The 56,030-nt window shown below is 63.4% G+C and carries 55 protein-coding genes (2 of these 55 cut by a window edge); 26 read left to right on the top strand and 29 right to left on the bottom strand.

What is annotated here, in order from left to right; translation table 11 throughout:
* From FJ979_RS01375 to FJ979_RS01350, 6 genes are all read left to right on the top strand, one after another.
* Positions 1-1,567, top strand: partial view of an FAD-dependent oxidoreductase gene (locus tag FJ979_RS01375; protein WP_140521113.1) — the 3' portion only. 995 nt of this gene lie to the left of the window's left edge; the window shows 1,567 of its 2,562 coding nt (coding positions 996-2,562); the start codon falls outside the window, past its left edge; it ends in the stop codon at positions 1,565-1,567.
* Positions 1,568-1,667: 100 nt separating this feature from the next.
* Positions 1,668-2,513, top strand: a complete 846-nt coding sequence (locus FJ979_RS01370; protein WP_140564158.1) for a DUF1194 domain-containing protein — start codon at positions 1,668-1,670, stop codon at positions 2,511-2,513.
* Positions 2,514-2,723: 210 nt separating this feature from the next.
* Positions 2,724-3,068, top strand: a complete 345-nt coding sequence (locus tag FJ979_RS01365; RefSeq protein ID WP_140579822.1) for a peptidase inhibitor family I36 protein — start codon at positions 2,724-2,726, stop codon at positions 3,066-3,068.
* A 140-nt stretch (positions 3,069-3,208) separates the two neighbouring features.
* On the top strand, positions 3,209-4,153 hold the full coding sequence (locus FJ979_RS01360) for an ABC transporter substrate-binding protein (protein ID WP_140555034.1): 945 nt from the start codon (positions 3,209-3,211) through the stop codon (positions 4,151-4,153).
* Between the two features lie 62 nt (positions 4,154-4,215).
* Positions 4,216-4,992 carry an ABC transporter permease gene (locus FJ979_RS01355; RefSeq protein ID WP_140495640.1) on the top strand — a complete coding sequence of 259 codons (777 nt, stop codon included), beginning with the start codon at positions 4,216-4,218 and terminating at the stop codon, positions 4,990-4,992.
* Complete coding sequence (locus FJ979_RS01350) at positions 4,989-5,774, top strand: ABC transporter ATP-binding protein (protein ID WP_140579821.1); 786 nt, start codon at positions 4,989-4,991, stop codon at positions 5,772-5,774. Before FJ979_RS01355 ends, FJ979_RS01350 begins: the two co-directional genes overlap by 4 nt.
* Before the next feature lie 9 nt (positions 5,775-5,783).
* Here FJ979_RS01350 and FJ979_RS01345 read toward each other — a convergent pair whose 3' ends face one another.
* The 3 genes from FJ979_RS01345 to FJ979_RS01335 all read right to left on the bottom strand — a co-directional run bounded on the left by FJ979_RS01345 (position 5,784) and on the right by FJ979_RS01335 (position 7,736).
* Positions 5,784-6,785 (bottom strand): GlxA family transcriptional regulator, encoded by a 1,002-nt coding sequence (locus FJ979_RS01345; RefSeq protein ID WP_140495642.1) that lies wholly within the window; start codon positions 6,783-6,785, stop codon positions 5,784-5,786.
* A gap of 272 nt (positions 6,786-7,057) precedes the next feature.
* On the bottom strand, positions 7,058-7,192 hold the full coding sequence (locus FJ979_RS33290; RefSeq protein WP_127853696.1) for a hypothetical protein: 135 nt from the start codon (positions 7,190-7,192) through the stop codon (positions 7,058-7,060).
* 358 nt (positions 7,193-7,550) lie between these two features.
* On the bottom strand, positions 7,551-7,736 hold the full coding sequence (locus FJ979_RS01335) for a hypothetical protein (protein ID WP_140495643.1): 186 nt from the start codon (positions 7,734-7,736) through the stop codon (positions 7,551-7,553).
* Between the two features lie 217 nt (positions 7,737-7,953).
* Here FJ979_RS01335 and FJ979_RS01330 point away from each other — a divergent pair, with 217 nt between their 5' ends.
* Positions 7,954-8,853, top strand: a complete 900-nt coding sequence (locus FJ979_RS01330) for a LysR substrate-binding domain-containing protein (protein ID WP_140495644.1) — start codon at positions 7,954-7,956, stop codon at positions 8,851-8,853.
* On the opposite strand, the gene FJ979_RS01325 is transcribed toward FJ979_RS01330, so the two are convergent.
* Positions 8,854-9,834: an alpha/beta hydrolase gene (locus tag FJ979_RS01325; RefSeq protein ID WP_140495645.1), complete on the bottom strand. Its 981-nt coding sequence runs from the start codon at positions 9,832-9,834 to the stop codon at positions 8,854-8,856. It abuts the gene before it with no gap.
* A gap of 246 nt (positions 9,835-10,080) precedes the next feature.
* Entirely contained in the window at positions 10,081-10,266 is a 186-nt protein-coding gene (locus tag FJ979_RS01320) for a hypothetical protein (protein WP_140495872.1), read from the bottom strand.
* A 306-nt stretch (positions 10,267-10,572) separates the two neighbouring features.
* Between FJ979_RS01320 and FJ979_RS01315 the strand changes: the two genes are divergently transcribed.
* A complete protein-coding gene (locus tag FJ979_RS01315; protein WP_224619890.1) occupies positions 10,573-11,601 on the top strand; it encodes an acyltransferase in 1,029 nt (342 codons plus the stop codon).
* Between the two features lie 41 nt (positions 11,602-11,642).
* Here the strand turns inward: FJ979_RS01315 and FJ979_RS01310 are convergent, their stop codons facing one another.
* The 11 genes from FJ979_RS01310 to FJ979_RS01255 all read right to left on the bottom strand — a co-directional run bounded on the left by FJ979_RS01310 (position 11,643) and on the right by FJ979_RS01255 (position 21,092).
* Positions 11,643-13,772: an ASKHA domain-containing protein gene (locus FJ979_RS01310; RefSeq protein ID WP_140579819.1), complete on the bottom strand. Its 2,130-nt coding sequence runs from the start codon at positions 13,770-13,772 to the stop codon at positions 11,643-11,645.
* Positions 13,723-14,697, bottom strand: a complete 975-nt coding sequence (locus tag FJ979_RS01305) for a methyltetrahydrofolate cobalamin methyltransferase (protein WP_140579818.1) — start codon at positions 14,695-14,697, stop codon at positions 13,723-13,725. The genes FJ979_RS01310 and FJ979_RS01305 overlap by 50 nt, the downstream gene beginning before the upstream one ends.
* A gap of 80 nt (positions 14,698-14,777) precedes the next feature.
* Positions 14,778-15,869, bottom strand: coding sequence for a methylenetetrahydrofolate reductase (locus FJ979_RS01300; RefSeq protein ID WP_140495649.1), 1,092 nt, complete (start codon positions 15,867-15,869; stop codon positions 14,778-14,780).
* Entirely contained in the window at positions 15,866-16,489 is a 624-nt protein-coding gene (locus FJ979_RS01295; RefSeq protein ID WP_140555039.1) for a methylenetetrahydrofolate reductase C-terminal domain-containing protein, read from the bottom strand. The genes FJ979_RS01300 and FJ979_RS01295 overlap by 4 nt, the downstream gene beginning before the upstream one ends.
* Positions 16,482-16,784, bottom strand: coding sequence for a virulence factor (locus FJ979_RS01290; protein ID WP_140555040.1), 303 nt, complete (start codon positions 16,782-16,784; stop codon positions 16,482-16,484). Before FJ979_RS01290 ends, FJ979_RS01295 begins: the two co-directional genes overlap by 8 nt.
* A 142-nt stretch (positions 16,785-16,926) precedes the next feature.
* The gene (locus FJ979_RS01285; protein ID WP_140559614.1) at positions 16,927-17,457 is read right to left on the bottom strand and encodes a GNAT family N-acetyltransferase; all 531 of its coding nucleotides are present in this window, start codon (positions 17,455-17,457) and stop codon (positions 16,927-16,929) included.
* Positions 17,445-17,711, bottom strand: coding sequence for a DUF6290 family protein (locus FJ979_RS01280; protein ID WP_140559615.1), 267 nt, complete (start codon positions 17,709-17,711; stop codon positions 17,445-17,447). The genes FJ979_RS01285 and FJ979_RS01280 overlap by 13 nt, the downstream gene beginning before the upstream one ends.
* 56 nt (positions 17,712-17,767) lie before the next feature.
* Complete coding sequence (locus FJ979_RS01275; protein WP_140579817.1) at positions 17,768-18,550, bottom strand: formyl transferase; 783 nt, start codon at positions 18,548-18,550, stop codon at positions 17,768-17,770.
* A 93-nt stretch (positions 18,551-18,643) separates the two neighbouring features.
* Positions 18,644-19,219, bottom strand: coding sequence for a DUF4893 domain-containing protein (locus FJ979_RS01270; protein WP_140579816.1), 576 nt, complete (start codon positions 19,217-19,219; stop codon positions 18,644-18,646).
* A gap of 262 nt (positions 19,220-19,481) precedes the next feature.
* Positions 19,482-20,108, bottom strand: coding sequence for a DUF1638 domain-containing protein (locus FJ979_RS01265; protein WP_140516331.1), 627 nt, complete (start codon positions 20,106-20,108; stop codon positions 19,482-19,484).
* A 285-nt stretch (positions 20,109-20,393) separates the two neighbouring features.
* A complete protein-coding gene (locus FJ979_RS01255) occupies positions 20,394-21,092 on the bottom strand; it encodes a B12-binding domain-containing protein (RefSeq protein ID WP_140495658.1) in 699 nt (232 codons plus the stop codon).
* Positions 21,093-21,381: 289 nt separating this feature from the next.
* On the opposite strand from FJ979_RS01255, the gene FJ979_RS01250 reads away from it, so the two are divergent.
* The 6 genes from FJ979_RS01250 (at position 21,382) to FJ979_RS32385 (ending at position 27,874) form a co-directional block, all read left to right on the top strand.
* Positions 21,382-22,956: a trimethylamine methyltransferase family protein gene (locus FJ979_RS01250; RefSeq protein WP_140579815.1), complete on the top strand. Its 1,575-nt coding sequence runs from the start codon at positions 21,382-21,384 to the stop codon at positions 22,954-22,956.
* An 89-nt stretch (positions 22,957-23,045) separates the two neighbouring features.
* On the top strand, positions 23,046-23,735 hold the full coding sequence (locus tag FJ979_RS01245) for a 4Fe-4S dicluster domain-containing protein (protein ID WP_140579814.1): 690 nt from the start codon (positions 23,046-23,048) through the stop codon (positions 23,733-23,735).
* Positions 23,736-23,840: 105 nt separating this feature from the next.
* Complete coding sequence (locus FJ979_RS01240) at positions 23,841-24,578, top strand: dienelactone hydrolase family protein (RefSeq protein WP_140579813.1); 738 nt, start codon at positions 23,841-23,843, stop codon at positions 24,576-24,578.
* A gap of 145 nt (positions 24,579-24,723) precedes the next feature.
* On the top strand, positions 24,724-25,284 hold the full coding sequence (locus tag FJ979_RS01235) for an RNA polymerase sigma factor (protein ID WP_140579812.1): 561 nt from the start codon (positions 24,724-24,726) through the stop codon (positions 25,282-25,284).
* 2 nt (positions 25,285-25,286) lie between these two features.
* Complete coding sequence (locus FJ979_RS01230) at positions 25,287-27,401, top strand: VWA domain-containing protein (protein WP_140579811.1); 2,115 nt, start codon at positions 25,287-25,289, stop codon at positions 27,399-27,401.
* Between the two features lie 209 nt (positions 27,402-27,610).
* Complete coding sequence (locus FJ979_RS32385; protein ID WP_181165302.1) at positions 27,611-27,874, top strand: hypothetical protein; 264 nt, start codon at positions 27,611-27,613, stop codon at positions 27,872-27,874.
* A 16-nt stretch (positions 27,875-27,890) separates the two neighbouring features.
* On the opposite strand, the gene bmt is transcribed toward FJ979_RS32385, so the two are convergent.
* Entirely contained in the window at positions 27,891-28,913 is a 1,023-nt protein-coding gene (gene bmt / locus FJ979_RS01220; RefSeq protein WP_181165301.1) for a betaine--homocysteine S-methyltransferase, read from the bottom strand.
* A gap of 115 nt (positions 28,914-29,028) precedes the next feature.
* Entirely contained in the window at positions 29,029-29,886 is an 858-nt protein-coding gene (locus FJ979_RS01215) for a helix-turn-helix transcriptional regulator (protein WP_140495665.1), read from the bottom strand.
* Positions 29,887-30,115: 229 nt separating this feature from the next.
* On the opposite strand from FJ979_RS01215, the gene FJ979_RS01210 reads away from it, so the two are divergent.
* Both FJ979_RS01210 and FJ979_RS01205 read left to right on the top strand, forming a co-directional pair.
* The gene (locus FJ979_RS01210; RefSeq protein WP_140579809.1) at positions 30,116-31,123 is read left to right on the top strand and encodes a fatty acid desaturase; all 1,008 of its coding nucleotides are present in this window, start codon (positions 30,116-30,118) and stop codon (positions 31,121-31,123) included.
* Between the two features lie 91 nt (positions 31,124-31,214).
* Positions 31,215-32,045 (top strand): PhnD/SsuA/transferrin family substrate-binding protein, encoded by an 831-nt coding sequence (locus tag FJ979_RS01205; protein ID WP_140579808.1) that lies wholly within the window; start codon positions 31,215-31,217, stop codon positions 32,043-32,045.
* Here the strand turns inward: FJ979_RS01205 and FJ979_RS01200 are convergent.
* The 4 genes from FJ979_RS01200 to FJ979_RS01185 all read right to left on the bottom strand — a co-directional run bounded on the left by FJ979_RS01200 (position 32,010) and on the right by FJ979_RS01185 (position 38,139).
* Entirely contained in the window at positions 32,010-33,365 is a 1,356-nt protein-coding gene (locus FJ979_RS01200) for a Xaa-Pro peptidase family protein (RefSeq protein ID WP_140579807.1), read from the bottom strand. The genes FJ979_RS01205 and FJ979_RS01200 overlap by 36 nt on opposite strands.
* 9 nt (positions 33,366-33,374) lie before the next feature.
* Complete coding sequence (locus FJ979_RS01195; protein WP_140579806.1) at positions 33,375-35,957, bottom strand: FAD-dependent oxidoreductase; 2,583 nt, start codon at positions 35,955-35,957, stop codon at positions 33,375-33,377.
* Positions 35,954-36,424 carry a DUF559 domain-containing protein gene (locus FJ979_RS01190; RefSeq protein ID WP_140517272.1) on the bottom strand — a complete coding sequence of 157 codons (471 nt, stop codon included), beginning with the start codon at positions 36,422-36,424 and terminating at the stop codon, positions 35,954-35,956. Before FJ979_RS01190 ends, FJ979_RS01195 begins: the two co-directional genes overlap by 4 nt.
* A 137-nt stretch (positions 36,425-36,561) precedes the next feature.
* Positions 36,562-38,139, bottom strand: a complete 1,578-nt coding sequence (locus tag FJ979_RS01185; protein ID WP_140495671.1) for a trimethylamine methyltransferase family protein — start codon at positions 38,137-38,139, stop codon at positions 36,562-36,564.
* 216 nt (positions 38,140-38,355) lie between these two features.
* Here FJ979_RS01185 and FJ979_RS01180 point away from each other — a divergent pair, with 216 nt between their 5' ends.
* The 7 genes from FJ979_RS01180 (at position 38,356) to FJ979_RS01150 (ending at position 47,424) form a co-directional block, all read left to right on the top strand.
* On the top strand, positions 38,356-40,245 hold the full coding sequence (locus FJ979_RS01180; protein WP_140579805.1) for a phospholipase D-like domain-containing protein: 1,890 nt from the start codon (positions 38,356-38,358) through the stop codon (positions 40,243-40,245).
* Positions 40,246-40,410: 165 nt separating this feature from the next.
* A complete protein-coding gene (locus tag FJ979_RS01175) occupies positions 40,411-41,586 on the top strand; it encodes an MFS transporter (protein WP_140517268.1) in 1,176 nt (391 codons plus the stop codon).
* A 94-nt stretch (positions 41,587-41,680) separates the two neighbouring features.
* A complete protein-coding gene (locus FJ979_RS01170; protein WP_140517266.1) occupies positions 41,681-42,841 on the top strand; it encodes an MFS transporter in 1,161 nt (386 codons plus the stop codon).
* Between the two features lie 104 nt (positions 42,842-42,945).
* Positions 42,946-45,006, top strand: a complete 2,061-nt coding sequence (locus tag FJ979_RS01165) for a prolyl oligopeptidase family protein (RefSeq protein ID WP_140517264.1) — start codon at positions 42,946-42,948, stop codon at positions 45,004-45,006.
* A 67-nt stretch (positions 45,007-45,073) separates the two neighbouring features.
* On the top strand, positions 45,074-45,214 hold the full coding sequence (locus tag FJ979_RS01160; RefSeq protein WP_140495676.1) for a capsid protein: 141 nt from the start codon (positions 45,074-45,076) through the stop codon (positions 45,212-45,214).
* 49 nt (positions 45,215-45,263) lie between these two features.
* Positions 45,264-46,643, top strand: coding sequence for an aspartate aminotransferase family protein (locus FJ979_RS01155; RefSeq protein WP_140517262.1), 1,380 nt, complete (start codon positions 45,264-45,266; stop codon positions 46,641-46,643).
* Positions 46,644-46,779: 136 nt separating this feature from the next.
* A complete protein-coding gene (locus FJ979_RS01150; RefSeq protein ID WP_140579804.1) occupies positions 46,780-47,424 on the top strand; it encodes a cytochrome c oxidase assembly factor Coa1 family protein in 645 nt (214 codons plus the stop codon).
* A gap of 271 nt (positions 47,425-47,695) precedes the next feature.
* On the opposite strand, the gene mmsB is transcribed toward FJ979_RS01150, so the two are convergent.
* Together mmsB and FJ979_RS01140 are read right to left on the bottom strand one after the other, a co-directional pair.
* Positions 47,696-48,580: a 3-hydroxyisobutyrate dehydrogenase gene (mmsB, locus tag FJ979_RS01145; protein ID WP_140579803.1), complete on the bottom strand. Its 885-nt coding sequence runs from the start codon at positions 48,578-48,580 to the stop codon at positions 47,696-47,698.
* Between the two features lie 26 nt (positions 48,581-48,606).
* A complete protein-coding gene (locus FJ979_RS01140; protein ID WP_140579802.1) occupies positions 48,607-49,773 on the bottom strand; it encodes an isobutyryl-CoA dehydrogenase in 1,167 nt (388 codons plus the stop codon).
* Between the two features lie 136 nt (positions 49,774-49,909).
* Here FJ979_RS01140 and FJ979_RS01135 point away from each other — a divergent pair, with 136 nt between their 5' ends.
* On the top strand, positions 49,910-50,524 hold the full coding sequence (locus tag FJ979_RS01135; RefSeq protein ID WP_140517255.1) for a dimethylsulfonioproprionate lyase family protein: 615 nt from the start codon (positions 49,910-49,912) through the stop codon (positions 50,522-50,524).
* A gap of 3 nt (positions 50,525-50,527) precedes the next feature.
* On the top strand, positions 50,528-52,003 hold the full coding sequence (locus FJ979_RS01130; RefSeq protein WP_140579801.1) for a cobyric acid synthase: 1,476 nt from the start codon (positions 50,528-50,530) through the stop codon (positions 52,001-52,003).
* On the opposite strand, the gene FJ979_RS01125 is transcribed toward FJ979_RS01130, so the two are convergent.
* The 4 genes from FJ979_RS01125 to FJ979_RS01110 all read right to left on the bottom strand — a co-directional run bounded on the left by FJ979_RS01125 (position 52,004) and on the right by FJ979_RS01110 (position 54,446).
* Positions 52,004-52,426 carry a VOC family protein gene (locus FJ979_RS01125; RefSeq protein WP_140579800.1) on the bottom strand — a complete coding sequence of 141 codons (423 nt, stop codon included), beginning with the start codon at positions 52,424-52,426 and terminating at the stop codon, positions 52,004-52,006.
* A gap of 85 nt (positions 52,427-52,511) precedes the next feature.
* Positions 52,512-53,351: an AraC family transcriptional regulator gene (locus FJ979_RS01120; protein ID WP_140579799.1), complete on the bottom strand. Its 840-nt coding sequence runs from the start codon at positions 53,349-53,351 to the stop codon at positions 52,512-52,514.
* A gap of 82 nt (positions 53,352-53,433) precedes the next feature.
* Positions 53,434-53,604, bottom strand: a complete 171-nt coding sequence (locus FJ979_RS01115; RefSeq protein ID WP_140517247.1) for a hypothetical protein — start codon at positions 53,602-53,604, stop codon at positions 53,434-53,436.
* Positions 53,605-53,660: 56 nt separating this feature from the next.
* Positions 53,661-54,446 (bottom strand): TSUP family transporter, encoded by a 786-nt coding sequence (locus FJ979_RS01110; protein WP_140517245.1) that lies wholly within the window; start codon positions 54,444-54,446, stop codon positions 53,661-53,663.
* 185 nt (positions 54,447-54,631) lie between these two features.
* Here FJ979_RS01110 and FJ979_RS01105 point away from each other — a divergent pair, with 185 nt between their 5' ends.
* On the top strand, positions 54,632-55,063 hold the full coding sequence (locus FJ979_RS01105; protein ID WP_140495687.1) for a TerB family tellurite resistance protein: 432 nt from the start codon (positions 54,632-54,634) through the stop codon (positions 55,061-55,063).
* 95 nt (positions 55,064-55,158) lie between these two features.
* On the opposite strand, the gene FJ979_RS01100 is transcribed toward FJ979_RS01105, so the two are convergent.
* Positions 55,159-56,030, bottom strand: the 3' portion of a protein-coding gene (locus FJ979_RS01100) for a dipeptide ABC transporter ATP-binding protein (protein ID WP_140579798.1). The gene runs 751 nt beyond the window's last position; 872 of the gene's 1,623 nt are visible here — the last part of the coding sequence; its start codon lies beyond the right edge, outside the window; the stop codon is at positions 55,159-55,161.

Below are 56,030 nucleotides of genomic sequence, written 5' to 3'. Positions count from 1 at the left end.
CAACGAAAGCCATTCCTTCAACGGCCTGCTGCAGGTGACGGCGGATGGCGGCCCGTCGATGGGCGAGAGCCAGAAGGTGAGGGGGCTGTGGTATGCCGTTGCCATCTGGGTCAAGGACGGCCCGGGCATGGGCAAGCTCATCGCCGACTGGATGACGGACGGCCGCACCTCGATCGACCATCACGCCATCGACTATGCGCGCTTCTATCCGCACCAGACCAAGGAGCAGTTCATTTGGGATCGCTGCACCGAGACGGCGATGAAGGTCTACAATCCCGCCGTGCACCCGCGCGAGCCCTTCTCCAAGGGCCGCAACATAAGGCGCTCGCCGTTCTGGGAGCGCGAGAAGGAACTCGGCGGCTATTTCATGGAGCTGGGCGGCTGGGAGCGCGCGCACGGCTATGCCGCCAACGAGCACCTTCTGGAGAAATACGCCAACCGGGTGCCGGTGCGCGAGAACGAATGGGACAATCGCCATTTCTGGCGCGTGTCCAATGCCGAGCATCTGGCGATGAGCGAAGACTGCGGCATCGTCAACCTGTCGCACTTCTCGATGTACGACATCGAGGGACCCGACCACGTCGCGCTGCTGGAGTGGCTGTGCGCGGCCAAGATCGGCGGCGACAACAATATCGGCAAGGGCATCTACACCCACTTCCTCGACGAGGAAGGCATGGTGCGCGCCGACTTCACGGTCATCCGCATGGCCGACCGCTGCCGTTTGATCGATGGCGCGGACGCCGGCCCGCGCGACTTCCAGTACATGCGCCGCACCGCGCAGGATAAAGGTTTCGATGTCACCATCACCGATGTGACGGAAAAATACGTCACCATCGGCATCTGGGGCCCGAACGCGCGAGCAACCCTGCAAAAGGTGGTCGAGAATCCCGAGGGCCTTGCGCTGGAGAATTTCCCGTTCGCCGCGATCAAGCCGATCCGGATCGCCGGCAAGGACGTCACCGCCTTCCGCATCTCCTATGTCGGCGAACAGGGATGGGAACTGCACATGCGCTACGAGGACGGCCTGGCCGTCTGGGATGCGCTGCGCTCGACCGGCGTCATGCCGTTCGGCGTCGAGACCTATGCCAATACGCGGCGCATGGAAAAGAGCCTGCGTTTGCAGAATGCCGATCTGCTCACCGAGTACAACCTGCTCGAGGCCGATCTTGCCCGCCCGAAAGTCAAGGAGAACGACTTCTGCGGCAAGGCCAAGCACCTGGAATACCGCGCCCGCGAGCACCAGCCGGCGATGCTGTGCACGCTGGTGATGACCGAAAACACCGATTCCAAGGGTGTGGCGCGTTATCCGGTGGGCACGATGCCGGTGCTGGACCCCGAGACCGGCGAGACGCTGGTCGACGAACTCGGCCGCCGTTCCTTCACCACGTCGGTCGCTTACGGCCCGACCATCGGCAAGAACATCGCGCTCGCCTATCTGCCATGGGCCTATGCCCAAGAGGGCCGCAAGCTGAAGGTGGAGTATTTCGGCGAGACCTATCCGGTCGAGGTCGCCGGGGTCGGCTACAAGCCGCTCTACGATCCGGAGAATCTGAAGCCGAGAAGCTAGGCAACCTCCCAGCAGGGCTCGTGAGCAAATTTTGATAAGCCCGGCGGCTATGGTCGGGCTTTTCTCTTTTTCGGCTGGCGATTCTGGCTTACCCTGCGGCATGTCTGCTTTTGCTCGCGCAAGACATCTGCTTTCAGGCGCCGCCGCCCTGGCGCTGATGCTGTGGCTGGCCCCTGTGTCGCTCGCGGACGAACCCGTCGACGTCGAACTGGTGCTGGCGGTCGACGTCTCGCTGTCCATGTCGGCGGACGAGCTCGAGATCCAGCGTCGCGGCTACGCGGCTGCATTGACGCACGATCATGTGCTGCAAGCCATCGCCGCCGGCGCTTATGGCAGGATCGCCGTTACTTATGTCGAATGGGCTGGCACCAACTCGCAGCACGTCATCGTGCCGTGGACGGTGATCTCCACTCGCGCCGACGCCGAGCAGGTGGTGGCGCGGCTGTCCGCCCAGCCTCCCAACAGCGCGCGGCGCACGTCTATCTCCGGCGCGCTGGAATTCGGCGCGGACCTTTTCGCCGAAAGTGGCTTTCAAGGGACGAAGCGGGTCATCGATATTTCCGGCGACGGCCCCAACAACCAGGGCGCGCCGGTCGATATCATCCGCGACGAGGTGGTCAAGCAAGGCATCGTCATAAACGGCTTGCCGCTGATGACCCGCGGCGGTTTCACCAGCGCCTACGATGTCAACGATCTCGACCGCTATTACAGCGACTGCGTCATCGGCGGTCCCGGAGCCTTCATGGTTCCGGTCAACGACTGGACGCAGTTTCCCGAAGCTATCCGCCGCAAGCTTGTGCTTGAGCTCGCCGGCCCGGCCTCGCCGCGGTCGGTTGACCAGGCCAATCGTCCGCCGGTGGTGCTGGCGCAGGCCGAACAAACCAGCGATTGCCTGGTCGGCGAAAAGATGTGGCGCAACCGCAATTGGATGCTCGATAGCCGCTGAGAAATTCCAGAAAAAGCGCATAGCGCTTTGCCGGTACGCGCGTAACGCTTTCCCTTTGGAATTGATTGAAAAAAATAGTTAAAGCGGTTCGGCGTTTCCGTGAAATGCCGAACTGTTCCAGGCTTGCCAGTCCGGCAGAAGCAGTGGCAAACTGATCTTGCCGCGCCATCCGGCGGGCGGGGTGACGCGGTCAAACCGAGGAAACACCAGATGAGACGTCTAGCTATCCTGACTGCGGTCGCGTCCATGCTTTACGCCGACGGCGCCAGCGCCCAATACGACGATCAGGCCGCCTGCATCATGTTCGAAAATGGCAATTTTCGCGGACGGTCGATCGCGCTCGGGGCCGACGATTCGGTCAATTTTCGCGGCCACGAGTTCTGGAACGACCGCGTGTCGTCGGTGATCGTTCGCCGAGGCTGCACTCTCGTTGCCTATGAGGATTCGCGCAGGGGAGGCCGATCGATCGAGATCAGGCGCAGGGTCCGCGATTTCGGCGGTAGCGACTGGAACGACCGAATCTCGTCCGCGGAGTGCTACTGCGACCAGTATTGACGACAAGGTCCTCGGCCTTGCCGTTTTGTGGCGGCAAGGCGAACCTTCGTCGCCGACGATGTGGGCAAACACGGCCCTGTTCATTGACAGCCGGGCGGCGTCCGTGAACATTCCCCCAGAGAAAACAAAGGGGAACTGACATGAACAGGACCATTATCCTTACGCTGGCGCTTGCCGCCGGCTTGTCCGCGCCGGCGACGGCCGCCACATCGGTCACTATCGGGATCAGCGGCTGGACCGGCTTCGCGCCGCTAACGCTCGCCAAACAGGCGGGACTCTTCGAGAAGCACGGCCTCGACGTGACCTTGAAGAAAGTGCCGCAGGCCAGCCGCCCGCTCGCCATCGCCAGCGGCGACCTGCAATGCGCCGCCACCACGGTCGAGACGTGGCAGGTGTGGAACGCCAGCGGCGTGACCACCAAGCAGATCTTCCAGCTCGACAAATCCTACGGCGCCGACGGCATCGTGGTGCGCAACGACATCAAGACCGTCGCCGACCTCAAGGGCAAGACTGTCGCGTCCTCGGCGCCGGGCACCTCGCCCTATTTCCTGCTGGCCTGGGTGCTGAACAAGAACGGCATGTCGACAAAGGATGTCACGGTCGTCAATCTCGAGCCGGACGCGGCGGCGCAGGCCTTCCTTGCCGGCCAGAACGACGCGGCCGTCACCTATGAGCCGTTCATCTCGGCGGTGCGCGACAAGGCCGACCAGGGCCACATATTGGCGACCACGCTCGATTACCCGATGGTGCTCGACACGGTCGGCTGCACGCCCGAATTCCTCAAAGCCAATCCGGACGCCGCCAAGGCGCTTGCCGACAGCTATTTCGACGCGCTCGACCTGATCAAGAAGGACCCGCAGAAATCCTACGGCATCATGGGCGCGGACGTGAAACAGTCGGCCAAGGAGTTCGAGGATTCGGCGAAGTACCTGAAATGGGCCGACCGGGCGGAGAACAAGCAGTTCTTCACCAAGGAGTTCCAGGATTTCTCCAAGACCGCCGGCGAGCTTCTGCTGCAGATGGGGCTGATCAAGGAAGCGCCTGACGTCTCCACGCTGGCCGATACCAGCGCCGTGGCGAACTGAGCGGCCGCTGTCTTGCGGCGGCGCCCCGCGCCGCCGTTTCGCTTCCACAAGGACCGTTGTAAATGCCGCGCCCCCTGCATCCGATCTCGCCGGGCACGCGAACCGTGCTCGGCATTTCCTTCTTCGTGCTGTTCGTCGTTTTCTGGGCGTGGATCACGCTTGGCGGCCACGTCAACCGCATCTTTCTCGCCGATCCGCTGTCGATGCTGCGGGATGGCTGGCGGCTGCTGGTCGAGGACCGGTTCTGGCTCGACATACTGATCACCATCTGGCGCGTCTTCGGCGGCTTTGTGCTGGCATCGGCCGTCGCCGTGCCGCTGGGCATAGCGATGGGCGCGTGGAAACCTGTCGAGGCGTTCCTGGAGCCGTTCGTCTCCTTCGCCCGCTACCTGCCGGCCTCGGCCTTCATTCCGCTGCTCATCCTTTGGGCCGGCATAGGCGAACTGGAGAAGCTGCTGGTCATCTTCGTCGGCTCCGTGTTCCAGATCATCCTGATCATCGCGGTAAAGGTCGGCTCCACGCGCCGCGATCTCGTCGAGGCGGCCTACACGCTCGGCTCCACGGACAACGGCATCGTCAAGCGTGTGATCATGCCCGCCAATGCGCCCGAGATCGCCGAGACGCTGCGGCTGGTGCTCGGCTGGGCTTGGACCTATGTCATCGTCGCTGAACTGATCGGCTCGTCGTCGGGCATCGGCTACATGATCATCAACAGCCAGTCGCGACTGGCAACCGGCCAGATTATCTTCGGCATCATCGTCATCGGGCTGATCGGGCTGTTGTCCGATCTTGCCTTCAAGGCGCTTAATCGCTGGCTCTTCCCATGGAGCCTGGCATGAGCAAGCTTCTCATCGAGGGCGTCTCGCGCACGTTCGCCGGCGTGCGCGGCGGCTCACCGGTCCAGGCGCTGATGCCTGTCGACCTGGCGGTCGCGGCCAATGATTTCATCACCATCCTGGGACCTTCGGGATGCGGGAAGTCGACGCTCTTGCGCATCGTCGCCGGGCTGGAGGCGCCGAGCGAAGGGCGCGTGCTGCTCGACGGCAAAGCGGTGATCCGGCCGGGGCCGGATCGCGGCATGGTCTTCCAGTCCTATACGCTGTTCCCATGGCTGACGGTCGCCGAAAACATCGCCTTCGGCCTGCGCGAACGCGGCATGGCCGAGCGGGAGAGGGGCGAAATCGTCGCCTCCTATATCGACCTCGTCGGGCTGGAGGGCTTCGAGAACCACTGGCCGAAGCAACTTTCCGGCGGCATGCAGCAGCGCACGGCGATCGCCAGGGCGTTGGCCAACGACCCCGCGATTCTTTTGCTGGACGAGCCGTTCGGCGCGCTCGACAACCAGACGCGCGGGCTGATGCAGGAACTGCTGCTCGGCATCTGGGAACGGCGCAAGAAAACGGTTCTGTTCGTCACCCACGACATCGAGGAGGCGATCTTCATGGCGTCGCGCGTGGTGGTGATGACGGCCAGGCCCGGCCGGATCAAGTCGGACGTCGCCATCGACCTGCCGCACCCGCGCCACTACACGCTGAAGACCAGTCCGGAATTCTCCGTGTTGAAGGCGCGGCTGACCGAGGACATCCGCGTCGAGGCGATGCGGTCGGCAGAGGTGCTCTGAGGCGCGCCTCTATGCCGCCAGCAGCTGCTTGCGGTCGACGCGCTCCTGCTGCGGCGAGCGGGCGTAGAGCTCGCGGTAGCATTTCGAGAAATGCGAGGCCGAGACGAAGCCGCAGGCGACCGCCACCTCGACCACCGGCATCGAGGACTGGATCAAGAGATGCCTTGCACGGTCGAGGCGGATTTCGAGGTAGTAACGGGCCGGCGAGCGTCCCATCTCGGTGCGGAACAGCCGCTCGATCTGCCGGCGCGACAGGTCGACATGGTCGGCGATCTCGATCAGCGACAGCGGCTCCGACAGATTGCCTTCCATCAGTTCGATGATGGTCAGCACTTTCGAGTTCTGTACGCCGAGCCGGGCACGCAGCGGCAGGCGCTGGCGGTCGGTCGGGCTGCGCACACGGTCGGTCAGCACCTGTTCGCAGACGCGGTTGACGAGATTCTCGTCGAAATCGTCGCCGATCAGCTTCAGCATCATGTCGAGCGCGGCGGTGCCGCCGGCGCAAGTGTAGATGTTTTGGTCGATCTCGAACAGGTCGGCAAAGACATTGGCTTTCGGGAATGCCTCGGAGAAGCCGGGCAGGTTCTCCCAATGGATGGCGCAGCGCTTGTTGGACAACAGGCCGGCAGCGGCCAGAACATGCGCTCCGGTGCACAGGCCGCCGACGGAGACGCCGCGATTGTATTCCTCGCGCAGCCAGGCAAAGGCGGACTTGTTCTGGTAGCGCTCGACATTGGTGCCGCTACAGACGATGGCCATGTTGGGGCGATCCGGCCCTCCCATCTTCCTGCGCTCCTCCTCCAGCGAGGTGTTGACCGCGCATTCGACACCGTTCGAAGCGCGCACCGGCTTACCGTCGATGCTGGCGAGGCGCCATCGATAGGCCTCGTAGCCGAGCATGCGATTGGCCGAGCGCAGCGGGTCGAGCGCCGTCGCAAAGGCGATCATGGTGAAGTCGGGAATGAGAAAAAATACAAACGATCGCTTGATCGGATGCTTAACGGCGTTCACGGGAACCTCACGCAGCCATGGCGCGAACAGAATGTCGCGAATAGCATAGCGACAACAGGAAAAACCATCCTTGTCAATCGGCTAAGGAGCTTTAGCAAGATTTAATTTGCGACATGGGTCGCAAATGAGCAATCGTGTTGCGATGCCGCGCAGCCGCGGCGCCGTCCATGATGGAAGCGCCGTCAGGGGTGTGCAAACAAACGCCGCCTCGGCGGAACCGGGCGGCGTCATCTATTCAGGCAGCGCGAGGGAGCGCTGCCTGCGGGATCGGTTCAGGCGACAAAACCGAGGCGTGCGGCAGCCATGGCGCCGGTCTGGCCGGGCATGGTGTTGGCAAGGCGCTGGCGCTCGAGGGCCGTGGTCAGGTTCATTTCGCGGCGAGGGAAAAGGCGGGCAAAAAGCTTCATGTTCATCTCCAATCGGTTGCTCAGACGGGTCGCCTTCGCTTGATGGAGTGGGGCAGCTCGTTTGCTGGCGTGGATATAGGCTTGTGTAAGTAAAAACTAAATCGCAAAAGCGAAGCACTTGATATGAAAAGCGACACGCAAGGCGGAGGGCTTTGTGGGCACTCCCGGATTTTTCGTTAACTTACAAATAGTTAGCTCAAAACCCAGCCGCTATGCGGCTTGTTCATATGCGCCATGCAGCGGCGGCATGGCTCCGAAATTCATGTGAACGCAAATGAACCGGCAAAACAGGTCGGTAAAACAAGAAGACCTGCCCGGCGGTTTGCGCGGCAGGCCTTCAATGCATGGTACACACCGTTTACTTTGCTCCAGCCCAGGATCCGACGCCGGCGCGTATGCCGGCCTTGGTGTCGGCCGCTTCAGGCCAGCCAATATCCTTCTGCAGCTCGATCGGCAGGGAGCGGATGGCGCGTTCGGTCTGGTAGCGGGCGCGGGCCGCGCTGAATTCGGTCGCAAGCCGACCGATGGATGACAGGATAGACATTTCGATCTCCTCATGTCGGGGCGGAAGTGCCCGGCAATGCCTTACGTCAGGTCTGTATCAGCTTCATTGCATGTCGAAGGCAGGTCTGTGTCGTGATCGTTTCGCGGCTGCCTTGGCAGCATCCTGCTTCGATGGAGTTGACTATGCGCTCGAACTGATGTTCAATCAAACGAAATGGAATGATAGTTTGCATCAGAAAAATTGAAGGTCGATCGTCATGAACGCCCCACTCAATCATCCGCTGCCGCTGCTGGACCTCGACGTGCTGCGCACTTTCGTGGCGATCGCCGAAACCGGCAGCTTCACCACCGCGGCCAATGCGGTCTTCCGTACGCCCTCGGCGGTCTCCATGCAGATCAAGAAGCTGGAAGATATTCTGGGCCGCTCGGTGTTCGCGCGCGATGCGCGCTCGGTGACGCTGACCACCGACGGGGAAATGCTGCTGGGCTATGCCCGTCGTCTGCTGTCGATCAATCGCGAGGCGGTGTCCAAGTTCATCATTCCCGATATTGTCGGCGTGGTGCGGCTGGGTTCGCCGGACGATTATGGCGAGCGCGTGCTGCCGCATGTGCTGAAGCGTTTTGCGCAGTCGCATCCATCGATCGCCGTCGACGTCACCATCGACCAGAGCAGCAATCTGCGCCGGCGCATGGATGACCGGGCGCTCGACATCACGCTGCTCACCAATTCCTACAAGACCAGCGCGCTCGGCGCCGAGGTGCTGTTGACGGAGCCGATCGTCTGGGCCGGCGCCAAGGGCGGCTGCGCGCATCTGCGCGAACCCTTGCCGGTGTCGCTGTGGGAAGAGGGCTGCGCCTGGCGGGCAGGGGCGCTCGAAGCGCTGAGCCGCGAGGGCCGCAACTACCGCATCGCGTATATGAGCGCGCATACGGCCGGCCAGCGCGCCGCCATCATGTCAGATCTCGCCGTGGCGCCGCTGCCGAAGTCTTTCCTCGGCAACGACATGGTCGAGCTCTGCCCCAAGGACGGCATGCCCGATATCGGCACCTATAACCTCGCCATGGTGGTAGCGCCGGACGCCAGCGCGCCGGTCAAGGCGGTGGCCGACCACATCCGGGCGACGTTCGAAGTCTTCCGGGAAACCGGCAAGTTCTGATCAACCGGGGTGCTCTGACTGGAGGCTCTGCCCCGAAGCCTCGGTGGACGGCGCTTCGAAGCTTGCGCCGGCGCCTTCAACAAGGGGCGAGGGGTTCTCGGTCAGAAACGCCACGATCCGTTCGCGCGCGCGGCGCGATTCCGGCATGTCGATCAGCGGCCAGACGTGGAACATGCCTTCCTCGTGCACGAGCTCTACCTCGACGCCAGCGGCCCGTGCTTTTTGTGCGAAGATCAGATTGTCGGGCGTGAGAAGATCGCGAGAGCCCGCCAGGAGCAATGTCCTGGGCAGCACCGAGAGGTCGCCATAGACGGGGCTGATATGCCAGTCCGTCGGGTCTATTCCGGCACTGTAGAGCCGGATAGCCTCCCGTCCGCCCGCGATGCCCAGCCAGGGATCGTTCCGCTCCGCCTCGAACACCTCGGGGTTTGCAAGCGAGACGTCGAGCCCGGGTGAGATCAGCACATGGCGCGACGGCAAGGGCAGGCCTTCTTCGGCAGCCATCATGGTGAGCACCACGGCCATGTTGCCGCCGGCGGAATCGCCCATGAAGATGATGTCTTCCGCCTCCGTCTCGCCGAGCATCCGGCGATAGACGTCGCCGACCATGCCGAACATGGCGTGGAAGTCATGCTCGGGCGCGATGGGATAGATGGGCACCGTAAAGGCATAGCCCAGCCGGTCGGCCATGTCGGCGATCAGGTGCCAATGATAGGGCGTGATTTCAAAGACATAGGCGCCGCCGTGCAGATAGAGAACCCGCTTGCGCTCGCCGGCCCTGGGGGCGATCTCGTAGACGGGAAAGCCGTCGACGGTGCGCGTCTCGATGTTGAAGCGCTGCTGCACTGACACCGGAGGGTGATGGTCCTCTGTCCGGCGCGCCGCAGCGATCCAGCGCTGCAGGTTTTCCGGGCTGGAAAACGCCTTCTTGCGACTGTGCCTGAGCACGAAGGACACGACGTGGCTTTTCAAACTTGGCATGCGGATACACGAACTTCGGCGGCAGCCGACTAAGAGAAGTCCCCTTCATATTTGAAGATCGTGCCCTGGTCGAAGATGTCAAGATTTACGCTGTGTGCACACGTCGCTGTGATCGGCGCCGCATTTCTCGCGGGAGGGATCAGCGCTGCGGCAGAAGGGCTGCGCGCAGGCGGTTGCTGGTGACGGCCGGAGCCCCTCGCGGGCTCCGGCGCGTGCCGAGCAGTTTGCACTTTTCGGCAAAGGTCATCAGCGCGTAAAGCCCAAAAGCAAGGCGGAAAGCGCCGCCTGCGGGTCGCTGGGCGGCGAGGCCGGCCAGCCGATGTCCTTCTGGACATGCGCCGGCAGGCTGTTCAGGGCGCGGACGGCCTTGTTCCTGGCACGGGCCTGCCTGATGGTCGCACCGTAGCGGCCGAGATTTTCGAAGATCGACATTTTCATCTCCCTTGAAGAACGGCGGCGGCCGAGGATTATCTTCGACCGCCGTTCGATGCCGGGTAAATGCGCCTGCCATGTATCGGTCGGATTTCGCGAAAACGGTGATTTGGTTTCCGGATCAGTCATTCCGGAAACATTTGCATACAAATGAAATTGCAGGGCGATTGACGCCCCCGAGCGATCGCTTCTTGGCCGCGTCCAAGAGGGCGTGCCGCGATCCTACCTAGCTTGCCCGTTGACAGCAGATGGCGGATGTCTGCTATTGTGCATTGCAGCATCGGGGGTGCGGGTAAGGAGTATGGCGTGAATGACATTCACAGTATCCAATACCTTCGAGGACTCGCCGCTTCCGCGGTAGTTTGCTTTCACATCAACGAACAGTTCGGCGGTCCGTTCGCGGTCGGTGCTGCTGGCGTCGACCTGTTTTTTGTCATCAGCGGTTTCATCATGTGGGTGACCACGGCCGATCGCCCTGCCAATCCACGGCGTTTCATATGGCGTCGGATTGTTCGCATCGTGCCGCTCTATTGGATCGTCACGGTGCTGACCGCGCTGGCAATTTTCCTCAAGCCGCAATTTCTCTACGGACATGTGCTGAGCCCGGAAAATTTTTTCGGCTCGCTGGTGTTTCTTCCGATCGTGCAGGATGGGGTACTTCATCCCGTGGTGATCCAGGGCTGGACGCTGTGCTATGAAATGATGTTTTACGTCATTTTCGCCTTGGCGCTCTTTTTAGGCGAGAAGCAGCGTTTTGCCGCGCTGATCGGCGTGCTGACGGTGATGGTCGCATCGAACTTGCTGCTCAAAGGCTACCGCTTTACCTCTCCCCTCATGCTCGAGTTCGCGGCCGGCATTGTTATCGGGCGGCTGTGGATGGAGGATATTCGGCTCCGGCTTGTGCCGGCGCTGGCGCTGGTTGTTGGCGGATTTCTCCTGTTGATGACGATCCAGATGCTTGACCCCGAGCTGCCTCGTGTTCTGCGTTGGGGTATTCCGGCGACCCTGATCGTTGCCGGAGCGGTTTTTGCCGAGCGTGCCAGACCGTTCAACCCCGTGGCCCTGCTTACATTTTTTGGTAGTGCCTCGTATTCGATCTACTTGTGGCATGTGCTGGTGGTTGTCGTGGTAACTGGCATCATGCTGCGGCTTGGGGTTCCGCCAAATTGGCAGCCGGCGCCGATTGCCTTGATCAGCATCGCGCTTTCCGCGATGCTTTACCTGTCGATTGAAAAGCCGCTGACGGGCTTTCTCAACCGGTCGCGCGTCAAAAGCATGCCGTTGCTGGCTCAGCGGCCCAGCTTGCGCTTGCCATCGAATGAGGCAAACGACTGACAAGCGGCCAAGGCGCCTCGGCGTTGCATTGTGCCCTAATTTTATTCCCGGTCACGTCGCGCGGCGTGGCCTTCGCGCGAGCGCCGGCGCGGGGTGGCGTCGCCGGCGATGCCGTCTTCGCTCACCGTCTTGCGCGGCGGCAGCTTCACCGCCGCCGACAGTTTCGGGAACGGATCGACCTTGTTCGGCAACGCCATCGCATAGACGAAGTGCTCCTGGAATTTGGGCTCCAGTGCGGTCTCGATCTTCTCGATCTGGCTCACCGTCTCCTCGATCTCGCGACGATAGCCGCGATTGAGCAGCGCCATGCGCGCGCCCGCGCCGGCGGCGTTGCCGACGGCCGAGACCTTGTCGAGGTCGCAATCGGGGATCAGGCCCAGCACCATGGCGTATTTCGGATCGATGAAGGAGCCGAAGGCGCCGGCGAAGTGGATGCGGTCGACATGCTCGGTGTTCTGCTTTTCCATCAACAGCTTGGTGCCGGCATAAAGTGCTGCCTTGGCGAGTTGGATGGCGCGCACGTCGGTCTGGGTGATGGTGATTTTCGGCTCGCCTTCCTTCAGCACGTAGGAGAAGGTGCGGCCGTTGGCGACGATACGCGGCGAGCGCATGCTGAGCGATCCGTCGACGACGCCGTCTTCGGAAATGATGCCGGCCAGATACATCTCCGCGACGATCTCGATGATGCCGGAGCCGCAAATGCCGGTGACGCCGGTCGCCTGCACGCTGTCGAGGAAGCCCGGCTCGTCGGACCACAGTTCAGAGCCGATGACGCGGTATTTCGGCTCGAGCGTGTCGGGATCGATGCGCACGCGCTCGATGGCGCCGGGCGCGGCGCGCTGGCCGCCGGAGATTTCGGCGCCTTCGAAGGCCGGACCGGTGGGCGAGGAAGCAGCCACGACCCGGGCACGATTGCCGAGCACGATCTCGGCGTTGGTGCCGACGTCGACGATCAGCATCATCTCGTCCTGACGATGCGGGCCCTCCGACAGCGTCACCGCCGCGGCGTCGGCGCCGACATGGCCGGCGATGCAGGGCAGCATGTAGAGACGTGCGCCCGGGTTGAGCTTGAGACCGATATCCGAGGCCTTGATGCGCACCGCGCCCGAGACGGCGAGCGCGAAGGGCGCGCCGCCGAGCTCGGTCGGATCGATGCCGAGGAACAGATGGTGCATGATCGGATTGCCGACGAAGACGGAATCCAGGATGTCGTTGCGCTGGACACTGCCTTCCGCGCAGACCTTGTCGACGAGGCCCGAGATCGCCTCGCGCACCGCGACCGTCATGCCTTCGCGGCCATCCGGGTTCATCATCACATAGGAGACGCGGCTCATCAGATCCTCGCCGAAGCGGATCTGCGGGTTCGACGTGCCTGACGAAGCGGCGACGCGGCCCGACAGCAGCGACACCAGATGCATGGCGATGGTGGTCGAGCCGATATCGCAGGCCAGCCCATAGGCCTCGTTCTTGAGGCCGGGCCACAAAGCGATGACGCGCGCGATATCGCTGTCGGCATCCTTGTGGATGGCGGCGGTCGCGGTCCAGTTGCCCTTGCGCAAGATGCCCTGCACCTGCGGCAGCAAATAGAAATCGAATTCGAGGTTCTTGAAGTTCCAGTCCTTCATCAGCGCGATCTTGAGCCGGTCGAGATCGCCTGAAGGATTGTGCATGTCGGGTTCTTCGATTTCGACATAGCACATGCGGATTGCCGTATCGCGCGCGATCACCCTGGTGTCGGCATCCTTGCGGATGGTCTGTGCGTTGATGACCGTGTCCTGCGGCACGTCGATGACAAGGTCGCCGAGGATCTGCGCCGAGCAGGAGAGGCGGCGCCGTTCCGGCAGGCCGCGCACGCGCTCATAGCGCTCTTCCTTGGGCCCCTTGGGCGAGATGTGGTCGTTGGAGGAGACGATCTTGTGCTTGGCGAAATTGCCTTCCTGCACCTCGATCTGGCAGCGCCCGCAAGTGGCGCGCCCGCCGCACACGCTCTCGACATAGACGCCGAGCTGGCGCGCGGCGTCGAGCACCGGCGTGCCGACCGGAAACCGCCCGCGTTTGCCCGACGGCATGAACAGCACGAGCGGATCGGTGATGTTGGTATGCGAATTCACGATTGCGCGCTTATCCCCTTGCCATGCGGGCTTCACGACCGCCACGACGGCGACCGCCATTGCCGCCGCCTTCGCCTGGTGCATTGACCGCCGTCGGAGCGGCGACCGCTTGGCCGCCTTCGGCCGGCCTGTAATCCTTATAGGTGCGAATCCAGTTGGTGCAATTCTCGTCGGTGCCGTTCAGAACGTTGGCGCCGCGCACGGCTTCCATTTCCTGCGGACGCACCGGGTTCATGATGGCCGATGTCATGCCGGCGCCGATCACCATCGGGATGAAGGCGGCGTTGATGCCGTGGCGGTGCGGCAGGCCGAAGGAGATGTTGGACAGGCCGCAGGTGGTGTTGACCTTCAGTTCCTCGCGCAGACGCCGCAGCAGGGCGAACACCTGGCGGCCGGCGTCGCCGAGCGCGCCGATCGGCATGACCAGCGGGTCGACGACGACGTCATGCGCCGGAATGCCGAAATCGGCGCAGCGCTGCACGATCTTCTTGGCGACGGCGAAGCGCACATCCGGATCCATCGAAATGCCGGTCTCGTCATTGGAGATGGCGACGACCGGCACGTTGTATTTCTTGATCAGCGGCAGGATGGCTTCGAGTTTTTCCTCCTCGCCGGTGACGGAGTTGACCAGCGGACGGCCCTTGGCGACCTTGAGCGCCGCCTCGATCGCGGCGGTGACCGAGGAGTCGATCGACAGCGGCAGGTCGACCAAGCCCTGGACGATCTCCAGCGTCTGTACCAGCAATGCCGGCTCGGTCGCGTTGGGGTCGACGGCGGTGACGCCGGCATTGACGTCGAGCATGGTGGCGCCGCAAGCGGCCTGTTCCAGCGCGTCCTTGATGACGGTTTCGAAATTGCCGGCGATCATCTCGGCGGCGAGCTTCTTGCGGCCGGTCGGGTTGATGCGCTCGCCAATCACGCAGAAGGGCTGGTCGAAGCCGATGATGATTTCTCGTGTCGCCGAGGCAACGATGGTCCGGGTCATGAAATCTCTCCGTCGTGATATAAAGAGTTCTTTATATCGTTATCTCTTGTCGATCAAGCGAATGGTGGCTGTCCCGCAAGTCAATGCGCGGTCTTCACCATGTCCACCTGGGTTTCGGTAACATCGTCGTGCAGGATATGGTCGAGCCGGTCGGCGACCATCTGGTCGTCGCGGCGGATTTCGCGCTTCCACGGCTGGCGGCCCTTCAGCACGCCCGATTCATCGACGATCTCGGCGACATACTCCTCCTGGCGGTAGGCCATCACATGGACGCCTGAAACGCCTGGGATTTCCTTCACCTCGTTGATGATGTCGATGCAGAGCTGCTTGCCTTCCTTCTTCTGGTCCTGGGCGCCTTCCAGCCGCTTGATGACGGTATCGGGAATATGTATTCCCGGCACGTTGGAGCGGATCCATTTGGCGGTCTTGGCCGAGGCGAGCGGTCCGACACCGCACAGGACGAACACTTTCTCCGTGTGGCCGAGATCGCGTGCCTTTTGCATGAAGGCCTTGAACATCGGTACGTCGAAACAATACTGCGTTTGGACGAACTGAGCGCCCGCGGCGATCTTCTTGCCGAGATGGATCGGGCGGAAGTCGAAGGGTGGTGCGAACGGATTGACGGCCGCGCCGAGGAACAACTGCGGCGGCGTGGTGAGCTTGCGGCCGGACAGGAACTTGCCGTTGTCGCGCATGATGCGGATGGTTTCGAGCAGCGACATGGAATCGAGGTCGAACACCGGCTTGGCGCCGGGCTGGTCGCCGGCCTGCACGCCGTCGCCTGTCAGGCACAGCATGTTGGCGACGCCCATGGCAGCCCCGCCCAGCACGTCGCCCTGGATGGCAATGCGGTTCTTGTCCCGGCAGGCGATCTGCATGATCGGTGCGTAGCCCATGCGGGTCAGGAGCGCGCAGATGCCGACCGACGACATATGGCAATTGGCGCCCGACGCATCGACGGCGTTGATGGCATCGACCCAGCCGTCGAAGATCTTCGCCCTGTTGTAGACGTCTTCGGGATCGGCGCTGTCGGGCGGGTTGAGCTCGGTGGTGACCGCGAATTCACCGCGTCGCAGGACGCGTTCGAGCCGGCCGCGCGAGGTGTGGCCGGGCAAGGGGTCGAGCGGCAGATGGATGCCGGCCGGGTTCTCGTCACGCTGGCGGGCGATCATGCGGCCGCTCCGGTCTTCGCATCGGCCGCGGCTTCACGGGCGGCTGCCGCCTGAGCGGTGACGCGCAGCCAGGCGGACGTTTCGCGCAGCGACTGGTCGACCGGCTTCTGCACCGCAAGAATCCTGTCACCGTGCTCCATGTTGCGCGCCCCTTCCCAGGCCTTGACCCAGACGCAAGGCATGTCGGGCTCGACCTCGCAATTGCCGTTGGCGCGCACGCCGCCACAAGGGCCGTTGCGCAGCTGCTTGGGGCAGTTCATCGGGCACGACATGCCGGTCGAGGACAGGATGCACTGACCGCACATGCGGCAGTCGAACATGAAGCCCTTGACGCGCTTTTCGACAAACTTCACCGGGGCCTCGACACGGCTGTAGCCTATGCCTTTCCACAAGGGATGCAGCAGGAGGAACGTGTCGGCGAAGCGGGCATAGAACCATTCGAGCAGGCGCGAGTGCCGGACCGACCATAATCTCACCGCGAAAGAACGCTGCACGCGGCGCTGCGGCGACACATCGGCCGGCTTGTAGTCGGATTTCGGTGCTGCCTTCTTGACCAGGGTGGCCTGGGTGACCGGCTGGAGGGCCGCCGGGCTCTCCTTGGCGGGAATGGTTTCAGACATTTTCTTTGCCGCCCGCCTTCACCAGAGCGACCAGCCGCTCGCGGTCATATTTCGCGTCGAGGTCCTGGAATGCCTTCTCGACCTCGGCTTCGAGGTCGTCGCCGACCGGAACCGGATCGGCCTTGCGCCATTCGGCCAGATAGTCGTCGGTGCCGCCGGCGCCGGTGCGCATGGCGCACATGTCGATCGCCTCGGTGAAGCGCAGCGGCAGTTCGCGCTTGGCGTTCTGGCGGCCTTTCCTGACGATGACCTGGGCAGGGATGTCGCGCCAGTAGACGACGATCAGATCGGCCATGAATTCTCACTCCTCGATCTGCGAGCATTGCCGCATGCGCAATTGGGCCGCTTGTTATGGGACGACGCGCGCGCATTCAAAAGCGACGCATTTGGATGTCGTAAAATGAAAGGCAATCTTCAATGTCGGCCTGAGGCAGAAATCAGCAGGAATGATCGATGCTGCCATCGAAGCCATTGTGCCTCAGATCGGCAATGCGGACGATCATGCTCCGTTTGGGATCGAATGGAAGATCCTGAAAAGCGAAGTCGCGATAGAAGTCTCTTACGCCTTCGTCCAGCGGGTGTGTGATAACGCCGAAGCAGCCGATATTGCTGGAAAACCGCACCGCCGTCCTGAGCGCAAACAGGAGAAGGGAGCGCCCGCAGCCGCGTCCCTGATATTTGCGATCGACGGCCAACTGGCCGAGCAGGATTACCGGAATGGGATCAGGCCGATTACGCTGTGCCGATTTGGGCAGGTATGCGCGTTCGATATGGCCAGCGCTCAGCGCAACGTAAGCCGCTATCCCACCGGTTTCGGAATCACAGATGAGGCTCGTCCGCGACAATCCATCCTGCTGGTTGCGCCATGCATGACGGCGAAGCCAGTTGTTCAACGACTCACGACCGCAATCGAAAGCGTCCCAGCTGTCATCTCCGGCAAGCGGGCGGGGTGGCGTCAGTCCCGCCATACTGGCCTGGACGCAGCAAGCCTTTGCAGTCCAGGCATGGTCGTTGGCGTCGATTTCGCCCAGGCCTCGAATTGTTCCCAATCGACTGCGGGAATAACGACGACACGGCCGCCCAAAACCTCCATCTCGGCCGCCTCAACAGCCTTGCGCCGAATGAAGTCGCTCAGATTTGTATGAGCCTGCCTGGCGGCGGCCTCGAGAATGTCACGCTCGTCCGAGGTGACGCGAACGCTGACAGGCGCCATGCTGGACATCGATAGGGCTCCATATTTTGTATGACAATAGCATACGATCGCCAGTATCGCCAGCGCTACCAGATGCCGGTTCTGAGCCCCGTCCAGAGATAGAACCAGATCGTCGGGTGGTACCACTGTTTAGATGGCAGGCCTGGATCGAACGTCACGAGTTTTCCGGCCAGAGCATCGCTGACCGCCTCGACGCAGATGTCGCGCGAAAACGCGGTTTGGCGCAGCGCATAGCTTGAGATCGTGTCGCCTGGTTTCGGCTGACCGTAGGCCTGTTTCAGCACGCCGCCCGTATCCACGCCGGCATCGACCAGATGCACCGTGGTGCCGAAATTCGCGGAATCGCCCGATGCCAACGCCCAGTAGCCGCCGTTCATGCCGCGATATTTCGGCGTGATACCTGCATGATAGTTGAGCACCGGGCAAGGCATCCTGGCCAACATGTCCTTCGACAGGAGTCGGCAGCCGTTAAGCAGGACGATGCCTGGCTGGATTCTCTGGATCGCCGCTAGACACTCCGGCCCGTTGGCCGAGGCAACATGGATGATCTCTTGGCCCGGCCGCGGCTCGGTCTCGAGCTTCTCCTGCGCAATCAACCGGGCGGCATGGCTGGCGTAGAGCCGCTTGCCCAGCCTGCTCAGCACCATCGTGCCGAGCTGGCCGGTGGCCTGCAGCCAGCCCTGGCGCCGGGCACGGCCAAGCAGCAATCGCTTTTTGGATTCAGGGACTTCCAGGATCACGATGACTGGGCCGACACGATCGGCGATGGCGTTGACCATTGCCCATACGTGCTGGCCTCCTCCGGTAACGACCACGATCGGTCTCGGATCGGTTTCCGGTATTGCCATTGATCTTGCCACCCCTGGGACCAACTGCCACGGCCGGAGCTTAGACGAGGCGGGTTAATCCTTGGTATGCCGGAGCCGTCAGGAAGGCTCCGCTCAGCGCTTGAACTCCATGATGTCGAGCTTCGATTCGTAATAGGGAGCGGGGAACTCGATGCGCCATTCCCCGGCGCTATTGCGGAAGGCGTAGCCGACCTGGTCTGTTTGAGAGCCGCTGCCATAGGGTTTTGCCTGGTCGTTGTTGACGGAACCGGAACCGAGATAGATCGCGCGCTTTTCGCCGTCGTCGAAGAAGCGGCCCTTGGTGCGCTGCGAGCCGGTGAGCTTTTCCAGCCGCCAGCCGGAGCCATCGTCGGTCACCCGGCATTTGAACCAGCCATAGATAACGAGCGGGCTCAGCCCGCCCACCTTGATGGTGCGGCATTGCCATTTGCCGGTGAGGTCCTTCTCGGAGAAAGCAACCAGCGGCTTGGCAAGCAAGGCGTCGAGCTGCCTGACCTCGCCAGGATTGCCCGCCTTCGCCTCGGCAAGAGCCGCCTTGCGCGTCTCGCCATATTTGTCCAGCCGCGCCTTGTCGGCGGCGGTGATCAGCTTCTGCACCTCGCCGTCAGCAAGCGCGGGCAAGGTGCAGCAGAGAAGGCCGGCAACGGCAAGCATCAGGCGAAGGGTCATCGGCATTCCTCGTCGGTGTCCGGCAGCCGACCACTGGACGGCGCCTTTGCATGGGTTGCGCGCAATTTACCCATTCGCGGCAGGCTGTCATCCGTGCTTAACAACGAAACCACGCCGCGATCCAAATTAAGGCAATTGGCCTGGGAACAGATCAAGGCCATTCTCCAGTAGAAGGCGGCGATCCGTCCTGTCTTCGCCTTCGGAAAGGGCGATAATCGCCAATCGCCGCGCAAGAGGGCCGCAGCCCAGCCAGCGTCAGACGTCAGACGTCAGCCGCGGCCTTGGCCAGCCCAGCCGTCAGATCGCCATAGCCTGTCGCGCGCCGCTCATAGACGAGGCCAAGCAGTTTCGCGGCCTTTTCCGCGACCTTGTCGAGCTCCGGATCGTCGGTCTGGGCCAGGTAGATCAGCTTCTCGTAATTGCCGAAATAGTCCTTGATCAGCTCCGGATGCCTGTCGAGGCCGAGCGGCTTCATGAAGAAGGCATCGAACTGGCGGCAGAGGAAATCGGTCATGTAGAAGGACATCATGTCGTCGTCGGCGACCTTCGCATAGGCATCCATGCCCTGGTAGAAGGCGAAGCAATGCGGTCCGGCCATGCGTTCGACGCCATGCTTCTCGCAGACCCGATCGAGCAGGCCGCCGGTGCCGCAATCGGCGTAACCGACGAAGATGTTGCTGTAGCCTTCCGCCTTGGCCTTTTCGATGGCCTTGTCCATCGCCGGCGCGATGCGGTCCGGATAGAAATGAAACTCGGCCGGAAGGCATGTCAATTCAAGGTGATCGAGCCCGAGCTGTTCCTTGACGGCCAACACCTCGCGCGCAATCATCCCGCAGGCGATGATGAGCAGCTTGTCCGCTTGATTCTGCTTGGGTCTGGGCATCTTCATGAAACCAGCCGAGCCGGCTTTCGTTGCTGTGGGGCGATCTACCGAGAGAGGGATAAACCGTCGATGAAACTGTTACGCATTGCGCCAATCGCAATCCTGGCTTGTGCCCTGGCCCTTTCGGCCTGTGCCAACACCGTCCGCGGCGTCGGCAGGGATATCAAGTCTACCGCGAAGGCCGTTGACGATACCGTCAAGAAACCCTGACCGCCGCTCCCGACATCTGGGAACAAAAAAGCCGCGCTGCAAGGCGCGGCTTCGTCTGTTGAGCGTCCGCCTTGCCTTGTATCAGGCGGAAGCGCGCACATTGTGTTTACGCTTCATGTAGTCCTTGGCGGTCTCGACCGCCACAGCGGCGTCGCGGCAATAGGCGTCGGCGCCGACCGCCTTGCCGAATTCCTCGTTCAGCGGCGCGCCGCCGACCAGGACGACGTAGTCGTCGCGGATGCCTTTTTCCTTCATAGTGTCGATGACGACCTTCATGTAAGGCATGGTCGTGGTCAGCAGCGCCGACATGCCGATAATGTCCGGCTGGTGCTGCTCGATGGCATCGAGATATTTCTCGACCGCATTGTTGATGCCAAGGTCGATGACGTCGAAGCCGGCGCCTTCCATCATCATGCCGACGAGGTTCTTGCCGATATCATGGATGTCGCCCTTGACGGTGCCGATCACCATCTTGCCCTGCTTGGGCGCGCCGGTGGCGGCGAGCAGCGGGCGCAGGATGAACATGCCGGCCTTCATCGCATTGGCCGACAGCAACACTTCGGGGACGAACAGGATGCCGTCGCGAAAATCCTCGCCGACGATGCGCATGCCTTCGACCAGCGCTTCCGTGAGCACCTTGTAGGGTGCCCAGCCGCGCTCGAGCAGGATGCGCGTGCCTTCCTCGATCTCTTCCTTCAGACCGTCATAGAGATCGTCGTGCATCTGCTGCACCAACTCGTCGTCGGAAAGCTCGGAGAGGATAATCTCGTCGTCGGACATTGTTTCTCAGGCTCCTTGCTGCCGGGAACGACCATGGCAGCTTAAAATCAACGCGCCAATACCTAACCCGCAAGGGGCGGGTATCCATAGCTGATTTGCGACTTCCCGCAAAAGGAAAGCGACTGAAAAATCTATCGGTTTTCTTGTCGATTTTGCGACAGGCGTTGGCGCGGACGGGCCGTTTCGAATAGGGTGCATGGCTACGATCCGCCGGAAGCCGCGTTCGGCGGCCACAACGGTTCCGGGCCGGGCGCTATTCAAGCCGGTCCAAATTCAGGGAAGAACGATCATGAGCGAACACGCGGCAGTGGACCAGGAAGCGTCAAACGCGCGACGTGGACGCGGCGCCAGCGGTGGGGCGGCGGCAAGGCGGGCGGCACGTTCGGGCGGCGGTCCCGGCACCCAGCTCACCTACATCAAGCGCAAGATCAACGTCTATGAAGTGCTCGACGAGGAAGGCCTGGCGCTGATCGAGAAGAACACCGACGCGGTGCTCGAAGAAATCGGCATCATCTTCCGCGACGATGCGGAGGCGTTGCAGCTGTGGAAAGAGGCGGGCGCCGACGTCAAGGGCGAGCGCGTGCATTTCCCGAAGGGGCTCTGCCGTTCGCTCTTGAAGACCGCGCCCTCCATCTACACCCAGCATGCCCGCAATTCCGAACGCTCGGTGCAGATCGGCGGCAATGCTACCGTCTTCGCCCCGGTCTACGGCCCGCCCTTCGTGCGCGACCTCGACGGCGTCCGCCGTTACGCGACGATCGAGGATTTCCAGAATTTCGTGAAGCTCGCCTACATGGCGCCTTCGATCCACCATTCGGGCGGCACCGTGTGCGAGCCGGTCGACGTACCGGTCAACAAGCGCCATCTCGACATGATCTACGCGCACATCAAATATTCCGACAAGCCGTTCATGGGTTCGGTCACCGCGCCGGAACGTGCTGAGGACACGGTCGCCATGGCCAAGCTGGTGTTCGGCGACGACTTCGTCGAAAACAACACGGTCCTGACCAGCCTGATCAACGCCAACTCGCCGATGGTGTTCGACGAGACCATGCTTGGCGCGCTGAAGGTCTATGCGCGCCACAACCAGGCCTGCATCGTCACGCCGTTCATCCTCGCCGGCGCGATGAGCCCGGTGACGGTGGCCGGCACGCTGACCCAGGTGCTTGCCGAGGTGCTTGCCGGCGCTTCGTTCACGCAGCTGATCCGGCCGGGCGCGCCGGTGCTGTTCGGCACGTTCGCCTCGTCGATCTCGATGCAGTCGGGCGCGCCGACCTTCGGCACGCCGGAGCCGTCGCTGGTATCCTACGGCGCCGCACAGCTCGCACGGCGCCTCGGCCTGCCGTTCCGCACCGGCGGTTCGCTCTGCGCCTCGAAAATCCCCGACGCGCAGGCAGCTTATGAAAGCGCCAACACGCTGAACTCGACCATTCTGGCCGGCACCAATTTCGTCCTCCATTCGGCCGGCTGGCTCGAGGGCGGGCTGGCGTCCTGCTACGAAAAATTCATGATGGACATCGACCAGCTCGGCATGACGCAAAAATTCTCCGAAGGCGTCGACCTGTCGGAAAACGGCCAGGCGATGGACGCCATCCGCCAAGTCGGGCCGGGCAGCCACTATCTCGGCTGCGACCACACGCAGGCGAATTTCCAGACTGCCTTCTATCGCTCCAACATCGCCGACAACAATTCCTACGAGCAGTGGCTGGCCGAAGGCGAGAAGACCGCGCCGCAGCGCGCCAACGAACTCGCCCGCCGCTGGCTGGAATCTTATGAGGCGCCGCATCTCGATCCGGCGATCGACGAAGCGCTGAAGGACTTCATCGCCAAGAAGAAGGGGTCGATGCCCGACGCCTTCACGTGAAAGGAGCCCGAGTCAGGCGGGGCTAAAGTCGCCAACATCATCCACAAGGAAGTCTGGCGGAGCGCCTTCTCCGATCCGGTCAAGAAGGGATGATTCCTTCGCGCGGCAGGATGGAGGAGATTGCGGCCGCGCTTGGCGCCGACGGCCTCATCCTGCGTGGCGGCTTCACCTTTGGGGACGGCGAGGCGGCGCCTTGTGGCCGCTCCGGTGCACCAACCAGGTCGGCGCTGCTGGTGGGACAGGCGGGGGCAGCACCCTGGCCGCATTTTCTGCGCTGGCGTGAAAAGCAGCCGCGAGCAATCGCCAATCCGCTCGACACCTGGTCCCGGCAGGTCATAGGCGCGGTCGCGGAAGAATTCGGCGCACGCGCCGTGTCGCCGTCCGACAAGCCCTATCTGCCGTTCCAGCGATGGGCGATGCGGGCCGAGGGCCTGAAGCCGTCACCGCTCGGCATCCTCATGCATCCGCGATATGGGCTTTGGCATGCCTATCGCGGCGCGCTGCTGTTCGAGGACGAGATCGCGCTCCCGGAGGCTCGCGAGGCGGTCCATCTTTGCGACACCTGTGTCGACAAACCGTGCCTGAAATCCTGTCCGGTCGATGCCTATTCCATCCAAGGCTTCGCCTACCAGGCCTGCCTGGCGCATGTGCGCGGGCCGAGTGGCGACCCCTGTTGTGACGGCGGCTGCCTTGACCGCAACGCCTGTCCCTATGGCACAGCCTATCGCTACCCCTCAGAGGTGCAGGCCTTCCACATGGCAGCGTTCGCGGGCCGGTAAGCTCGTCGCGCTGCCGCACGAAATGTTGACTGCCAAAATCAGGCAACAGCTTGCCCTGTCGGCCTGCCCGGATATGTATCGCCCAGCAACCGAACGGAGCTGGCGATGCCGAAACAGGACCTTCAGATCAAGACCAGGGACGGCACGGCGAGGGCGGGGCTGTTCCGCCCGGCCAACGCTTCCCCGGCCAAGGCCGGCGTCATCCTCTATATGGATGCCTTCGGCCCGCGCCCCGCGCTCGACGGCATGGCCGAGCGGCTGGCGGACGAGGGCTATCCGGTGCTGGTGCCCGATCTCTTCTATCGCAACGCGCCCTACGGTCCTTTCGATGCCAAGACCGCCTTCGTCGAGGAGAGAACCAAGGTGCCGCTGATGGCGCTGATCAGCGCCACGACGCAGGAGATGACGATTGCCGACAGCGGCGCCTTCCTCGACGCACTCGCTGCCGAAGGCGTCACCGGGCCGATCGGCGTTGTCGGCTATTGCATGGGCGGCGCGCGGGCGCTGAACGCAGCCGCCTCCTATCCGGATCGCATCAGGGCGGCGGCCAGTTTCCACGGCGGCAATCTCGCCAGCGACGCGGCCGACAGTCCGCACCGCAAGGCGGGGTCGGTCAAGGCACGCGTCCATGTCGGCATGGCCGGCGTCGACAGGAGTTTTCCGCCCGAACAATCAGCGCGGCTGGCCGAGGCGTTCAGGGCGGCGGAAGTCGATTACGTGCTGGAGAATTATGTCGGCATGGCGCATGGCTGGTGCGTGCCGGACCACAGCGTCTACAACGAAGATGGCGCCGAGCGGCATTGGAACCGGTTGATCACCCTGTTTTCCGAGACGCTCGGGTAAAGCCAATCTTCGAGAGGTCGGCGGCGCCCCTCATCCGCCCTTCGGGCACCTTCCCCGTAGAACGGGGAGAAGGAAGAGGTACCAGTAAAAAAATCTTTCCCTCACCCCAAGGATTGGCCATTAGCCTTCGTCCAACAGGCAAATGATGGCGATGATGCTGGATGAGAGCGAAGCCTCCGACGCCGAACTGATCGGGCGGGCGAAGGGCGGGGACAGGGGGGCTTTCGGCACCTTGCTCGAAAGGCACTATGACTTCGTCTATCGCGCCGCCTATCGCTGGTGCGGCCGGAAGGCGGATGCCGAAGACATCGCCCAGGAAGTCTGCGTCCGGCTCGGCAAGGCGATCCGCGGCTATCGCGGCGGCAGCGCCTTCACCACCTGGCTCTACGCCATGACGCTGAACGCCGCGCGCGACATGATGCGCAAGAGCGCCCGCGAGACGGTCAAGACCGAAGCCTATGGCGTTCATGCGCTGATTTCGGGCGAGGCTCCGGCCGAGAACGAGGATCTTGCCGAGGCGCTGTGGGCCGCGGTGCGGCGACTGCCGGACAAGCAGCGCGACGCCGTGCTGCTGGTCTATGGCGAGGGCTTGAGCCACGCGGCCGCCGCCGAGGCGATGGCGATCTCGGAGACGACTGCTTCCTGGCACATCCATGAAGCGAAGAAACGGCTGAAGACGCTCATGCGTTCAGCCGGGGAAGTGTGACCATGGTCGACGAGAACGAACTCAAGAGGCTGCGCGACATAGTGATCCCGGCTCCCGGCGAGAGCGCGAAGGCGCGCGCCTTCGAGGCCGCCATGCGCGCCTATGATGAGGAAAATATTTCCGCTGTCAGCCAAGGATCGGTCGGCGGTCTTCGTCTCACAGAGCGAGCACGAAAGCTCTGGAGCGAAATCATGCAAAAGAAACTCATTGCCACGCCGGCTATTGCCGGGCTCGTCGCCCTGCCGATTGCCGGATACGCCACTTTCCATATGCTGAGGGAACAGCCGTCCACTTTCGGCGGCGGCGAAAAGATCACCGAGACGCTGGCCGACAAGCCCGCCACGGTGAAGCCGCTGGCTAAACAGGCCACGGGCGATCAGGCGATCGACAAACCGCTCGCAACGAGCGCGCCTGAGAAAGACAAGAAGACCGACGCGGAAAGCCGCGACGAAACGGAGGCCTTGGCGGCGCCGAGCAAATCCGAATCGGCCGTTGCTGGAGGCCTGGCGCCGCAGAATGCGCAGGAACAGGTTGCGCCGGCGGAACCTGCGCCACCTGCGCCAACGGGCGAGTTCGCCCTGGATAGCACTGCCGCGCCCAGCACGTCGCGAGCCGCACGCATGTCCAAAATGATAGCACCGCAGCAGCCCGCCATGGCGCCGGCGGACCAGATCGCACCACAGGAGGAAAACCGCGATCGCGTCCAGGATTTTAAGACCAATCCGGTACATTCGGCACTCGAGGACCCGGTCTCGACCTTTTCGATCGACGTCGACACCGCCTCCTATTCCTTCGTGCGCCGTTCGCTGAAGGAGGGCTTCCTGCCGCAGGCCGACACGGTGCGGGTCGAGGAGATGATCAACTACTTCCCCTATGACTGGAAGGGGCCGGATGCGGCGTCGACGCCGTTCAATTCGACCGTCAGCGTCATGCCGACGCCGTGGAACGCGCACAGCAAGCTGATGCATGTCGCCATCAAGGGTTTCGACGTCAAGCCGGCCGAGCAGCCCAAGGCCAATCTGGTGTTCCTGATCGACGTCTCGGGCTCGATGGACGAACCGGATAAATTGCCGCTGCTCAAGGCGGCATTCCGGCTGCTGGTCAGCAAGCTGAAGGCCGACGACACCATCTCGATCGTCACCTATGCCGGCGATGCCGGCACGGTGCTGATGCCGACAAAGGTTGCCGAGAAGGACAAGATCCTCAACGCCATCGACAATTTGCAGCCGGGTGGCTCGACGGCCGGCGAGGCCGGCATCAAGGAGGCCTACAAGTTGGCCGAGCAGTCCTTCATCAAGGACGGGGTCAACCGCGTGATGCTCGCCACCGACGGCGACTTCAATGTCGGCCAGAGCGACGACGACGATCTCAAGCGCCTGATCGAACAAGAGCGCAAGAGCGGCGTCTTCTTGTCGGTGTTCGGCTTCGGCCGCGGCAATCTCAACGACGAGATGATGCAGACCATCGCCCAGAACGGCAATGGCACCGCCGCCTATATCGACACGCTGGCCGAGGCGGAAAAGGTGCTGGTGGAGGATGCCTCCTCGACGCTGTTCCCCATCGCCAAGGACGTGAAGATCCAGGTCGAGTTCAATCCCGCCAAGGTCTCGGAATATAGGCTGATCGGCTATGAGACCCGCGCCTTGAACCGCGAGGATTTCAACAATGACCGGGTCGATGCCGGCGAGATCGGCTCGGGCCATTCGGTCACCGCAATCTACGAGATCACGCCCAAGGGCAGCGGCGGCGAACGGATCGATCCGCTGCGCTATGGCCAGGCCGCGATGAACAATGGTGGCGTCGCCAATGCGGACGAATACGCCTTCGTCAAGATACGCTACAAGCTGCCCAACGAGGACGTCTCGAAGCTGATCACCACGCCGGTGACGTCAGCCAACGAGGTGGCATCCTTCGACCAGGCCGGCGCCGACCAGCGTTTCTCCGTCGCCGTCGCGGCGTTCGGCCAGAAGCTGCGCGAGGAGGATGCAACGGCGAAGTTCGGCTACGACAAGATCTTGGAGATCGCCACAGCCGCCCGGGGAGCCGACCCGTTTGGGTACAGGTCCGAGTTCCTCTCGCTTGTGCGCCTTGCCTCGGCGCTGGGCGGCAACCGCTGATGTTGATGACGGTCGGTTTCTTCCAGATGGGGTCGTTCTGATGGGAAAACCGGCCACGGGCGGGTGAGGCGAGGCCGGCGAGGGGGCATTCCCTGCCGGCCCGTTTTTTGCGGGAATTTGCGATCGTTAAATTGCGCGGCATTTCCGGTACCGGATCGCAATTTCCTCTTGTTACGCCGGATAGGTGTGTGGGGCTGAGGGAGCCGGAATTGCAGATCAGGACTACCGCCAACTCGACACCGCCGGCACGGGACGCTTCGGCGGCCGCCCAATCAGCCGAATCCAGGCGCATCGGCGACGATGTCGCGCAGGCGCGCCACACCGCCATGTCGGCTCTGACCAACGACCGTTTCCGCATTATGCTGGAGCAGATCACCGATCCGGTTTCATCCGGAGCGCTGATGACGATGCGCGGCGCCAATGTCGTCGATCTTAAATCGGCGCAGTCGAGCTACGCCGACAACAGCGAATAATTAGAAAGCGGTGGCTTCAGGCCCGGCTGCGACGACGCTCGCGTCGGGCCTCACTGGTCTCGGCGGTGTTCGCCGTGGCCACCTTGTTGCGCATCGGACCGATGCGCTCGACGATCGTCTCGACGGTCGGACGATCCGCCTTGGTGTGGGCGTCGAGCGCCTTGCGCATGGCGGCCAGGTGCTGGAACGAGGTGCCGCAGCAGCCGCCGATGATTTTCGCGCCGCCGTCGACAGCAAGGCGCACATAGTCGGCCATCAGTTCGGGCGTGCCGGAATAGTGGATCTCGGTGCCGCGGAATTCGGGAATGCCGCAATTGCCCTTGACGATCACGGTTGCCTCCGGCTTCGCCTGCGTCATGTCGAGCAGCGAGGCGAGGATGTCGGAAGCGCCGACGCCGCAATTGGCGCCGACGCCGAGAGGGGCTTGCGACAAGCCGTCGGCGACGCCGTGTATGTCCTTCGGCAGCAGGCCCATCATGGTGCGGCCGGCTGTGTCGAAAGACCCGGTATAGGTATAGGGCAGGCCGACGCGGATCGCCGCTTGGGCGGCGGCACGGATCTCGTCGGGCGCCGACATGGTCTCGATCCAGGCGACCTCGGCGCCGCCCTCCTTGAGGCCTTCGATCTGCTCGGCGAAGGCGTCTACCGCCTCGTCATAGGTCATGGCGCCAAGCGGCACCAGCAACTCACCAGTCGGGCCAACGGAGCCGGCAACGATCACCTTGCGGCCGGCCTTGTCGGCGACCGCGCGGGCGATCTCGGCGGCGCGCTTGTTCAGGGCGTGCACGCGGTCCTGCGCATGATGCAGCTTCAGCCGGTGACGGGTGCCGCCGAACGAATTGGTCAGGATGATGTCGGCGCCGGCGTCGACGAAATTCTGGTGCAGGCGGGTGATGGTGTCGGGCGCGGTCTCGTTCAGCAACTCAGGCGCCTCGCCAGCCTCCAGACCCATTGCGAACAAATTGGTGCCCGTGGCGCCGTCGGCCAAAAGCACGCCTTTTTGCGCCAGCAGCGCGTCGATCGGGTTGGTCGTCGTCATCGGATTGGCTTTCACATTCTGAAGTCGAATAAGGATATAAAGAAGTCTTTATGTCCAGTCAATGAAATAGCGACGGCGGAGTCGCAGTTGAAGGGCGCGGTTACGGGTGCCGCTGTCATGCGGAACCTGATGGAAACGACAGGCCAGCCAGATTGCGCGCGAAGCTTGCTGCCTCATGCGGGTTGACGTCGGCGGCCCGGATCAGATTGTCGAAATGCCGGGTCAAGGCCTGGACCGGCTGGGTGGCATTCAGCACGACGTACATGTCGCCGACATAGATGGCGGCGCGGTAAGGTCCGAAGATGGTGAGCGGGATCGAATAGCGCATGCGGCCGTCGTAGAGAAACAGCCGGAAAGTCGGATAGAGATCGTCAAGCAGCGTCGCCATATGGGCGAGTTGCTGCCGACGGTCGGCCTCCGGAAAGCGGTCCCAGACGCCGAGGCCGCGTGCGAAAATCTCCAGCGTGTGTCGCGGCATGCAGACTTCCATGTCGGTCTCTGGGCGCCGGTTGTATTCGATGCGGTATTGGGTCTCGCTGGCCTGTGCGAGCCTGCTCCTGTTGGTGATGTTTGCCTCATAGTCGACCAGCGCGTGCGTCCGCAGAAGATCGGGGATGCCGGCCGGCACATAGCGGATCTTGGTGCCTGCGGCCTCGGCGAACCATCTGGCCAGAAGCGTGCGGTCGAAACCGTCGGGGGCTTCCTCGATCTCCAGGCTTTCGCGGATTTCACCGGTGACGCCCTCGTCCTGGCTGAGGCCGAGCAGCCAATCCAGCGACACTTTGAACTCGGCCGCGATGTTGAGCAGCGTTTCGGCCCGCGGCAGGCGCGTCGACGCGCCGGACATCAGCTGTGACAGCGCCGACCGATCGATGCCGACGGCGGTGGCGAAGGCGGACTGGTTGAGGTCGGACCTTGTCAGGAGCAACTTGAGGCGCTCCCGAAAGATTGCTGACAGATCTCGTTTGTCCATCTTCCAAGTCTCCGAATCATGAGGAAAAATTTTCGCCGAGACGTCCTGACGAGGCGCTCCAGGCGTAAATGAATCCCTGGGTCTGTTTACAATCTGTAACATGTGCGGTTGAAAATGCGCAATCGCAACATTTTGTACACTTTGTCTCGTTGAGTGGAATCGTTTCTCCTGACACTATGCTGTCAGGAGCCGCTGGGGTTCCGGCGACTGAGGGGCAGTGGTCGATAGCATGACTGGCAAGAGCATAAGGCGACGCAATACACCGGCCATCGAGTGGCCAACCGCAGCCCTCGCTTTCTTCTGTTACGGAGCATGGCTCGCCACCGGTCTACTGCTCTGGCCGTCCTATCCGATCTTCGCGCTCGCTCTCCTCGGTTTCATCCTGGCACTTCAGTCGTCGATCATGCACGAAGTGCTGCACGGCCATCCGACGCGCAATGCCCTGATCAACGAGGCTTTCGTCTTCCTGCCGATCGGTCTGGTCTGGCCGTTCCGCCGCTTCAAGACGCTTCATCTGCGCCACCATGCCGACGAGCGCCTGACCGATCCGCTCGACGATCCGGAAAGCTACTATCAGGCGCTGTGGCAGCATGATGAACTGCCGCCGACGATGAAATTCCTGCTCAGGATCAACAACACCATGGCCGGCCGGTTCTTCCTCGGTCCCTGGCTGTCCTGCATCGGCTTCTTCATCGACGACGCCAAACATATGATGGCCGGCGACAAGGCCATCCGCAAAGCCTGGCTGCTGCATGCGATCGGCCTCGCCGTCGTGGCGCCGATCGTGCAGTTCGGCTTCGGCATTCCGCTTTGGCTCTATATTCTGCCGGTGTGGCTCGGCCAGTCGCTGATCGCGATCCGCACCTTTGCCGAGCATCAATGGTCCGAGCATCCCGAAGGCCGCACGGTGATCATCGAGCGCTCGCCGCTGTCGTTCCTGTTCCTCAACAACAATTTGCACTTCGTCCACCACAAGACCCCGACGGTGGCCTGGTACAGACTGCCCCAGCTGTTTCGTGAACGTCGCGAGGAATGGCTGCGGATGAACAATGGCTATGCCTATCCCAGCTATTTCGCGCTGATCAGGTCCTATGCTTTCAAGGCCAAGGAGCCGATCGTGCATCCGGTGTTGCGGCGCCAGCCGGAGCCGGGCAGGGCGTTCAAGCCGCGCGTCAGGGCGCGCAACATCAGCGGGCTCGGCACCGCGCCAGTCCCGGCCGAGCCGCCCAAGGAATGAAGCCCGCGACACGACGGACGGTGTCGGCTATCTCAAATCCGACGCCGCGTTTTTGTGAACCTCTCTCCAGATTTAATGGTCAGATCCCGGCATGAGCGAATTCGTTGCAGCGCTGCCGATGTATGACTGGCCGGAAGTGCGCCGCGAGGTCGACGCCCAATGGGCACTGCTGCGCGACGCCTTCCGTCAAGGGGGGATAATCCATGCGCCGGAGACCGTCATTCGCCGCAACGGCGATCTGCCGCCGGTGCCGGGCGGCATTCATAGTGCCACCGGCGTTCTGATCGCGCCCGACCCCGCGACATTGCCGCCGGACGCGCTCGATTTTCACCAGCTCTGGCTGCATCCCGCACTGCTGTTCGCGCAGACTTGCTGGGGGCCAATGGAGCTTGGCCTGGCCAGCCATGTGCAGGTTGTCGGCCAGCCGAGCTATGACGTCTACGAAGGCGGCCAGGGCGAGCTTTATTCGAGCGCGCTGGTGATGCGGGCGGACGGCAAGGCGTCGGTGCCTGCGCCTGGCAATGGCAGGCCCGTCATCCCGCTCGATCTGATCCGGGGCAAGCGCTTCACCTTCAACAGCCTCGATTCCATGTCCGGTATCATCGCGCCGACGCGCGACCTGGAGGCGTTGGGCGAAAGCCTTGATGTGTTTTCCTCGCGCAGCGAAAGCGGCGGACATCGCGCTTCGATCGTCGCCGTGGCCGAGGGCAGGGCCGATGTCGCGGCGATCGACTGCGAGAGCTGGGCGCTGGCGCAGCGCTTCGAGCCGGCGGCCAGCCAGGTGAAGGTCGTCGGCTGGACGGGCCTGCGCAAGGGCCTGCCCTTCATCACCGCGAAAGCGACGCCGGAAAAAACGGTTGCCGCGATGCGCGAGGCCCTTGCCGGCTTAGCCGAGCAGCCTCGCATCCAGCGGATAGGTTGAAAGCTTTTCGTTGCCGGTGCCGGTGACCAGGATCTGTTCCTCGATCTTGACACCCTCGCGCCCGCCGAGCCTGCCGATATAGCTCTCCACGCACAGCACCATGCCTGGCTCGATCACGCCGTCGGGCGTGTCCGATGTCCAGTCGTCGGCATGCGGCAAGGTGGGGTATTCGTCGGCCAGCCCGACGCCATGGTAGAGCACACCATAGCGGGTCGGGAAACAGTCGCCGGGCGGCACCGCCGAGCGGTCGACAAGGTCGCGGAAGGCGGTGCCCGGCTGTATCAATTCGGTGTTGTGCGCGATCTGGTCGGCGGCGATGCGGAAAAGATCGCGCTGTTCGTCGGTTGGCTTCACATCCCCGCACAGCCAGGTGCGCGACAGGTCGGCGCAGAAGCCGTAGGGGCCGATCAGGTCGGTGTCGAAGGCGACGAGATCGCCCGCCTCGATGAGGCGCGAGGAGCATTCCTGGAACCAGGGGTTGGTGCGCGGGCCGGATGCCAACAGCCGCGTCTCGATCCATTCGCCGCCGCGGGCAATGTTGCCGCGGTGCAGTTCGGCCCATAATTCATTCTCAGTGATGCCGGGCTTCAGCGCCTGTTCCATCTCGCCCATTGCCGCCTCGCAGGCGAGGATGGCGCGGCGCATGGCAAGGATCTCGTCCGGGGATTTGACCAGCCGGGCGTTCTCCATCACCGCTTCGCCATTGCCGATGGAAATGCCGCGGCGCGCAAGTTCCTCGACGCCTTCCGGATTGATGTGGTCGACCGCGATGCGGCTGTTGCCGCCGCCATGTTCCCGCACCAGATCGGCGATCCCGCCCGCCCAGCGGCGGACCTTCTGCTCGGTGAGTTCGCCGCTGTACAGATACATCCACGAGACGGCGGGGCGAACCTCGTCGACGACGCCGGAATGGTCCGACAGATGTTCGCAGGAGAAATAGTCGAACAGCACCACCGGCCCTTCGGTGGCGACGAAACAATGCCGTGTCGGGTTGTGCGCCACCCAAAGCTGCATGTTCGTGGAATCGGTCGCATAGCGGATGTTGATGGGATCGTAGAGCAGCGCGCCGGCGTAGCCCCGGCGCCTCAGCTCGGTGCGGATGCGTTCCAGCCGGTATTTGCGCATTTCGGCCAAGTCGGGGGCGGCAATGCCTGCCGCCGCCCATTCCGCTTCGGCTGTCGCGCCGTAGCCCAGCACATGCTGGTTGAGATCAGCCGCCTTCTGGCGGGAGGCCTCGCGCAGCGCCTCGATCGAGCCCGGCACAAACGGCATGATCTTGCGGTGGCGGCCGAAGCTCCCCTTTGGCGCCGCGCTGTCCATGGCGAAACCTCAGCTCCGCATCTTCTCGCCGCTCGGGTCGAACGGCGCCTCGACATTGATGCGGGCCGGACGGCGATGGCCGAGGATTTCGATCTCGAACAGGCCGGCACTTTCATCCTCGGCCAGCGCCGCCGGCACGTAGCCCTGCGCCATCGACTTCTGGATATAGTGGGCATAGCCGCCGGAGGTAACCCAACCGACCACGCGCCAGTCGCCGTCGACGATGCCGCGCACGGCGGATGCGCCTTGTGCCGCCTTGGAGCCCCGCACTTCCTTGCCGGCCGCATCGAAGCGCGGCGCGCCAAAGCCATGCGGCTTTTCCACCGTACCGTAGTCCTTGCCGACCTTGGCCCAGATCGGCTCGTCACCCATCACGTCGGCGTCGGCCGCCTCGACGATAAAGGACACGCGGCGCAGCTTCGGTCCTTCGGCCCGTTCCCTGGCGGCCGCGTCGCGGCCGATGAAGTCGTTCTTCTCCAGCTTGATGAAGCGGTCCATCGAGCCTTCGAACGGTCCGTAGATCGGCCGCAATTCGCGGAACCAGGTCGGGAAGTTCTTTTCCAGGCGCATCGAGAGCAGGGCGCGCATGCCGAAATCGACCAGCCCGAATTCTTCGCCTGCGTCCTTGATCGCCTTGTAAACCAGGCGCTGATAGGCCGGTGCCATCCAGATCTCGTAACCGAGGTCGCCGGTATAGGTAATGCGGTTGACCATGCAGGGCGCGCCGCCGACCGCCATTTCGCGGAAGTCCATGAAGCGGAAGGCCTTGGTCGAGATATCGACATCGACCAGCCTCTGCAGGAGGTCCCGCGACTTCGGTCCGGCAATCGACAGGCCGACCAGCGTCTGGTCGAAGCGGTGGATGCGCACCTCTGACGTCCTTGGGCCATCCTTCGGCAGGTGCTTTTCGAACCAGCGCATGTGATATTTCTGCGCGGCCGACGAGCCCCAGATCATGAAGCGGTCTTCCGCGGCCTTGGCGATGGTGAAGTCGCCGATCAGCTTGCCGAATTCGTTGATCATCGGGGTCAGCACGATGCGGCCGGCCTTCGGCATGCGGTTGGTCATCAGCCGGTTGAGGAAATCCTCCGCCCCCGGTCCGGAGACTTCGTATTTGGCGAAGTTGGCGATTTCGGTGACGCCGACGCGCTCGCGCGTGGCGCGCACTTCCTCGCCGATCGGCCCAAAATCGTTGGAGCGGTGGAAGGACACGATATCCTTGGGCTCCTTGCCCTTCGGCGCGAACCATAGCGGGGTCTCAAGGCCCCAGGAGTCGCCCATGACGGCGTTGTTGGCGAGCATGGTGTCGTAGAGCGGCGTCGTCTGCGCCGGGCGTGCTGCCGGCAGTTCCTCATTGGGGAAGCGGATCGAGAAGCGGCGCGAATAGTTCTCGCGCACCTTGGCGTTGGTGTAGCGCAGGCTCGCCCATTCGCCGAAGCGGGCGACGTCCATGCCCCAGACGTCGAAGCCGGGATCGCCATGCACCATCCAGTTGGACAGCGCCAGGCCGACACCGCCGCCCTGGCTGAAGCCGGCCATGACGGCGCAGGCGCACCAGAAGTTGGTCAGGCCCTGCACCGGGCCGACGAGCGGATTGCCATCCAATGCGAAAGTGAAGGGACCGTTGATGATCTGCTTGATGCCGGCCTTCTCGATGCCGGGGAAATGCTTGAAGCCGACCTCCAGCGACGGCGCGATGCGGTCGAGGTCGGGTTGCAACAGCTCGTGGCCGAAATCCCAGGGCGTGTTGACCGGCGACCATGGCTTGCACGCCTTTTCGTAAGTGCCGAGCAGGATGCCGTTGCGCTCCTGGCGGGTGTAGATCTCGCCCTTGAAATCCATGACGCCGATCATCTCGCGGCCGGTCGATTTGTTGAATTCCTCGACCTCCGGCATGGGCTCGGTCAAGAGATACATGTGCTCCATGGCGAGCACCGGCAGTTCGAGGCCTACCATGCGGCCGATCTCGCGCGCCCACAGGCCGCCGCAGTTGACGACATGCTCGGCGTGAACCGTGCCTTGTTCGGTGATGACGTTCCAGGTGCCGTCGACCTGCTGCGTCAGTTCGACGACGCGGTTGCGCAGCACGATCTCGGCGCCGAGTTTCTTCGCCGCTTTCGAGTACGCAATCGTCGTGCCGGACGGATCCAGATGGCCTTCGACCGGATCCCACATGGCGCCGACGAAATTCGTCTCGTCCATCAGCGGGAACATCGCCTTGGCCTCGGATGGCGTGATCAGCTCGGTATCCATGCCGAGATAGCGGCCCTTGGCATGGGCAAGCCGCAGGAAGTCCATGCGCTCGGGCGAGTCGGCCATCATCACGCCGCCGGTCAGGTGCAGCGAACAGGACTGGCCGGAAAGCTCCTCGATCTCCTTGTAGAGCTGCACGGTATAGGCCTGCAGCTTGGCGACGTTGGGGTCGCCGTTGAGCGTATGGAAGCCGCCCGCCGCGTGCCAGGACGAGCCGGAAGTGAGCTCCGAACGCTCGATCAGCATGATGTCGGTCCAGCCGGCCTTGGCCAGGTGATAGAGCACCGAGCAGCCGACGACGCCGCCGCCGATGACAACCGCTTTTACATGGGATTTCATGAAGATAGGTCCGTTTTTGAAGAGATTGAATCGGGTGAGTGCGGTGTGAAAACAAGGCGGAGGTCGGATGCAGCGATGTTTTCGGTCAGCCTGCCGTCGAGCGCGGCAAGGACGGTTTCACAGACGGGAGTACGATGTTTCGAGAGGCGCAGGATCGAGTAGCCTTGGGCGCGCATGAAATCGTCGCGGCGGCGGTCGTAGGAACTGTCGGCGTGCTGTGAGCCGTCGAGCTCGACGACCAGCCATTTTTCGCGGCAACAGAAGTCGGCGTAGTATGGTCCGATAGAGAACTGGCGTGTGAACTTGTAGCCACCAAGTCTGCGGGCTTTTAGTTCGAGCCAAAGCAGTGCTTCGGCCTGATTGTTGCCTTGCCTGAGTTTCCTGGCTCTCTGGGTTGTGCCTGACTTTCGGCGACTGCGGGTTTTACGAGCGGCTTCCCCCACTCCGTCGCTGCTTCGCAGCGCCACCTCTCCCCCCTCCGGAGGGAGAGGAAGGGAGCCAGCCCGGCCAAGCTCACGCCCTTCCTCTCCCCCGTCGATCGGGGGAGAGGTGTCGAGCGCAGCTCGACGGAGTGGGGGTCGACTGCTCATGAAGCCAATACAGATCAAAAATCGGTCGGCGCGCCGCCTTCGGCGCGGCGTTTCTGGACGAAGGCGTTGAGCTCTTCGCGGATCGCCGGGTCCATGTAAGGCTCCTCATAGGAGGCCAGCCGCTCCTTCCACACCTTGTTGGCCTTTTCGAGCGCCGTCGGCGAGCCGGCTTCCGCCCAGGTCTCGAAATTGCGCCAGTCGGACAGGATCGGCGAGTAGAAGGCGGTCTTGTAGCGGTCCTGCGTGTGCTGTGTGCCGAAGAAGTGGCCGCCGGGGCCGACCGACTGGATGGCGTCGAAGCCAAGCGCCTGTTCGGACAGGTCGAGCGGGGTCAAGAATTCCGCCACCATCTGCAACAGGTCGATGTCGAGGATGGTCTTCTCGTAGGAGCAGCGCAGGCCGCCTTCGAGCCAGCCGGCGGCGTGCATCATCAAATTGCCGCCGCCCTGAATGGCGCCCCACAGCGAGAACACGCTTTCATAGGCGGCCTGTGCGTCGACCGTGTTGGCGGCGCAAGTGTTGGAGGTGCGGTAGGGGATGTTGTAGCGGCGGGCGAGCTGGCCGCCGACGAGCTGCGCCTTCATGTATTCGGGCGTGCCGAAGGCGGGCGCACCCGACTTCATGTCGACATTGGAGGTGAAGCCGCCATAACCGACCGGCGCGCCCTTTCTGACCATCTGGGCAAACGCGATGCCGGACAACGCCTCGGCGTTCTGCTGCACCAGCGCGCCGGCAATGGTCACCGGCGCCATGGCGCCCGACAGGGTGAAGGGCGTGACGATGACGACCTGGCCCTTGCTAGACATCTGGATGATGCCTTCCATCATCGGCACGTCGAGTTTCAGCGGCGAATTTGTGTTGATGATGGTGAAGACGGACGGTTCTTCGAGCAGCTGCTCGTGGCTGATGCCGCGCGCGATACGGGTGATCTCGATGCCGTCGACATTTCGCTCCTTGCCGAGCGAATAGATGTGGAACACCTTGTCGGTCAGCGTGGCGAGGTCGCGGATGCATTCGAGGTGGCGGACGGAGGGGTGGATGTCGATCGGCTCGACCGGATAGCCGCCCGTGCAGTTCAGTATGTTGTGCATCTGCGCCAGGCGCAGGAAATTGCGATAGTCCTGCTGGTTGCCGGGCCGGCGGCCACGATCGATGTCCGAGCAATTGGGCGCCGAGGCCATCATCGAGATGATCAGGTTGTCGCCGCCGAAGCGCACATTGTGCGCGGGGTTGCGGGCATGGATAGTGAATTCAGGTGGGCAGTGCGACACCAGATCGAGGATCATGTCGCTGTCGAAGCGCACGCGCTCGCTGCCTTCGCGCACGTCGGCGCCATGTTCCTTCATAATGCGGCGGGCTTCGTCATGCAGGACGTCGACACCGATCTCCTTCAGCACCCGCAGCGAGGCCAGGTGGATCGATTCCAGCTCGTCGTCGGAAACCAGCTTGGTCGGCTGGAGCGGGATTTTCAGCTGGCGGAACGGCGGCTGCTCGAACGCGGCCGAGCCGCCTGCGCGTTTTCCGGCGCGGCCGCCGCGGCGGGCACGATCGGTTGCCAATGCCGGTTCGGCGGGTTGAAGGGCGGCGGTCATGAGGGGCCTCGTACGATGCGAAAGTGGGCGGCATAATGGACCGGCGGCTGTCCGGCCATTGCGGAGGCGGCGACCACTAGAGCGAGGGAAGCGACATGCCGGAACGGCAGCTGCGTGGTCCCGAGGCAGGCCGGCGGATGTGGGTGCGCCATTCGTTGCAGTATCGTCTTTTGCTTCTGGTAAACTTGTGCGTCGAATATCTCCGGAGGGAGAGCCATGCCTGACGTCGTCAAAGTGCGTGCCGCCACCAACAACGAAGTCGCGTTCCTCTCCTGGGACCTCGACGCGATGATCCCGGGCTGCCTGGGCTTCGAGATCGTCCGCCTCTATACCGACACCGGCGAGGAGCGTTGCCTGGCTTCCTGGGTGCCCTTCAAGGGACAGCGAAACAAGGATTGGATCCCCCAGGATACCGGCGTCTGGCCGGTGCAGAAGACATTCTGGCGCGATCTCACTGTCCGGCGGCGCCGCGACAGCCTCGATGTCAGGCCAGACGGCGAAATGATCGCGTACCGGGTGCGTCCGGTCGGCGATATGAAGGCGGGGCTCGATCCCGTGCCGGTGCGCCCGGAAAAGACCTATACCGGCCCAGCGCGGCCGCTGGGCTATCTCGGCCGGGGCGCGGTCAGCCCGCCGATCTTCCTCGGCCAGATGTTCGGCAAGGCGCGCGTCGCCTTCACCAATGGCGTATTGTCGACGCAATGGATGTCGCGCGCGCTGGCCGAGGCCGGCATCAAGGTCGGGCAGCGCGACAAGATCAGGGCTGTGCTGCAGGATCCGACCAGCAAGATACGCGCCTACCTGCATGGCGACGTGCCTGATGTGCTGATCAGCCTGCTGAAGCGGGCCAAGGCCGAAGGCGGCACGGTCAGGCTTGCGCTCTACGAGCTTGGCGACGACGAACTGTGCGACGCAATCATTGCCGCCAAGGATGTCGTGGAGGTCATTCTTTCCAACTCGGGCAGGGATGACCAGACGAAGGCCTGGGACGCTGGCAACGCGCCTTACAGGAAGCGGCTGCACGACGCGGGCGTCGCGGTGACGGATCGCCTGTTCAACAACAACCATATCGGCCACAACAAGTTCGCCGTCTATCGCGATGCCCAGGGCAAGCCGCAATCGGTGATGACGGGCAGCACCAACTGGACCTCGACGGGCATTTGCGGGCAATCCAACAACGCCTTCATCCGCGACGACCCGGCGATGGCCGAGATATTCGACGCCTACTGGCAGCGCATGAAGGCCGACCTGTTCCCGCCGCCGGCCACGGAAAGCGCCGCCGGCCATGTCGCGCAGACGCAAGGCGTGCCGTTTCGCAGGGAAAACCACAGGCCAAACCCGCTCAACGGCGCCACGGCGGCGCTGGACGGCATGACGGTGTGGTTCTCGCCCAATGATCCCGAGCGCAACAAGAAGGACATCTCGGTGCGGCCGGTCGATCTCGAGGACCTCTTCGTCCGCATCAAGGCAGCCAAGCGCGCCGTGCTGTTCCTGGTGTTCAATCCTTCGCGGCTCGGCGACAATTCGATCGTCGACCAGGCGGTGGCGGCGGCAAGGGCCGATCCGAAGCTGATCGTGCAAGGGGCAATCAGCGATGAGACCGCCATGCCCAATTATGTCGCGCCGACCAAGGATCCGGTCACCCATAAATCAAACAGGGACGGCAAGTCGCCCTTCGTCTATCCGGAGAAGGTCTGGGAGGCGCCGAACGTTTCCATCGTGCGGGCGGCGAACCTGACCGGCGCCACGATCGCCCGCGATTTCCAGGCGGAGGTGCTGACCGTCGGCCATGCCATCGTGCACGACAAGATCGTCATCATCGATCCGATGGAGGACAACGCAACGGTCGTCACCGGCAGCCACAATCTCGGCTACAAGGCTTCCTACGAGAATGACGAGAACATGGTGATCGTCGAAGGCGACAAGACCTTCGCCGCGGCCTATGCCGTGCATATGCTCGACGTGTTCGACCACTATAAGTTCCGCGCCTGGCGCAGGACCATCGGCAAGGGACCTTCGGATGACGATGGGCTGTCCATCGACGACAAGTGGCTGAAGCCTTACGCGCAAGGCAGGAAAGGCGCGATCGCACGGTATTTTCCATAGCGCTGCCGGCGGGTGCTGACGGCTTTTGACGCGAGCCTTCCGGTGCACGGCGCCGGCCGTTGGCGCAAGCGGATTTCGCTGTCCGGCCCTTCCTTTCCGGTGATCGAACCGGTAGCTGATGGCTTGCCGATCCGCTGGTCGGCGATTCACTCATGGAACGGCAGCATGGTCGCGACCGGCTCGAGCCAAGGCGAAGCGGCAACGCAGTGGGCAGCGCTCGCCGGCGTCACCGCAGCGCTGGCGATGTTCGGCGCCGCGCAAGGGCTGAGCTCGCCGCTGTTCACGCTGCTGATGCAGAAGCAAGGCATGTCGCCGGGCCTGATCGGCCTGTCGGCGGCGATGATGCCGGTTGGCTTGATCCTGTCTGCCTCGTTCGTGCCCGCCGCCGTGCGGCTGGTCGGCGCCCGCACGCTCGCCGTCGGCTGCTCGCTGATCGGTGCGCTGTGCTTCCTGGGCATCGGCTATCTGCAGGACTGGGTGGCGTGGTTCGTCCTCCGTTTCATCATCGGCGTGGTCATCAACCCGCTTTATATCCTCGGCGAGGTGTGGGCGCTGTCGCTGGCGCCGCCGGCGCGACGCGGCCGGGTGATGGGCGTGTTCAACACGCTGATGGGGGCCGGCTACGCGGCCGGGCCTTTCACACTGACCCTGCTCGGCACGTCGGGCTGGGCTCCCTTCAGCGTCGGCATTGGCGGGTTCGTGCTCTGCGCCGTCATTCTGCGCCTTGTCTCCTCAAAGCTCACCGGTTTCGAGGATGACGGCCAGCCAGCCGGCAGCTTTATCGGTTTTGCCCGGCTGGCGCCGGCGCTGCTGCTGGCGGTGCTGGTCTCGGCAGCGGTCCAGCAAAGCACCTATGCGCTGGTTCCGGTCTTCGGCGCCGGCTATGGCTTGCCGGAAGCCGTGCTCGCCGCTCTGGTGATGGCGTTATCCTTGGGCAATATCCTGCTGCAGATCCCGCTCGGCCTGCTCGCCGAACGCTTCGGCGGCCGCCCCATGATCCTGGCCTGTGCGGTGGCGACCACCGTTTGCGCGCTTCTGCTGCCGCTGCTGATCACGACGCCGCTGATCTGGGCGGTGCTGCTGGTGATGGGAGCGGTCGGCTATGGCGTCTACACGATGGCGTTGGTGGAACTCGGCAGCCGCTTCAAGGGCTCGCTGCTGGTCACCGGCAACGCCGCTTTCGCCTTGTTGTGGGGCGTTGGCGGCATTGTCGGTCCGCCCAGCGCCGGTCTGCTGATGCAGGCGATCGGGCCTTTGGGATTGCCGGCGGTGATCGTCGGCCTGGACGCGCTGCTGGTCGCCTTCGTGCTCTACAGATCGGCCAGCCGCAGAGGCTCCTGACAGGGTTTGGCCGGAACAAGCGTGGGTTCGGACTTTGGGGCTTACGGCTGTCGGGTCGAAACGCTAAGCCTGCAGCCGAGAGGCGATGTGGATCATGGACCGGGTGGAACCGAAGCGCGACGATACGATGCAGTGGGCAGCGATCACCGGTGTGATCGCGACCGTGTCGGTGTTCGCCATCGCGCAGGGACTGTCCTATCCGCTCTTGAGCTTCATCCTGCAGCGGCAGGGCGTTTCGCCTGTCATGATCGGCCTGTCGGCGGCGATGACGCCGATTGGCTTCATCGTCTCGTCGCCGCTCATCCCGTCACTGGCGCGGCGGTTCGGGGCAGGGCGCACGGCGCTGACCTGCGCGGCGCTTTCGGCGGTCGTGCTGGCGCTGATCGGCTGGACACAGAACGTCTATCTCTGGTTTCCGCTGCGGTTCCTGATCGGCGCGGTGACCAATCCGCTCTATGTCTTAAGCGAAATCTGGGTGATCGCGCTGGCGCCGCCGGCCCGGCGCGGCCGCATCATGGGCGTCTATTCCACGATCATCTCGGCCGGCTTCGCCGCCGGGCCGCTTTGCCTGCTGGCCGTCGGTACGGAGGGCTGGCCGCCATTCCTGGTCGGCATTTCCGCTTTCATCTTCTGCGGCGGGTGCCTCGCCCTGGTGGTCGGGCGCCTGCCTAAGGTCGACGAAGCCGGGCATCGGCTTTCGGTGATGGGCTTCATGCCGCTCGCCTGGCTGCTTTTGTCGGCAGTAATCGTGGCTGCCGGCTTCGAGCAGGCGGTGCTGGCGCTGCTGCCCGTCTACGGCACGCATTATGGCATCGCCGAGAACCGCATGTCGGCGCTGTTGTCGACGATGATCGCCGGCAACATCGCCATGCAGGTGCCGCTCGGCCTGCTGGCCGAGCGGCTGACGGCGCGCTTGGTGCGGTTCATCTGCCTGGTGCTGACGCTGCTCGGCTGTCTGCTGCTGCCGCTATTGATCGAAACGCCGCTGGTCTGGCCGATGATCTTCGTCTGGGGCGCGGTGTCCTACGGCATTTATACGATGGCGATCATCGAACTCGGCGAGCGTTTCAGCGGCTCGGCGCTAGTTGCCGGCAATGCCGCTTTCTCCCTGATGTGGGGCGTCGGCGGCATCCTCGTTCCGCCGCTTGCGGGCGGCGTGATGGACGGGATCGGCGCGAGCGGCCTGCCGGTGACGCTCGGCGCGATCTGCCTGGCGCTGGCGGCTGCGACCGTCATCCGGCGGCGGATCGTGTGACGGCCTGAAGCGATCTGCCGCGATGACGCGGCTTCAACACCTTGAATCCGGCGCCCTTTGACGCGATGTAGGCAGGGCCGCCCCCCGATTTCCCGGAGACCCCCATGACCATTTCGACGACAAAGCCTGGCTTGGCGACCGATGATCCCTTTCTTTGGCTGGAGGAAAGGACGAGCAAGGAGGCGCTCGACTGGGTACATCGCCAGAACGAAGTCACGGTGGCGCAATTGCAGGGCGATCCGTCCTACCAGGCGTCGTTCGAAACCGCGCTCGATCTGATGACCGCCGAGGACAACATAGCCGTCGGCTCCGCGCTCAACGGCTACGTCTATAATTTCTGGCAGGACAAGACCAATGTGTTGGGCCTGTGGCGCCGCACGACGGTGGCTTCCTACAAGACCGACAGACCGGACTGGGAAACCATCATCGACTTCGACCAGCTCGCGGCGAAGGAGGGAGTGAAGTGGGTGTTCGGCGGCGCCAGCCGGCTCTACCCCGATTTCAACCGCTGCCTGGTTTCGATGTCGCCTGATGGCGGTGACGCCAGCGAGATGCGCGAATTCGACATCGCCGCCAAATCGTTCGTCGAGGACGGTTTTCGCGCGCCCGCTTCCAAGTCCGGTTTCGGCTGGCTCGACAAGGATACGGTGATCGTCTCGGCAGCCTTCGAAGAGGCCGACAAGACCGAATCCGGCTACCCGCGCGTCGTCAAATTGTGGACGCGCGGCACGGACCTTGAAGACGCGACGCCGATCTTCGAAGCGCAGAAGGAAGACCTCGCCGTCGGCGCCGGCCTGGAGTTCGATGGCGAGAAGCGGCATTTGTTTCTAACGCGGACGCTCAACTTCTTTGCATCGCACAGTTTCCTGCGTCTCCCGTCAGGTGAAAACATACGCATTCCGTTGCCTGACGACGTTACCGACACGGCGCTCTTCAAGGACCAGATGGTGTTTGGCGTGCGTACGCCTTGGACGGCGCAGGATGGAACGGCCTGCCGGCCGGACGGGCTCTATTCGTTCGATTTCGCTCATTGGATCGAGACCGGCAGTTTCGGCGCCACCGAGACCTTGCTCGCGCCGGCGCATCGCGTGTCCATCGCCACTCTTGCCAGGACGCAGGACCGCCTGTTCATCAGCCTGATGGACAATGTGCGCGGCAAGGTTGTGGCCTGCGAACGCAGGGACGGCGCCTGGTCGCTGAAACCGGTCGCGTTGCCGGAAAACGGCACGGTAGGCATCAGCCATGCCGAACATTTCGGCGCCAGCGTCTCCTTCTCTTTCACCGATTTCCTGACGCCGAGTTCGATCATCTGGTCCGACGACAATGGCGAGACGCTCGCCACAGTGAAGTCGCAGCCGTCGCGGTTCGATGCTTCGCAGCTCGTCTCGGAACAGTTCGAGGCGCGCTCGAAGGACGGCACGATGATCCCCTATTTCGTCGTCAGGCGGCGTGACCAGAAGGGCCCGGTGCCGACGCTGCTCTACGGCTATGGCGGCTTCGAAGTGCCTTTGCTGCCTGGCTATGCCGGCGTGCGCGGCAGGCTGTGGCTGGAGAAGGGCAATGCCTATGTGCAGGCCTGCATCCGCGGCGGGGGCGAGTTCGGCCCGGCCTGGCACCAGACAGCGCTCAAGGGCAACCGGCAGAACGCTTTCGACGATTTCGCGGCGGTCGCGCAGGATGTCGTCAGGCGCGGCATTGCGACAGCTGCCTCGCTCGGCATCCAGGGCGGCTCGAATGGCGGCTTGCTGACGGGCGTCTCGCTGACGCAGCATCCTGAGCTGTTCGGCGCCGTCATCATCGAGGTGCCGCTGCTCGACATGCTGCGCTACACCGAATTGCCGCCCGGCGCGTCGTGGATGGCCGAATATGGCGATCCGTCGAAGCCGGAAGATGCGACCTGGCTGGCCGCCTACTCGCCTTACCAGCATGTCGAGGCCGGTGCCTATCCGCCGGTGCTGCTCACCACCTCGACCGCCGACGACCGGGTGCATCCCGGCCATGCGCGCAAGATGGCCGCCCGCCTGCAGGAGGCCGGCCACGCCGGGACGCTCTTCTTCGAAGAGACCGAGGGCGGCCATGGCGGCCGCGGCGACCGCCGGCCGCAGGCGGCACAGGCCGCGATGAAGTACGTTTTCCTGCAGAGGACGCTGGGCGGGAAGGGCTGAACCGAAAGCCTTCGGACCGGAGCGAAGGGTGGTTCACCTCGAACCTTCTTTGCTCTAAGGTGCCTTCATGGCTCCCGTGGTGACATTGGCCGGCCTTTTCGGGGTTCGGGCATTTGGGGGCGCGGTGACGCCGTCGCTGCGCACGTTGCGCGCCGAGCTTTTGCGGCTTTGCGCCCGCATAGGCTATTCGCCACCCGCTATCCTCTGAAGAATCCGCCCCGGCGCAGCCGGATTGGTTCCAGAGGAAGATCAGATCCATGACCTATCAAAATTATTCGCTGAAGCAGCTTCAGCAGATCGATGCCGCGCATCATCTGCACCCGTTCACCGACCATAGGGAACTGCGCGAGGCCGGATCGCGCATCATCACCCACGCCAACGGTCCCTTCATCTACGATTCCGAAGGGAACGAACTTCTCGACGGCATGGCGGGGCTGTGGTGCGTCAATATCGGCTATGGCCGCGACGAGCTCGCGGAGGCAGCCTATGCGCAGATGAAGGAGCTGCCTTACTACAATTCCTTCTTTAAATGCTCGACACCGACGCCTGTGCTTCTGTCGAAGAAGCTGGCGGAGATCGCGCCGAAGACCATCAACCAGGTGTTCTATGGTTCTTCCGGTTCGGAAGCCAACGACACCGCGCTCAGGCTCGTGCGCCACTATTGGGTGCTCGAAGGCAAGCCGCAGAAGAACCGCGTCATCTCGCGCAAGATGGCCTATCACGGCTCGACCATCGCCGGCACGTCGCTCGGCGGCATGGACGCCATGCACAAGCAGCTCAACGGAGAGGTGCCCAACATCGTCCATGTGATGACGCCGTACGCCTATGAGCTGTCGCTGCCGGGCGAGAGCGATCATGATTTCGGCCTGCGCGCGGCAAAGGCGGTCGAGGACGCCATCCTCGAAGCCGGCGCCGACAAGGTCGCCGCCTTCATTGGCGAGCCGGTGATGGGAGCCGGCGGCGTGAAGATCCCCCCGGCAAGCTATTGGCCCGAGATACAGCGCATCTGCCGCAAATACGATGTGCTGCTGATGCTGGACGAGGTCATCACCGGCTATGGCCGCACGGGCGAATGGTTTGCCGCGCAGACGCTTGGCATCGAGGCCGACACCATCACCACCGCCAAGGCGCTGACGTCGGGCTACCAGCCGCTGTCGGCGCTGCTGGTCGGCGATCGCATTGCCTCGACGCTGATCGAGAAGGGCGGCGAGTTCAATCACGGTTATACCTATTCCGGCCACCCCGTGGCTTGCGCCGTGGCGCTAAAGAACCTGGAGATCATGGAGCGGGAGGGTCTGGTCGACCGCGTTAGGACCGACACCGGGCCCTATTTCGCCAAGGCGCTGCAAGAGCGCCTCGCCGGGCACGAGCTGGTCGGCGAGGTGCGTTCGATCGGGCTGATGGGTGCGATTGAGATCGTCAAGGACAAGGCGACCAAGGAGCGGTTCCTGCCGGCTGGAAGTGCCGCGGTGACCGTGCGCGACCATGCGATCGCCAACGGCATGATGCTGCGCGCCACCGGCGACACGATGATCCTGTCGCCGCCGCTGATCTGGACCCGCGACACGATCGATATGGCCTGCGAGCGTATCGGCAAGGCGCTCGACCTGGCGCAAGCGGATCTGCGCAAACGGTAAAAGAAATGGCCGGGCGTTCGTGATCGAGACGCCCGGCCGTCGGTGACCCAATGCCGGCCCCAGACAGACTGAGGGTTCCGGTCGCCGGCGCTATCGGTTACAACCCGCCAAGGCAGTTTTGCCGACGGGGAACGCGATGGCCGGACAACCGCTCAACCAGCCCGCCGAAATCCCGGCTGAGCTCGATCGCTGGAATTGGGGCGCCTTCTTCCTCAACTGGATCTGGGGCATCGGCAACTCCACCTTCATCGCCCTGCTGGCGCTGATCCCGATCGTCAACATCGTCATGATCTTCGTGCTCGGCGCGCGCGGCAGCCGCTGGGCATGGCGGAACCGGGTGTGGCGCGATGCCGAGCAGTTCCGCAGAACGCAGCGCAACTGGGCGATCGCCGGTCTTGCCGTCTGGGTGCTTAGTATCGGGGGCTGCGCGACGATGGTCGGCGGCATCCCTTTCATGATCAAAGGCAGTGACGCCTATCACATGACCATGGAGGTCGTTCGCGCCGATACCCGGGTGAAAGCCGCTATCGGCGACGACGTGACCGCCAATTTCTGGGTCGGCGGCCATCTCAACGTCAACGCAGATGGGACGGGTGACGCGCAGTTCAGCATTCCCATCCACGGCGCTAAGGGAAAGGGCACGGTGTTTTCGCATCTTGTTCGCAATGCAGGCACGTGGAGCACGCACCTGCTCGTGGTCCGGGTCGAGGGCGCCAATGCGCCGATCGTGCTGACCAATGAAGATCACGTGCCGATCCCGAACGCGGCAATCGGAATATGAGGGATGTCGGATCCTGGAACGCAAAAACCGCGCCCCACCGGGAACGCGGCTTTGCCAGATACGCTTGGCGTTTCGCTACGCAAACACTTGGCGAAACTTACGGGCTCCGGTACGCGAGACCTGATCCGGAGCGCCGGGCGGACGCGATATCCGCCTCGCAGTCCGTTTTATAGGGACATCGTTACCGCGGAGTTATCGAGAGCTTAAGCAAACCTAAATTTTGCGGTTCTCCGGCGAGGCGTACGAAAGAAAAACGAGCTTTATCAATTGCTTATTGATTGGCGCCGCGCAGAAAATTTATGATCCCGGAAAAATCGGCGCCGGCATTCCCTTGCGCGTTGAACAGGCCGTAGAGCTGTGTCGCTTCGGCGCCAAGCGGTGTCACCGCGCCCGCGGCTTGTGCGGCTTCCTGCGACAGCTTCAAATCCTTCAGCATGAGCGCGGCGGCGAAGCCGGGCTTGTAGTCGCGGTTGGCGGGCGAGGTCGGCACCGGGCCGGGCACCGGGCAATAGGTGGTCAGCGACCAGCACTGGCCTGAAGAGGTCGAGGCAACGTCGAACAGGGCCTGGTGCGCCAGGCCGAGCTTTTCGGCCAGCACGAAGGCCTCGGCGACGCCGATCATCGAAATGCCGAGAATCATGTTGTTGCAGATCTTGGCCGCCTGGCCGGCGCCGTCGCCGCCGCAATGGACGATGCGCCCGGCCATGGGCTTCAGGATCGGCTCGGCGGCGGCGAAGGCGTCGTCCGAGCCGCCGGCCATGAAAGTCAGCGTGCCGGCGGCGGCACCGCCGATGCCGCCCGAGACCGGCGCATCAACCGACAGCAGGCCGTGCTTTGCGGCGATGGCATGCGCCTTGCGCGCCGATTCGACGTCGATGGTCGAGGAATCGATGAAAAGCGCGCCCTTCTTTGCCTTGGACGCGATCTCTTCGTAGACCGACAGGACATGCTTGCCGGCGGGCAGCATGGTAATGACAACATCCGCATCTTTCACTGCGGTCAAGGCATTGGCCATGATCGTAACGCCATGTTCTTTGGCGACGGTGAGGTTTTCGGACATTAGGTCGTAGCCGTGCACGGCATACCCCGCTTTGACCAGGTTCGCCGCCATTGGATTGCCCATATTCCCAAGGCCGATGAAGGCGATTGTGGTCATTGTGTCTCTCCCGGAGTTTGCACGCTTCAGCGACCGATCAACGCGCGGGCGATGATGACGCGCATGATCTCGTTGGTGCCTTCGAGGATCTGATGCACACGCAGGTCGCGCACCAGTTTCTCGATGCCGTAATCGTGCAGGTAACCGTAGCCGCCGAGCAGCTGCAGCGCATCGTTGGCGACGTTGAAACCGGTGTCGGTGACGAAGCGCTTGGCCATTGCCGACCATTTCGAGGCATCCGGTGCCTTGCGGTCGAGCTTGGAAGCGGCGGCATAAAGAAAGATGCGCGCCGCCTGCAACTCGGTTTCCATATCGGCCAGCCGGAACTGCAGCGCCTGGAACTGGTTGATCCTGGAGCCGAATGCCTTGCGCTCGGCCGTGTAGGACAGCGCCTTGTCGAGCGCCGACTGGGCCCCGCCAACCGAACAGGCGGCAATGTTCAGCCGGCCGCCATCGAGCCCGGCCATGGCGATGCCGAAGCCGGCGCCTTCGCCTGACAAAAGGTTTTCGGCCGGCACCTTGCAATCCTCGAAAATGACCTGGCGGGTCGACTGCATATGCCAGCCCATCTTGTGCTCATTGGCGCCGAAGGAGAGGCCTGGCGCATCTTTCGGCACGACGATGGTGGAAATGCCTTTCGGTCCCTCGGCGCCGGTGCGCACCATGACGGCATAGACATCGCTGTCGCCGGCGCCGGAGATGAACTGCTTGGCGCCGTTCAGCACGTAGTCGCCGCCGCTCTTCACCGCCCGCGTCTTCAATGCGGCGGCGTCGGAGCCGGAACCCGGCTCGGTCAGGCAATAGCTCGCCAGCCACTCCATGGAGGTCAGCTTCGGCAGGAAGCGCCGGCGCTGGGCGTCGTTGCCGAAACGGTCAATCATCGAGGCCACCATATTGTGGATCGAGATGAAGGAAGAAAAGGCCGGGTCGGCGTGGGACAGCGCTTCGAAGATCAGCACGGCGTCGAGCCGGCCGAGCGCGGAGCCGCCGACATCGTCCCTGACATAGATGCCGCCGAGGCCCAGCGGGCCAGTCTCGCGGATCACGTCGGCGGGGAAATGCTTGTTGCGGTCCCAGTCTAGCGCATTCGGCGCGACGCGATCGGCGGCGAAGGCCTGAGCCATCTCCTGGATGGCGCGCTGGTCCTCGTTGAGTTCGAACTGACTGGTGCTCGCATCGACCGCGGCGTCCATGGCGTGCTCCCTATATGCTGGCTCGCTGGCCTGTCGTTTTTGGCTTTGCGCGCGCACCAATCTAGACCAATGATGCCGCCGCGCAACCCGAGCCGCCGCGGAGCGGCTGTGCGTCAATGCATGTCCGGAGCAAGATGTGACGACAAAATTCGATGAGCTGCTAGAGCGGTTCCACGCCTATCTCGCTTCCGTGGATGACTTCCTGGTGCAGGATGCGGTGGCGCGCATAGGGTGGGATATGCCCGCCCGCGAGCTTGAACCGCACCCACTCGGCTGCCTGCGCCATCTCGATCGCGCCGCCGAATTGACGCCGGCGCGGACCAAGCAGCTGGTGCAATTTCTGGCGCAGGAGCGCGGCGAATTGCGCTGGGGCCAGACCTACGGCGAGTCGGATTTCGGCAAGGCGTTCATCGACAATTATGGCTGGCTCGAAGTATTCGGCACCCGCGGCCACTTCGCCAACGACGAGGTCGCCGCCGGCGTGCTAATCCTTGGGCCTGATATCGTCTATCCCGACCACCATCATGTCGCCGAGGAGATCTATATCCCGCTGACCGGCGGCACCGAGTGGCGCATGGGCGAGGACAGCTTTCACAAGCGAGAGGCCGGCGAGGTCATCCACCACGCTTCTAAGGTCAATCACGCCATGCGCACCGGCAAGGAGCCGTTGCTGGCGCTCTATATCTGGCGCGGCGGGCCGCTGGCGCAGAAATCCACGATCACCGGGACCGCGACGCAGGGCAGGGGCTGAGCCATGGCTAAAGCCATTATGCTGCAAGGCACGGGTTCGGATGTCGGCAAGACCGTGCTGGTCGCCGGGCTGTGCCGCGCCGCAAAAAAGCGTGGGCTGAAGGTGCGTCCGTTCAAGCCGCAGAACATGTCGAACAATGCCGCTGTCGCCGATATTCCCGGCGACAACAGGGCTGGCGGCGGCGAGATCGGCCGCGCGCAATGGCTGCAGGCGATCGCCTGCGGCGTGCCGCCATCGGTTCACATGAACCCCGTGCTGCTCAAGCCGCAGACCGATGTCGGTGCGCAGGTCATCGTGCAAGGCAAGGTGTTCGGCGAGGCGCGGGCGCGCGACTACCAGGCGCTGAAGGGCCGGCTGATGGACGCGGTGCTGGACTCCTGGGGCAAGGTCGGCGAGGGCGCCGATCTCGTCATCGTCGAGGGCGCGGGCTCACCGGCCGAGATCAATCTCAGAAGCCGCGACATCGCCAATATGGGCTTTGCGACGCGTGCCGATGTGCCTGTCGTGCTGGTCGGCGACATCGACCGCGGCGGCGTCATCGCCTCGGTCGCGGGCACGCATCTGATCCTGCCGCAGGAAGACCGGCGCATGATCGTCGGCTATCTCATCAACAAGTTCCGTGGCGACGTGTCGCTGTTCGACGACGGCATCAACGCGATCGAAGCGTTCACCGGCTGGCGCTGCTTCGGCGTCGTGCCGTGGCTGAAGGCCGCTGCCCGGCTGCCCTCGGAGGATTCGGTGGTGCTGGAGCGGCTTGCCTCCGGGGAGGCGCGTGCGCTGAAGGTGGCGGTGCCGATGCTTGGCCGCATCGCCAATTTCGACGATCTCGACCCGCTCAAGGCCGAGCCGCAGGTGGAAGTGGTGTTCGTGCCGCCTGGAAAGCCGTTGCCGCAGGATGCGGGACTGGTGGTCATTCCCGGCTCGAAGTCGACGATCGGGGATCTGCTGAAATTTCGCGAAAATGGCTGGGACCGTGATCTTCTCGCCCATCGCAGGCGCGGCGGCCATGTCGTCGGCATTTGCGGCGGCTTCCAGATGCTTGGCCGCATCGTGCGCGATCCCGACGGCATCGAGGGCAGCGTCACCGAAGCGGAAGGGCTTGGCCTGCTCGACATCGAAACAGTGATGGAACCGGAAAAGACGGTGCGCAACGTCAGCGCCCGCTCGGTGCCGTTCGATCTGCCGCTCGAAGGCTACGAGATCCATCTCGGCCGCACCACCGGCCCGGACATGCTGCGGCCGTCGGCGATCATCAATGGCGCCGAGGACGGTGCGGTCTCGGCGGATGGCAAGGTGGTCGGAACCTACATGCACGGCCTGTTTGGCGCCGACGCCTTTCGAGGGAGGTTCCTCGAAAGCCTCGGCGTCAAGGGCGGCGGCATCGACTATCGCGCCGAGGTCGAGAGGGCTCTCGACGAGGTCGCGGCCCAGTTGGAGAGCCAACTCGACTGCGACGCGATCTTTTCGCTGGCGCGGTAGCTAGTTGGCCATTTCGCCTGCCTTCGGCCAATAGGTGCCGAAGGACCAGACATTGCCCTCCGGGTCGCGGCAGATGAACTCGCGACTGCCATAGTCGCGGTCAGTCAATTCCTGGAGGATCGTGGCGCCTGCCTTCTTCGCTTTGGCGTAGGCGGCGTCTGCGTCGTTCACGGCGATGTAGATCGACTTGCCGCCGCCTGTGCCGGGTTCGCCGACCATCTTGCCGTAGTCATCGTCGCGCGCGCTGCCGAGCATGATCATCGAGGAGCCGAAGACCAGTTCGGCGTGATGCACGACATCGCCTTCGCCGTAGCGGGCACGGATGCTGAAGCCGAAGGCTTCGCAGAGCCAGTCAATCATTTTTGCCGCGTTCCTGTAACGCAAGGCGGGGTAGAGGCGAGGGGCTTCAGGTGATGCGGGCATGGCAACCTCCTTCATTCAGGCTGGTCGATGAACCCAGTCTGAGCGACAGCCGTTCCGGCGTCTTGAAAAAATGTTACCCGAGGCTTCAGGCCTGTGCCGGAACCGAGAGCGCGGTCGGTGTCTCGCCGGCAAGGACGCGGAACTCACGCACCAGATGCGCCTGGTCGGCATAGCCGCAATCGGCCGCGATGTCGGCCCAATCGCCAGCTTGCTGCCTCGACAGGCCAAGCGCGCGGTTGAAGCGGACGATGCGCGACAGCGTTTTCGGGCCGATGCCGGTCGCGTCCGCGAATTTCCCCGCCAGATGCTTGCGGCTCCAGCCCAGCCTGTCGGCCAGCGAGGAGACGCGCACGCGGCCGCCGGAGGCGAGGATCCTGTCATAGGCCCAGGCAACCCCGGCCTGCGTTTCCGGCGCATCGGCCAGCCGGGCGGCGACGAACATCTCGACAAGGGCAAAACGTTTGCTCCAGTCCGCCGCGTTGCCAAGCCGCTCGCGCAAGGCGACGCCTTCGATGCCGAGCACATCGTCCAGGCTGACCATGCGGTCGGTCAACCCGCTCATCGGCTGGCCAAAGAATCGGCGTGCGCCAAGCGGGGTGAAATTGACCTGGACGCAGCAGGCGCCGCCGAAGGATTCGATCATCACGGGTCCGGCATAGAGGCCGGCGGCGAAACTGGCGAAGCGATCATTGTCGCCGGGCGGCTTGCCAAGGCCGATGGCGAAAGGTTCGGCGAAGCTGATGACCAGAGGCACGGTAAGGGAGGCATATTCGACATTGCGGTAATGGCCGGGCGCCGTTTCGCGATAACCGCAAATGTCTGACACAATGCCCGCGAGGGCAGGGCTGGGAAGGCGCCGCCGCATCTCGAACCGCCCGGGGACTGACCGGTCCTGTTCCTGCTGGCATGGCATCTCGATTGGCATCGACAGGACTCTAGCAGAGCCCGGACCCGAATCAAAAGCGCCCGGCTCGGCCGGGCGCTCCGAATTGCCTGAGATTTGAATGTCAGGCGCCGCGCATCAGGCAGCCGCCGGCAAGCACGAGGTAAGCAATGAGCACGATCCACACCGATGCGAGTGGGATGAACGAAAGAAGGCCGAGGGCGGCGAGAATGCCGATGAGGGCGATGACAAGGGAGATGATGAAAACAATCTCGGTAGGTGCGCTGAGATTCATTTGCGGGTCCTCTCCTCGACATGATTCGAACAGCGGCATTCCATCAGGCGCGCGGGTCACACACCAATCAGGACGCGCAGCGGGTTCGCCGGGTCGGCCAGGAGCTTCGCCGCCAGAGCGACGCAGACGATGACAAGCAGCGGCTTGATCAGCCTGGCGCCGATGCGCATGGCCAGGCTGGCGCCGAGGCGGGCGCCGAGGAACTGGGCGACGCCCATCATCAGGCCGATCTTCCAGGAGATGACACCGACCGCGGCGAAGACGACGAAGCCGCCGATGTTGGAGGCGAAGTTGAGCAGCTTGGTGTGGGCCGTCGCCTTGAGTACGCCGTAGCCGGCAAGCGCGACGAAGGCCAGCATGTAGAAGGAGCCGGCACCCGGCCCGAACAGGCCGTCGTAAAAGCCGATGGCCGGCACCAGCGTTATCCCGAACAGGAAGGGCGTCATACGTTCGGCGCGGTCAACGTCGGTCATGTTGGGCTTCAGGGCGAAATAGAGCGCGATGGCGATCAGCACCAGCGGCAGAAGCGCCCGCAGCAGATCGCCGGGCACGACCGTTGCCAGCAAGGCGCCGACGGCACCGCCGGCAAGCGCCAGCAGCGCAGAAGGCAGTTGCCGGCGAAGGTCGACATGGCCTTTCGCGGCATAGTGGATGGTCGCAGATCCCGAGCCGAACATGCCCTGCAGCTTGTTGGTTCCCAGCGCCTCGACCGGCGAGAAGCCGGCCAGCAGCAGTGCGGGAATAGTGATCAGCCCACCGCCGCCGGCAATCGAGTCGACAAAGCCCGCGGCAAAACCGGCGAAGGCGAGCATGGCGACGGATTCTAAGGTGAAGTCGATCATCAGGGAGAAATCAAGCCAGAGATGCTCCGGCTTCGATCACGAACACCCCGTTTGCGCAAGACCGATTTCACGCTACTTCTATCCAAGCGCGTCGCGCCTGGATTTCGCGTTGTGCTGTCATTATCCCAAAACCGCTGCGCTTTTTTGGGCTACATGGATTAGAGGAATCGGCAAAGGGGCTCCCGATGGCATTCGAACTGCTCGACCAGATACGCTCGATCTTCGATGGCGACCCCGGGGTGCGCAAGGTGGCGGACGACCCCGTGTTGTCGGCGGAACTTCTGATGCTGTTCCGCATGATCCTGGCTGACGGAACGGTCAGCGAGAGCGAGATGGTTGCCTTCCGGCGCATCTGCAAGGATGCCTTCGGCATTCCGGAAACCAGCATCGACGCCGTCATCGAATATCTCAACGAATTCGGCTACGAAACCAATGGCTCACAGGCCATCGCGCTGTTCCGCGACCTCGATGTCGAGCGGCGCAAGCAACTGGCGCAGCATATGGCCGAGATCGCCAAGGCGGACGCGCAATTGGCCGAGACCGAGGTGCGCCTGCTGCGCCGCACGCTCGACCTGCTCGACATCAGCCCGGTCGACGTGGTGAAATCTGAGCAGTAGGTTGATGGGATCCCAGCCGGGCCGGCTGTCTACGGCAGCCTCCGGCATTTGCGGCCTTTCACTCACACGGCGGATTCGCTTCGCGAACCGATCGCTCACCCCTGCTCCTGCATACGGCGTGCAATTGCCCTGTGCAGGTCCGGCGCTGCGGCGACAAGCGCCTTGGCCGCCTCGGATTGCGGGTGATCCAGCACCTCGCTCGTCCGGCCACGCTCGACGATCTGGCCGTCATGCATGACCAGCACTTCGTCCGTTATGGCGCGGGCGACGGTGAGGTCGTGGGTGATGAAGAGATAGGCGATGCCGAGTTTCTGGTTGAGCTCGGCGAACAGGTCGAGGATCTGAGCGCGGATCGAAACATCGAGCGCCGAAACCGGCTCGTCGGCGACGACCAGTTTTGGGCGGGTGATGATGGCGCGGGCGATCGACAGGCGCTGGCGCTGGCCGCCGGAAAATTCGTGCGGATACTTTTCCATGTCGTGCTGGTCGAGGCCGACCTCGTGCAGCGCCTGCGCCACCATCTCGCGGCGCTCGGCGCGCCCCGGTTTCCTGTCCAGCACGTGCAGCGGCTCGGCGACCAGTTTCTCGACCTTCTGGCGCGGATCGAACGAGCCATAGGGGTCCTGGAACACCACCTGCATGTCGCGCCGCGCCGGCTTCAGGTCCGCCTCGCTCTTGCCGGTGAGGGGCTCGCCGCGAAAGCGGATGGTCCCCGAACTCGGCCGGTCCAGCGCCAGGATCATGCGCGCCAAGGTGGACTTGCCGCAGCCGGAGCGGCCGACCAGCGCCACCGATTGGCCCGGCGCCATCGACAGCGACACGCCGTCGACGGCGCGGATATCAGGCGCGCGCCGGAACAGCGAGGTGCGCCGGCCTGGATAGTCGCGCGTCACGCCCTCCACCTCGAGCAAGGGCCGGGCTGCCGAGGCGCCATGCGGCCGGGCGCGGGCCGGCACGTGCATCGAGG

This window comes from Mesorhizobium sp. B1-1-6, assembly GCF_006443035.1.
GTDB lineage: Bacteria > Pseudomonadota > Alphaproteobacteria > Rhizobiales > Rhizobiaceae > Mesorhizobium.
The sequence above is the reverse complement of the archived record's forward strand: the minus strand, read 5'-3'. Positions and strand labels throughout refer to the sequence as shown.

Excerpts from the sequence above, each read along its gene's own strand:
- FJ979_RS01110 (WP_140517245.1), bottom strand. The coding sequence starts at position 54,446 with ATGATCGACTTCACCTTAGAATCCGTCGCCATGCTCGCCTTCGCCGGT.
- FJ979_RS01270 (WP_140579816.1), bottom strand. The coding sequence starts at position 19,219 with ATGACCCTTCGCCTGATGCTTGCCGTTGCCGGCCTTCTCTGCTGCACC.
- FJ979_RS01370 (WP_140564158.1), top strand. The coding sequence starts at position 1,668 with ATGTCTGCTTTTGCTCGCGCAAGACATCTGCTTTCAGGCGCCGCCGCC.
- FJ979_RS01300 (WP_140495649.1), bottom strand. The coding sequence starts at position 15,869 with ATGATCGCCCGCCAGCGTGACGAGAACCCGGCCGGCATCCATCTGCCG.
- FJ979_RS01295 (WP_140555039.1), bottom strand. The coding sequence starts at position 16,489 with ATGTCTGAAACCATTCCCGCCAAGGAGAGCCCGGCGGCCCTCCAGCCG.
- FJ979_RS01175 (WP_140517268.1), top strand. The coding sequence starts at position 40,411 with ATGGTCGCGACCGGCTCGAGCCAAGGCGAAGCGGCAACGCAGTGGGCA.
- FJ979_RS01320 (WP_140495872.1), bottom strand. The coding sequence starts at position 10,266 with ATGTCGATCTTCGAAAATCTCGGCCGCTACGGTGCGACCATCAGGCAG.
- FJ979_RS01305 (WP_140579818.1), bottom strand. The coding sequence starts at position 14,697 with ATGACCCGGACCATCGTTGCCTCGGCGACACGAGAAATCATCATCGGC.
- FJ979_RS01335 (WP_140495643.1), bottom strand. The coding sequence starts at position 7,736 with ATGTCTATCCTGTCATCCATCGGTCGGCTTGCGACCGAATTCAGCGCG.
- FJ979_RS01210 (WP_140579809.1), top strand. The coding sequence starts at position 30,116 with ATGACTGGCAAGAGCATAAGGCGACGCAATACACCGGCCATCGAGTGG.
- FJ979_RS33290 (WP_127853696.1), bottom strand. The coding sequence starts at position 7,192 with ATGAAGCTTTTTGCCCGCCTTTTCCCTCGCCGCGAAATGAACCTGACC.
- FJ979_RS01215 (WP_140495665.1), bottom strand. The coding sequence starts at position 29,886 with ATGGACAAACGAGATCTGTCAGCAATCTTTCGGGAGCGCCTCAAGTTG.
- FJ979_RS01280 (WP_140559615.1), bottom strand. The coding sequence starts at position 17,711 with ATGTCCAGCATGGCGCCTGTCAGCGTTCGCGTCACCTCGGACGAGCGT.
- FJ979_RS01230 (WP_140579811.1), top strand. The coding sequence starts at position 25,287 with ATGGTCGACGAGAACGAACTCAAGAGGCTGCGCGACATAGTGATCCCG.
- FJ979_RS01240 (WP_140579813.1), top strand. The coding sequence starts at position 23,841 with ATGCCGAAACAGGACCTTCAGATCAAGACCAGGGACGGCACGGCGAGG.
- mmsB (WP_140579803.1), bottom strand. The coding sequence starts at position 48,580 with ATGACCACAATCGCCTTCATCGGCCTTGGGAATATGGGCAATCCAATG.
- FJ979_RS01250 (WP_140579815.1), top strand. The coding sequence starts at position 21,382 with ATGAGCGAACACGCGGCAGTGGACCAGGAAGCGTCAAACGCGCGACGT.
- FJ979_RS01355 (WP_140495640.1), top strand. The coding sequence starts at position 4,216 with ATGCCGCGCCCCCTGCATCCGATCTCGCCGGGCACGCGAACCGTGCTC.
- FJ979_RS01150 (WP_140579804.1), top strand. The coding sequence starts at position 46,780 with ATGGCCGGACAACCGCTCAACCAGCCCGCCGAAATCCCGGCTGAGCTC.
- FJ979_RS01200 (WP_140579807.1), bottom strand. The coding sequence starts at position 33,365 with ATGGACAGCGCGGCGCCAAAGGGGAGCTTCGGCCGCCACCGCAAGATC.
- FJ979_RS01330 (WP_140495644.1), top strand. The coding sequence starts at position 7,954 with ATGAACGCCCCACTCAATCATCCGCTGCCGCTGCTGGACCTCGACGTG.
- FJ979_RS01160 (WP_140495676.1), top strand. The coding sequence starts at position 45,074 with ATGGCTCCCGTGGTGACATTGGCCGGCCTTTTCGGGGTTCGGGCATTT.
- FJ979_RS01165 (WP_140517264.1), top strand. The coding sequence starts at position 42,946 with ATGACCATTTCGACGACAAAGCCTGGCTTGGCGACCGATGATCCCTTT.
- FJ979_RS01350 (WP_140579821.1), top strand. The coding sequence starts at position 4,989 with ATGAGCAAGCTTCTCATCGAGGGCGTCTCGCGCACGTTCGCCGGCGTG.
- FJ979_RS01115 (WP_140517247.1), bottom strand. The coding sequence starts at position 53,604 with ATGAATCTCAGCGCACCTACCGAGATTGTTTTCATCATCTCCCTTGTC.
- FJ979_RS01235 (WP_140579812.1), top strand. The coding sequence starts at position 24,724 with ATGGCGATGATGCTGGATGAGAGCGAAGCCTCCGACGCCGAACTGATC.
- FJ979_RS01105 (WP_140495687.1), top strand. The coding sequence starts at position 54,632 with ATGGCATTCGAACTGCTCGACCAGATACGCTCGATCTTCGATGGCGAC.
- FJ979_RS01180 (WP_140579805.1), top strand. The coding sequence starts at position 38,356 with ATGCCTGACGTCGTCAAAGTGCGTGCCGCCACCAACAACGAAGTCGCG.
- FJ979_RS01120 (WP_140579799.1), bottom strand. The coding sequence starts at position 53,351 with ATGCCAATCGAGATGCCATGCCAGCAGGAACAGGACCGGTCAGTCCCC.
- FJ979_RS01205 (WP_140579808.1), top strand. The coding sequence starts at position 31,215 with ATGAGCGAATTCGTTGCAGCGCTGCCGATGTATGACTGGCCGGAAGTG.
- FJ979_RS01140 (WP_140579802.1), bottom strand. The coding sequence starts at position 49,773 with ATGGACGCCGCGGTCGATGCGAGCACCAGTCAGTTCGAACTCAACGAG.
- FJ979_RS01365 (WP_140579822.1), top strand. The coding sequence starts at position 2,724 with ATGAGACGTCTAGCTATCCTGACTGCGGTCGCGTCCATGCTTTACGCC.
- FJ979_RS01275 (WP_140579817.1), bottom strand. The coding sequence starts at position 18,550 with ATGGCAATACCGGAAACCGATCCGAGACCGATCGTGGTCGTTACCGGA.
- FJ979_RS01325 (WP_140495645.1), bottom strand. The coding sequence starts at position 9,834 with ATGCCAAGTTTGAAAAGCCACGTCGTGTCCTTCGTGCTCAGGCACAGT.
- FJ979_RS01130 (WP_140579801.1), top strand. The coding sequence starts at position 50,528 with ATGGCTAAAGCCATTATGCTGCAAGGCACGGGTTCGGATGTCGGCAAG.
- bmt (WP_181165301.1), bottom strand. The coding sequence starts at position 28,913 with ATGACGACGACCAACCCGATCGACGCGCTGCTGGCGCAAAAAGGCGTG.
- FJ979_RS01285 (WP_140559614.1), bottom strand. The coding sequence starts at position 17,457 with ATGGCGGGACTGACGCCACCCCGCCCGCTTGCCGGAGATGACAGCTGG.
- FJ979_RS01185 (WP_140495671.1), bottom strand. The coding sequence starts at position 38,139 with ATGACCGCCGCCCTTCAACCCGCCGAACCGGCATTGGCAACCGATCGT.
- FJ979_RS01255 (WP_140495658.1), bottom strand. The coding sequence starts at position 21,092 with ATGTCCGACGACGAGATTATCCTCTCCGAGCTTTCCGACGACGAGTTG.
- FJ979_RS01170 (WP_140517266.1), top strand. The coding sequence starts at position 41,681 with ATGGACCGGGTGGAACCGAAGCGCGACGATACGATGCAGTGGGCAGCG.
- FJ979_RS01245 (WP_140579814.1), top strand. The coding sequence starts at position 23,046 with ATGATTCCTTCGCGCGGCAGGATGGAGGAGATTGCGGCCGCGCTTGGC.
- FJ979_RS01155 (WP_140517262.1), top strand. The coding sequence starts at position 45,264 with ATGACCTATCAAAATTATTCGCTGAAGCAGCTTCAGCAGATCGATGCC.
- FJ979_RS01360 (WP_140555034.1), top strand. The coding sequence starts at position 3,209 with ATGAACAGGACCATTATCCTTACGCTGGCGCTTGCCGCCGGCTTGTCC.
- FJ979_RS01290 (WP_140555040.1), bottom strand. The coding sequence starts at position 16,784 with ATGGCCGATCTGATCGTCGTCTACTGGCGCGACATCCCTGCCCAGGTC.
- FJ979_RS01125 (WP_140579800.1), bottom strand. The coding sequence starts at position 52,426 with ATGCCCGCATCACCTGAAGCCCCTCGCCTCTACCCCGCCTTGCGTTAC.
- FJ979_RS01265 (WP_140516331.1), bottom strand. The coding sequence starts at position 20,108 with ATGAAGATGCCCAGACCCAAGCAGAATCAAGCGGACAAGCTGCTCATC.
- FJ979_RS01195 (WP_140579806.1), bottom strand. The coding sequence starts at position 35,957 with ATGAAATCCCATGTAAAAGCGGTTGTCATCGGCGGCGGCGTCGTCGGC.
- FJ979_RS01310 (WP_140579819.1), bottom strand. The coding sequence starts at position 13,772 with ATGGCGGTCGCCGTCGTGGCGGTCGTGAAGCCCGCATGGCAAGGGGAT.